Source organism: Saccharothrix coeruleofusca, assembly GCF_017876325.1.
In the GTDB taxonomy this organism is placed as follows: domain Bacteria; phylum Actinomycetota; class Actinomycetes; order Mycobacteriales; family Pseudonocardiaceae; genus Actinosynnema; species Actinosynnema coeruleofuscum.
The window spans coordinates 3,593,143-3,649,841 of sequence record NZ_JAGINV010000001.1 but is presented as its reverse complement, the minus strand read 5'-3'; the positions used below and the strand labels follow the sequence as shown (position 1 = coordinate 3,649,841).

The 56,699-nt window shown below is 72.0% G+C and carries 54 protein-coding genes and 1 pseudogene (2 of these 55 only partly in view); 36 read left to right on the top strand and 19 right to left on the bottom strand.

The window, feature by feature from the left end:
* The 5 genes from JOF41_RS16450 to JOF41_RS16430 all read left to right on the top strand — a co-directional run.
* On the top strand, positions 1–243 hold the 3' end of the coding sequence (locus JOF41_RS16450) for an SMP-30/gluconolactonase/LRE family protein (RefSeq protein WP_189225228.1). It extends 684 nt beyond the left edge of the window; 243 of the gene's 927 nt are visible here — the last part of the coding sequence; its start codon lies off the left edge, out of view; it ends in the stop codon at positions 241–243.
* 229 nt (positions 244–472) lie between these two features.
* Positions 473–2,944, top strand: coding sequence for a sensor histidine kinase (locus JOF41_RS16445; protein WP_209619998.1), 2,472 nt, complete (start codon positions 473–475; stop codon positions 2,942–2,944).
* A 42-nt stretch (positions 2,945–2,986) separates the two neighbouring features.
* Complete coding sequence (locus JOF41_RS16440; RefSeq protein ID WP_189225230.1) at positions 2,987–3,418, top strand: roadblock/LC7 domain-containing protein; 432 nt, start codon at positions 2,987–2,989, stop codon at positions 3,416–3,418.
* Positions 3,418–3,789: a DUF742 domain-containing protein gene (locus tag JOF41_RS16435; protein WP_189225231.1), complete on the top strand. Its 372-nt coding sequence runs from the start codon at positions 3,418–3,420 to the stop codon at positions 3,787–3,789. Before JOF41_RS16440 ends, JOF41_RS16435 begins: the two co-directional genes overlap by 1 nt.
* Positions 3,770–4,363 carry a GTP-binding protein gene (locus tag JOF41_RS16430; RefSeq protein ID WP_189225232.1) on the top strand — a complete coding sequence of 198 codons (594 nt, stop codon included), beginning with the start codon at positions 3,770–3,772 and terminating at the stop codon, positions 4,361–4,363. Before JOF41_RS16435 ends, JOF41_RS16430 begins: the two co-directional genes overlap by 20 nt.
* A gap of 279 nt (positions 4,364–4,642) precedes the next feature.
* On the opposite strand, the gene JOF41_RS16425 is transcribed toward JOF41_RS16430, so the two are convergent.
* The 3 genes from JOF41_RS16425 to JOF41_RS16415 form a co-directional block, all read right to left on the bottom strand.
* On the bottom strand, positions 4,643–6,013 hold the full coding sequence (locus JOF41_RS16425) for a tryptophanase (RefSeq protein WP_209619995.1): 1,371 nt from the start codon (positions 6,011–6,013) through the stop codon (positions 4,643–4,645).
* A gap of 11 nt (positions 6,014–6,024) precedes the next feature.
* Positions 6,025–7,017 (bottom strand): tryptophan dimethylallyltransferase family protein, encoded by a 993-nt coding sequence (locus tag JOF41_RS16420; protein ID WP_189225233.1) that lies wholly within the window; start codon positions 7,015–7,017, stop codon positions 6,025–6,027.
* Between the two features lie 442 nt (positions 7,018–7,459).
* Positions 7,460–8,323, bottom strand: a complete 864-nt coding sequence (locus tag JOF41_RS16415; RefSeq protein WP_189225234.1) for a 3-hydroxybutyryl-CoA dehydrogenase — start codon at positions 8,321–8,323, stop codon at positions 7,460–7,462.
* A 142-nt stretch (positions 8,324–8,465) separates the two neighbouring features.
* Here JOF41_RS16415 and JOF41_RS16410 point away from each other — a divergent pair, with 142 nt between their 5' ends.
* Entirely contained in the window at positions 8,466–9,488 is a 1,023-nt protein-coding gene (locus JOF41_RS16410; protein WP_209619992.1) for a serine hydrolase domain-containing protein, read from the top strand.
* 94 nt (positions 9,489–9,582) lie between these two features.
* Here the strand turns inward: JOF41_RS16410 and eat are convergent, their stop codons facing one another.
* Positions 9,583–11,001, bottom strand: coding sequence for an ethanolamine permease (gene eat / locus JOF41_RS16405; protein ID WP_209619989.1), 1,419 nt, complete (start codon positions 10,999–11,001; stop codon positions 9,583–9,585).
* Positions 11,002–11,135: 134 nt separating this feature from the next.
* Between eat and JOF41_RS16400 the strand changes: the two genes are divergently transcribed.
* The 17 genes from JOF41_RS16400 (at position 11,136) to JOF41_RS16320 (ending at position 28,607) form a co-directional block, all read left to right on the top strand.
* On the top strand, positions 11,136–12,476 hold the full coding sequence (locus JOF41_RS16400) for a glutamine synthetase family protein (protein WP_189225237.1): 1,341 nt from the start codon (positions 11,136–11,138) through the stop codon (positions 12,474–12,476).
* Entirely contained in the window at positions 12,457–13,161 is a 705-nt protein-coding gene (locus JOF41_RS16395; protein ID WP_209619987.1) for a gamma-glutamyl-gamma-aminobutyrate hydrolase family protein, read from the top strand. The genes JOF41_RS16400 and JOF41_RS16395 overlap by 20 nt, the downstream gene beginning before the upstream one ends.
* Positions 13,158–14,516, top strand: a complete 1,359-nt coding sequence (locus JOF41_RS16390; RefSeq protein ID WP_189225239.1) for an aldehyde dehydrogenase family protein — start codon at positions 13,158–13,160, stop codon at positions 14,514–14,516. Before JOF41_RS16395 ends, JOF41_RS16390 begins: the two co-directional genes overlap by 4 nt.
* Positions 14,517–14,561: 45 nt before the next feature.
* The gene (locus tag JOF41_RS16385) at positions 14,562–15,329 is read left to right on the top strand and encodes a 3-oxoacyl-ACP reductase (RefSeq protein ID WP_209619985.1); all 768 of its coding nucleotides are present in this window, start codon (positions 14,562–14,564) and stop codon (positions 15,327–15,329) included.
* A complete protein-coding gene (locus JOF41_RS16380) occupies positions 15,329–16,027 on the top strand; it encodes a FadR/GntR family transcriptional regulator (protein WP_189225241.1) in 699 nt (232 codons plus the stop codon). The genes JOF41_RS16385 and JOF41_RS16380 overlap by 1 nt, the downstream gene beginning before the upstream one ends.
* Positions 16,028–16,384: 357 nt before the next feature.
* A complete protein-coding gene (locus tag JOF41_RS16375) occupies positions 16,385–17,245 on the top strand; it encodes a helix-turn-helix domain-containing protein (RefSeq protein WP_209619983.1) in 861 nt (286 codons plus the stop codon).
* Between the two features lies 1 nt (position 17,246).
* The gene (locus tag JOF41_RS16370) at positions 17,247–17,420 is read left to right on the top strand and encodes a DUF397 domain-containing protein (RefSeq protein WP_209619981.1); all 174 of its coding nucleotides are present in this window, start codon (positions 17,247–17,249) and stop codon (positions 17,418–17,420) included.
* Between the two features lie 92 nt (positions 17,421–17,512).
* Positions 17,513–19,624 carry an ATP-binding protein gene (locus tag JOF41_RS37795; RefSeq protein ID WP_307867433.1) on the top strand — a complete coding sequence of 704 codons (2,112 nt, stop codon included), beginning with the start codon at positions 17,513–17,515 and terminating at the stop codon, positions 19,622–19,624.
* Between the two features lie 105 nt (positions 19,625–19,729).
* Positions 19,730–19,945, top strand: coding sequence for a helix-turn-helix domain-containing protein (locus JOF41_RS16360; protein ID WP_189225245.1), 216 nt, complete (start codon positions 19,730–19,732; stop codon positions 19,943–19,945).
* Between the two features lie 3 nt (positions 19,946–19,948).
* Complete coding sequence (locus JOF41_RS16355) at positions 19,949–20,638, top strand: Clp protease N-terminal domain-containing protein (RefSeq protein WP_209619979.1); 690 nt, start codon at positions 19,949–19,951, stop codon at positions 20,636–20,638.
* 673 nt (positions 20,639–21,311) lie between these two features.
* Positions 21,312–23,360, top strand: coding sequence for a threonine--tRNA ligase (gene thrS, locus JOF41_RS16350; RefSeq protein WP_189225247.1), 2,049 nt, complete (start codon positions 21,312–21,314; stop codon positions 23,358–23,360).
* Complete coding sequence (locus JOF41_RS16345) at positions 23,357–23,905, top strand: HIT family protein (protein WP_209619977.1); 549 nt, start codon at positions 23,357–23,359, stop codon at positions 23,903–23,905. The genes thrS and JOF41_RS16345 overlap by 4 nt, the downstream gene beginning before the upstream one ends.
* A gap of 159 nt (positions 23,906–24,064) precedes the next feature.
* Positions 24,065–24,904: a helix-turn-helix domain-containing protein gene (locus JOF41_RS16340; protein WP_189225249.1), complete on the top strand. Its 840-nt coding sequence runs from the start codon at positions 24,065–24,067 to the stop codon at positions 24,902–24,904.
* Positions 24,905–24,965: 61 nt separating this feature from the next.
* A complete protein-coding gene (pgsA, locus tag JOF41_RS16335; protein ID WP_189225250.1) occupies positions 24,966–25,574 on the top strand; it encodes a phosphatidylinositol phosphate synthase in 609 nt (202 codons plus the stop codon).
* Positions 25,571–26,503 carry a phosphatidylinositol mannoside acyltransferase gene (locus tag JOF41_RS16330; protein ID WP_189225251.1) on the top strand — a complete coding sequence of 311 codons (933 nt, stop codon included), beginning with the start codon at positions 25,571–25,573 and terminating at the stop codon, positions 26,501–26,503. The genes pgsA and JOF41_RS16330 overlap by 4 nt, the downstream gene beginning before the upstream one ends.
* Positions 26,500–27,627: a glycosyltransferase family 4 protein gene (locus JOF41_RS16325; RefSeq protein WP_189225252.1), complete on the top strand. Its 1,128-nt coding sequence runs from the start codon at positions 26,500–26,502 to the stop codon at positions 27,625–27,627. The genes JOF41_RS16330 and JOF41_RS16325 overlap by 4 nt, the downstream gene beginning before the upstream one ends.
* Positions 27,624–28,607, top strand: a complete 984-nt coding sequence (locus JOF41_RS16320) for an NUDIX hydrolase (RefSeq protein ID WP_209619976.1) — start codon at positions 27,624–27,626, stop codon at positions 28,605–28,607. The genes JOF41_RS16325 and JOF41_RS16320 overlap by 4 nt, the downstream gene beginning before the upstream one ends.
* Here JOF41_RS16320 and JOF41_RS38605 read toward each other — a convergent pair.
* From JOF41_RS38605 to JOF41_RS16290, 6 genes and pseudogenes are all read right to left on the bottom strand, one after another.
* Positions 28,529–28,876, bottom strand: a complete 348-nt coding sequence (locus tag JOF41_RS38605; protein ID WP_372448483.1) for an SDR family oxidoreductase — start codon at positions 28,874–28,876, stop codon at positions 28,529–28,531. The genes JOF41_RS16320 and JOF41_RS38605 overlap by 79 nt on opposite strands.
* A gap of 127 nt (positions 28,877–29,003) precedes the next feature.
* Entirely contained in the window at positions 29,004–29,378 is a 375-nt protein-coding gene (locus tag JOF41_RS16310) for a PH domain-containing protein (RefSeq protein WP_189225253.1), read from the bottom strand.
* 64 nt (positions 29,379–29,442) lie between these two features.
* A complete protein-coding gene (locus tag JOF41_RS16305; protein WP_209619975.1) occupies positions 29,443–30,435 on the bottom strand; it encodes a TIGR03842 family LLM class F420-dependent oxidoreductase in 993 nt (330 codons plus the stop codon).
* Between the two features lie 10 nt (positions 30,436–30,445).
* Positions 30,446–31,831: a dihydropyrimidinase gene (gene hydA / locus JOF41_RS16300; RefSeq protein ID WP_209619974.1), complete on the bottom strand. Its 1,386-nt coding sequence runs from the start codon at positions 31,829–31,831 to the stop codon at positions 30,446–30,448.
* Positions 31,828–32,610, bottom strand: coding sequence for a nitrilase-related carbon-nitrogen hydrolase (locus JOF41_RS16295; RefSeq protein ID WP_244991183.1), 783 nt, complete (start codon positions 32,608–32,610; stop codon positions 31,828–31,830). Before JOF41_RS16295 ends, hydA begins: the two co-directional genes overlap by 4 nt.
* Before the next feature lie 10 nt (positions 32,611–32,620).
* Positions 32,621–34,169, bottom strand: a pseudogene (locus JOF41_RS16290) (NCS1 family nucleobase:cation symporter-1).
* 314 nt (positions 34,170–34,483) lie between these two features.
* Between JOF41_RS16290 and JOF41_RS16285 the strand changes: the two are divergent.
* Entirely contained in the window at positions 34,484–34,993 is a 510-nt protein-coding gene (locus JOF41_RS16285) for a hypothetical protein (RefSeq protein WP_189225258.1), read from the top strand.
* Here JOF41_RS16285 and JOF41_RS16280 read toward each other — a convergent pair.
* Positions 34,990–36,600: a PucR family transcriptional regulator gene (locus JOF41_RS16280; RefSeq protein ID WP_189225259.1), complete on the bottom strand. Its 1,611-nt coding sequence runs from the start codon at positions 36,598–36,600 to the stop codon at positions 34,990–34,992. The genes JOF41_RS16285 and JOF41_RS16280 overlap by 4 nt on opposite strands.
* A 103-nt stretch (positions 36,601–36,703) precedes the next feature.
* Here JOF41_RS16280 and JOF41_RS16275 point away from each other — a divergent pair, with 103 nt between their 5' ends.
* From JOF41_RS16275 to JOF41_RS16260, 4 genes are all read left to right on the top strand, one after another.
* Positions 36,704–37,993, top strand: coding sequence for an aspartate aminotransferase family protein (locus JOF41_RS16275; protein WP_244989603.1), 1,290 nt, complete (start codon positions 36,704–36,706; stop codon positions 37,991–37,993).
* Positions 37,990–39,480, top strand: a complete 1,491-nt coding sequence (locus tag JOF41_RS16270) for a CoA-acylating methylmalonate-semialdehyde dehydrogenase (protein ID WP_307867432.1) — start codon at positions 37,990–37,992, stop codon at positions 39,478–39,480. The genes JOF41_RS16275 and JOF41_RS16270 overlap by 4 nt, the downstream gene beginning before the upstream one ends.
* 224 nt (positions 39,481–39,704) lie before the next feature.
* Positions 39,705–40,022, top strand: coding sequence for an STAS domain-containing protein (locus JOF41_RS16265; protein WP_189225261.1), 318 nt, complete (start codon positions 39,705–39,707; stop codon positions 40,020–40,022).
* Positions 40,019–40,981, top strand: a complete 963-nt coding sequence (locus JOF41_RS16260) for an anti-sigma factor RsbA family regulatory protein (RefSeq protein ID WP_209619972.1) — start codon at positions 40,019–40,021, stop codon at positions 40,979–40,981. Before JOF41_RS16265 ends, JOF41_RS16260 begins: the two co-directional genes overlap by 4 nt.
* A 3-nt stretch (positions 40,982–40,984) precedes the next feature.
* On the opposite strand, the gene JOF41_RS16255 is transcribed toward JOF41_RS16260, so the two are convergent.
* The gene (locus JOF41_RS16255; RefSeq protein ID WP_209619971.1) at positions 40,985–43,045 is read right to left on the bottom strand and encodes an elongation factor G-like protein EF-G2; all 2,061 of its coding nucleotides are present in this window, start codon (positions 43,043–43,045) and stop codon (positions 40,985–40,987) included.
* A gap of 313 nt (positions 43,046–43,358) precedes the next feature.
* Between JOF41_RS16255 and pdxS the strand changes: the two genes are divergently transcribed.
* The gene (gene pdxS / locus JOF41_RS16250; RefSeq protein WP_189225264.1) at positions 43,359–44,273 is read left to right on the top strand and encodes a pyridoxal 5'-phosphate synthase lyase subunit PdxS; all 915 of its coding nucleotides are present in this window, start codon (positions 43,359–43,361) and stop codon (positions 44,271–44,273) included.
* Positions 44,274–44,324: 51 nt separating this feature from the next.
* Here pdxS and JOF41_RS16245 read toward each other — a convergent pair whose 3' ends face one another.
* From JOF41_RS16245 to JOF41_RS16235, 3 genes are all read right to left on the bottom strand, one after another.
* Positions 44,325–44,729 carry a type II toxin-antitoxin system VapC family toxin gene (locus tag JOF41_RS16245; protein WP_209619969.1) on the bottom strand — a complete coding sequence of 135 codons (405 nt, stop codon included), beginning with the start codon at positions 44,727–44,729 and terminating at the stop codon, positions 44,325–44,327.
* A complete protein-coding gene (locus JOF41_RS16240) occupies positions 44,726–44,980 on the bottom strand; it encodes a hypothetical protein (RefSeq protein ID WP_189225266.1) in 255 nt (84 codons plus the stop codon). Before JOF41_RS16240 ends, JOF41_RS16245 begins: the two co-directional genes overlap by 4 nt.
* Before the next feature lie 88 nt (positions 44,981–45,068).
* A complete protein-coding gene (locus tag JOF41_RS16235; RefSeq protein WP_209619966.1) occupies positions 45,069–45,626 on the bottom strand; it encodes a helix-turn-helix domain-containing protein in 558 nt (185 codons plus the stop codon).
* A 56-nt stretch (positions 45,627–45,682) separates the two neighbouring features.
* Between JOF41_RS16235 and JOF41_RS16230 the strand changes: the two genes are divergently transcribed.
* Together JOF41_RS16230 and JOF41_RS16225 are read left to right on the top strand one after the other, a co-directional pair.
* Complete coding sequence (locus JOF41_RS16230; RefSeq protein WP_209619964.1) at positions 45,683–46,381, top strand: AzlC family ABC transporter permease; 699 nt, start codon at positions 45,683–45,685, stop codon at positions 46,379–46,381.
* Positions 46,378–46,686 (top strand): AzlD domain-containing protein, encoded by a 309-nt coding sequence (locus JOF41_RS16225; RefSeq protein WP_209619962.1) that lies wholly within the window; start codon positions 46,378–46,380, stop codon positions 46,684–46,686. Before JOF41_RS16230 ends, JOF41_RS16225 begins: the two co-directional genes overlap by 4 nt.
* Here the strand turns inward: JOF41_RS16225 and JOF41_RS16220 are convergent.
* Complete coding sequence (locus JOF41_RS16220) at positions 46,679–48,532, bottom strand: acyl-CoA dehydrogenase family protein (RefSeq protein WP_209619960.1); 1,854 nt, start codon at positions 48,530–48,532, stop codon at positions 46,679–46,681. The genes JOF41_RS16225 and JOF41_RS16220 overlap by 8 nt on opposite strands.
* Positions 48,533–48,817: 285 nt before the next feature.
* Here JOF41_RS16220 and JOF41_RS16215 point away from each other — a divergent pair, with 285 nt between their 5' ends.
* The 4 genes from JOF41_RS16215 (at position 48,818) to JOF41_RS16200 (ending at position 52,235) form a co-directional block, all read left to right on the top strand.
* Positions 48,818–50,164 (top strand): amino acid permease, encoded by a 1,347-nt coding sequence (locus JOF41_RS16215; RefSeq protein WP_189225327.1) that lies wholly within the window; start codon positions 48,818–48,820, stop codon positions 50,162–50,164.
* A 131-nt stretch (positions 50,165–50,295) separates the two neighbouring features.
* Positions 50,296–50,907: a pyridoxal 5'-phosphate synthase glutaminase subunit PdxT gene (pdxT, locus tag JOF41_RS16210; RefSeq protein ID WP_189225271.1), complete on the top strand. Its 612-nt coding sequence runs from the start codon at positions 50,296–50,298 to the stop codon at positions 50,905–50,907.
* An 18-nt stretch (positions 50,908–50,925) separates the two neighbouring features.
* Positions 50,926–51,678, top strand: coding sequence for a YebC/PmpR family DNA-binding transcriptional regulator (locus JOF41_RS16205; protein WP_189225272.1), 753 nt, complete (start codon positions 50,926–50,928; stop codon positions 51,676–51,678).
* A 35-nt stretch (positions 51,679–51,713) separates the two neighbouring features.
* Positions 51,714–52,235, top strand: a complete 522-nt coding sequence (locus tag JOF41_RS16200) for a DUF4262 domain-containing protein (RefSeq protein WP_189225273.1) — start codon at positions 51,714–51,716, stop codon at positions 52,233–52,235.
* A gap of 231 nt (positions 52,236–52,466) precedes the next feature.
* Here the strand turns inward: JOF41_RS16200 and JOF41_RS16195 are convergent, their stop codons facing one another.
* Positions 52,467–53,030 (bottom strand): TIGR03086 family metal-binding protein, encoded by a 564-nt coding sequence (locus tag JOF41_RS16195; protein WP_307867431.1) that lies wholly within the window; start codon positions 53,028–53,030, stop codon positions 52,467–52,469.
* Positions 53,031–53,169: 139 nt separating this feature from the next.
* Between JOF41_RS16195 and JOF41_RS16190 the strand changes: the two genes are divergently transcribed.
* Positions 53,170–54,645, top strand: a complete 1,476-nt coding sequence (locus JOF41_RS16190) for a peptide MFS transporter (RefSeq protein WP_189225274.1) — start codon at positions 53,170–53,172, stop codon at positions 54,643–54,645.
* Positions 54,646–54,753: 108 nt separating this feature from the next.
* Here JOF41_RS16190 and JOF41_RS16185 read toward each other — a convergent pair whose 3' ends face one another.
* Together JOF41_RS16185 and JOF41_RS16180 are read right to left on the bottom strand one after the other, a co-directional pair.
* Positions 54,754–56,043 (bottom strand): cytochrome P450, encoded by a 1,290-nt coding sequence (locus JOF41_RS16185; protein ID WP_209619958.1) that lies wholly within the window; start codon positions 56,041–56,043, stop codon positions 54,754–54,756.
* A gap of 95 nt (positions 56,044–56,138) precedes the next feature.
* A protein-coding gene (locus JOF41_RS16180; RefSeq protein WP_307867430.1) for a cytochrome P450 family protein crosses the window boundary here: on the bottom strand, positions 56,139–56,699 show its 3' portion. Its footprint extends 600 nt past the window's final position; 561 of the gene's 1,161 nt are visible here — the last part of the coding sequence; its start codon lies off the right edge, out of view; its stop codon occupies positions 56,139–56,141.

Genomic DNA, 56,699 nt, shown 5'->3' with positions numbered 1-56,699 from the left:
GGGCTGCTGCGCGAGGGGCGGACCCTGCGCGTGGTGCTGAACCGGGTCAACACGCTGGCCTCCTTCACCCTGAACAAGGCCGGGACCAGCGGAAAGCTCACCTCCGCGATCACCGACCCGCGCTTTGACGTGCCGACCACGGTCGCCGAGTTCGGCACCCGGCTGTACCTGCCCAACGCCCGCTTCACCACCACGCCCACCCCCACCACGCCGTACAACGCGGTTTCCGTGCCCAAGCCCTGAACACCAGGGGGTCGACGGGAATCCCCTAATCGCCCCTAGTTCCCGCCGACCCCCTGTCCGGTGCCGCGCCCCAGTGGGTAGCCTGACCGTCGCACGGTGCGAGTGATCGCTGTCTCTTCGTAGTTTTGATCTTCAGTGTTACCGTTCTGTAGCCGATCTGGTGACGAGGAGGCGGCGCGCTCGCGCTGCACCTGACCTGGCAACGGAGTTCACGAGGCTGCGGAGCGCTGTGAAGCAGAAGAGCACAACGGAGACGAACTACAAGACCATCCGTTCACGTCTCACGGGTGTCGTCGTCGTCCCCAGCATCGTCTTGCTCGTGATGTGGGCGCTGTTCTCCTCGTACACCGTTTTCGACGGTTACTACCTGCGGACGGTCGCCGCGGGCGTGAAGGACGCGTCCATCCCCGCGCTGCAGACCTTCGCCGCGCTGCAGAAGGAGCGCGAGCTCAGCCTGACCAGCCTGAGCCAGCCGGAGACCGACAAGACGGCGCTGCGGGCGCAGTACGAGGAGACCGACCGGGCGCTGGGCGCGATGAACAGCGCGCTCGACGAGCTGGCGACCTCGGCGCCCCAGGAGATCGTCGACCGGATCAACGGTCTGGACGTCCTGCTCGGCCAGCTCTCGCAGAAGCGGTCGCAGCTGGAGACGGGCAAGGCGTCCAAGAGCGAGATCTACACCTACTACAACAGCCTGCTCGACGCGGGCACCGCGCTGTTCAACGTGCAGGCGCGCACGGTGCCCGACGCCGAGTCGGTGCAGAACGCCATCTTCGCGCCCGAGTTCTTCAAGGCGGCCGACTGGATGTCCAGGGCCACCTCGATCGCCTCGGCCGCGCTGGCGGCGGGCTCGTTCAGCCCCGAGGAGCACATCGAGTTCGCCAACCTCGTCGGCGCCTACCACGCGACCTACGAGTCCGGCCAGCCCTACGCGCTGCCCGAGGTGCGCAGGCACTACCAGGCCATGGTCGAGAGCGAGGCCTGGAGGAAGCTGGTCGAGTTCGAGAACAGGCTGGTGCAGAACCAGAGCAGGCCCGCGAACGCCGGGTCGCTGTCGGACTGGCAGGGCATCAGCGGCCCGATCGCGGCCGAGCTGAACGCGCTGACCAGCGAGCAGGCCGCGGGCGCGGTGGACATCACCATGGCCAACGGCGAGAGCAAGTTCCGCACCGTGCTGATCGGCAGCCTGGTCGGCCTGCTCGCGGTGATCATCGGCATCCTGATCGCGATCCGCACCTCGAACCGGCTGGTCAACCGCGCGCTGATCACCCGTCTGGCGGCGCTGCGGAAGGACTCCCTGGCGCTGGCCCACGAGCGGCTGCCCGACATCGTCGACCGGCTGCGCGAGGGCAAGCACGTCGACGTGGAGGCGGAGGTCCCGCCGCTGGACTACGGCAGCGACGAGATCGGCCAGGTGGCCGACGCGTTCAACGCCGCCCAGTTCACCGCGGTCGCCGCGGCGGTCAAGGAGAGCCAGGCCCGCGAGGGCGTCAACCGGGTCTTCCTCGACATCGCCCACCGCAACCAGGGCCTGGTGCACCGCCAGCTCAAGATCCTGGACAAGCTGGAGCGCGAGGAGGAGAACCCCGACCAGCTCGACGCGCTGTTCCAGCTCGACCACCTGGCCACCCGCGCCCGTCGCAACGCCGAGAACCTGATCATCCTGGCGGGCGAGCAGCCGGGCAGGCAGTGGCGCAAGCCGGTGCGGCTGCTGGACGTGCTGCGCGCCGCGGTCGCCGAGACCGAGCAGTACGTCCGGGTCAAGGTCAACCCGGTGCCCGACGTGGCGCTGGTGGGCGCCGCGGTGGCCGACACCATCCACCTGGTCGCCGAGCTGGTGGACAACGCCACCGCGTTCTCCTCGCCGCGCTCCCAGGTGCAGATCCACGCCAGCGAGGTGCCCCAGGGCGTCGTGGTGGAGATCGAGGACCACGGACTCGGCATCAGCCCGGAGGACCGCGAGCAGCACAACGCGATGCTGGCCGACCCGCCGGAGTTCGACGCGGTGCGGCTGCGCGGCGAGTCCCGCCTCGGCCTGTTCGTGGTGGCCCGGCTGGCCGCGCGCCGGGGCATCCACGTGGAGTTGCGCGAATCCCCCTACGGCGGCACGCTGGCCTTGGTGCTCATGCCGACGTCGATCGTGGCGAGCCCGAACTCGCCGACCGAACCCGCGGACACCACCCTCCTGCTGTCCCGGCGCAGCCTGCACGACCACGCGGTCGCCGAGCGGGACGAGGACGAGGAGGAGCCGGTGGTCGCCGCGGGGAACAACGGGTCGGTGCCGGAGGCCAGGTTTCCCGAACCCTCCCAGCTGGAGGGCTTCTGGGCCCAGGCCGAGGCGGCCGCGAATCAGCAGCACGATCCCCAGCCCGAGGACGAGCGACTGAGCGGTGGGCTGGACCTGACGCCGCACAGCGGCTCCCTGGAGCTGCCGCAGCGCACGCGGACCGGGGGCGACCTCGCGGCGGAGTCGCCGCGGCCCGACGCGGGCGATCCCGCGGGGGGCAAGCCCGAGCTGCCCCGCAGGCGCAGGCAGCAGCACATCGCGCCGCAGTTGGTGCGCAACGATTTCCACCCGACGCCCGAACCGCTCGCCGAGGTCGACGTCGAGCAGGCCGCCGAACGGGTCCGCAACGGCCTGTCGGCGTTCCAGCGGGGCACTCGCAACGCCCGCCGCTCCGACGACGCCTTCGAGAAGTGATCCGCAGTGGACGGACGACTGGAAACCGGAAAGGCAACCCCGATGAACGACATGACCAGCCAGCACAACGAACTGAACTGGTTGTTGGAGGACCTGGTCGGCCGTGTGGTCGGTGCCCGGCACGCGGTGGTCCTGTCCGCGGACGGTCTGCTGCTGGGCCGCTCCGCCGGCCTGTCCAAGGACGACTCCGACCACCTGTCCGCGATGGCGTCGGCCTTCCAGAGCCTGGCCCGCGGCACCGGCCGCCACTTCGGCGGCGGCAAGGTCCGGCAGACCATCGTGGAGATGGAGCACGCCTACCTCTTCGTCACGGCGGCAGGCCACGGGGCGTGCCTGGCGGTGCTGGGCGAGGAGGACTCCGACATGGGCATGATCGCCTACGAGATGAACATGCTCGTGAAGCGGGTGGGCACCTACCTGTCGTCCGCGCCGCGGGGCACCTCGGTGTTGCCCACCGCACGCAGGTCGTCCTGATGTCCAGGCGCGAGGACTGGTGGTACGACGAGGCGGCGGGTCCGCTGGTCCGCCCCTACGCGATGGTGCGCGGCCGGACCCGGCCGCTGCGCCCGGAACTGCACCTGGTGACGCAGGTGCGCGCGATGCCGTCGCCGTCGGACCCGGATTCGCTGTCCGTGGAGCACCTTGAGATCATGGAGCTGTGCAAGCGGCCGCTGTCGGTGGCAGAGGTCGCCGCTTACCTCGACGTCCCCCTCGTGGTGGTCAAGGTGCTGCTCAGCGATCTCATCCAGCGCGGTGACGTCGTGATCAGGGACCCCTCGCGGATCGCCGAGGTGCCCGACCGGAACCTGTTGCAGGCAGTGCTGGATGGTGTGCGTGGAATCTGAGCGGCCGGGCGGGGAACTCCTCGTCCCCACCCCAGTCAAGATCGTCATCGCCGGGGGCTTCGGCACCGGGAAGACGACCATGGTCAACTCGGTCAGCGAGATACCCCCGCTGCACACGGAGGAGCTGCTCACCGAGGCGGGCGTCGGCGTGGACGACGTGGCGGGCCTGGAGAACAAGGAGACCACCACGGTCGCCCTGGACTTCGGCCGCATCACGATCAACCCCGAGGTCGTGCTGTACCTGTTCGGCACACCGGGCCAGAACCGCTTCTGGTTCATGTGGGACGAACTGGCCTACGGCGCGATCGGCGCGGTGATCCTGGTCGACACCCGCAGGCTGGACAGCAGCTTCCCGTCGATCGACTTCTTCGAGCGGCGGGGCATCCCGTTCATCATCGCGGTGAACTGCTTCGAAGGCGCGCACAGCTACGCCGTCGACGAGGTCCGGCGCGCACTGGACGTGGACGACGCGATTCCCGTGGTGCTGTGCGACGCGCGGAAGCGGGAGTCCAGCAAGACGGTGCTGGTGAGCCTGATCCAGCACACCATGGACCGCCTCGACGCGATGGCCTGAGCGGAAAACCGTTGGCGCGCCCAACCCCGCGCCAACGGTTTCCACCCGAACGCTCAATTCATGGTGCCCGAACGCTCAACTCGCGCGGAACCCGGTGGGCACCGCGCGAGGCCGCGTCGGCCTGTCGGCATGCCTTTCGCGGAAAATCACGCTCTTCGATTTTCCGCGAAACGCGTGCCGATGGGCCGACTTCCGAGCGGCCGAGCCTGCCGTCTGCGGAGCAGCGGCCATCGATACAGCCGACTTCCGGGTGGCCGAGCCCGACCCGGCGGAGCCGGGTCAGTTCAACACAGGCTCCAGTCGGCAGTTGAAGTGGCGCAGCAGGGCGGGCACTTCGACCAGGCGGTAGCCGGGCACCCGCTCGGGGCGCTTGGCGATCTCACCGAGGGTTTCGGCCACGTACTCCAGGTGGCTCTTGGTGTAGACGCGGCGCGGGATGGCCATGCGGACCAGTTCGTAGGGCGCCGGGGTGATCAGCTCGCCCGACTCGTCCAGCTCGCCCAGGTACAGCGATCCCAGTTCGGCGCAGCGGATGCCGCCCGCCAGGTACATCTCCTGGGCCAGCGCGTGGCCGGGGAACCGGCTGGGCGGGATGTGCGGCAGCAGGCGTCCGGCGTTGAGGTAGAGCGCGTGCACGCCCGCGGGGCGGACGCTGTCCACGCCGACGTCGGCGATCAGCTCGGCCAGGTAGGCGGTCTGCTCGGCGCGCGAGCGCAGGTAGGCCGGGTCGGTCACCTCGACCAGGCCCTGCGCCAGCATCTCCAGGTCGCGGCCGGACAGCCCGCCGTAGGTGCGGAACCCCTCGGTGGCGATGAGCAGCAGTTCGCAGCGCTTGGCCAGTTCCGGGTCGCGCATCGCCAGCAGCCCGCCCATGTGGACGATGCCGTCCTTCTTCAGGCTCGCCACGCAGCCGTCGGCCAGTGCGAAGGCCTCTTGGGCCACTTGCCGGGGGGTGCGGTCGGCGTAGCCGGGTTCCCGCTGGGTGACCAGCCAGGCGTTCTCGGCGAAGCGGGCGGCGTCGAGGAAGAACGGCACGCCGTGCTCGCGGGTGAGCCGGGCCACCGCCTCCAGGTTGGCCATGGACACCGGCTGGCCGCCGCCGCCGTTGTTGGTGATGGTCATGATGACCAGGCCGACCTCGTCGGGGCCGGAGAGCACGCGCTGCAAGGCTTCCAGGTCGATGTCGCCCTTGAAGGGGGAGTAGCTGTCGAGGTCCTTGGCCTCGGCGCAGGGCAGGTCCAGCGCGACCGCCCCGACCAGTTCCACGTTGGCGCGGGTGGTGTCGAAGTGGGTGTTGCTGACCGACAGCTGTCCCGGTTTGAGCAGCGCGTTGAACAGGATGCGCTCCGCGGCGCGGCCCTGGTGCACGGGGAACAGGTGCGGGTAGCCGGTCAGCTCCTCGACGACCTCCCGGAACCTGAAGAAGGAGCGCGCGCCCGCGTAGCTCTCGTCGCCGCGCAGTCCGGCCGCCTGCTGGTCCGCCGACAGCGCGCCGGTTCCCGAGTCGCTGAGCAGGTCGATCGTCACGTCGGCCGCGCTGAGGTTGAACGGGTTGTACCCGGCGGCGGCCAGGGCGCGTTCGCGGTGTTCGCGCGTGGTGATCGGGATCGGCTCGACGGCCTTGATCCGGTAGGGCTCCATCAGGGGCATTCGGGGAACTCCTAGTTCGCCAGGCTGCTCTCGCGGGGGGAGGCCACGTCGTAGGCCTCGGAGGAGAGGTAGACGGTGATGCCGGGTCTGGGCTTGCCGGTGCGCAGGGAGACGTGGGCGATCAGGCCCACTCCCTCGTCCAGCGGGCGTTGGGCGATGCTGCGCAGCGCGGTGTCGAACTGCGCGGTGTCCAGGCCGTACGCCGCCATCGCGGCGTGCACGCGCGCCACGGCTTCCGCGTCGTCGCTGACGTAGTCGCGCACCGGCAGGTACAGCGAATAGCCGCTCGGCCGGGAGGTGTCGCCGTCCAGGAAGGTGTAGCTGGAGATCAGCGGTCTCCGGTCGAAGGTCCTGGTGCCGCCGCCGACGATGCGGCAGAAGTCGTCCAGTCGCTCCGCGTCGACGTCGCGGGCGGCGTGCGCGGCTCGTTGCGCGACAGCGGCTTCGGCGTCGTGGTGGGAGACGTAGACCTTCACCCGCGCGCGTCTGCGGTCGAGCAGGTCGAGCGCGAAGAAGGAGTACCGGTCGGCGCCGGGCCTGGTCATCGCGTGGTCGAGCAGGGTTTGGTGTCCGCCCGCGAAGCCGGTCCGCGCCAGTCCTTCCCGCACCAGGTCGTCGGCGGCGTGCTCGCCGCGCACCTGCGGGTTGAAGTACACCTTCACCGCGGGCGGTTCGCCCGCGCGGAAGACGAGCGAGTACCAGAAGGTGAAGTCGCTGTGCGGCTGGTCGGGGAGGAACAGCTCCCGGACGTGGTCGAAGCGGCTGAGGTCCAACCGCTGCCTGCGTCCCATCGCGGCCAGGGCGTCGAGCGCGCTCTGCGTGTTCGCCCGGCGGGACGGCGTGCCCGCGGTGGGTTCGACGATGGCGCGCACCACCGGCGGAGCGCCTGCTTCGAATGCTGTGGAGAACTCCACGGGGGTGTGGTCGTCGGCGACGTCAGACGGCCAGGTGGGTGGTTGGGACAGTGGTCGCGAGCCGCCGGGGCCGAGCGCGTCACCGAGCATTCCGAGGGAATCCTCGGTGTTCCTGGTAATGCCCAGGGAGTGCAGGAGAGCGTGCAGTTGGCGGCCCGTGAAATCGCGTATCGAATCCTCGTGTGCGTCCAAGACTGGGTCTCCTCGTGGGGTGCGAAGGAGAAAGTACGCCATGCGAACCAATCTTGTCCACCGTATGCCCCAATTGTGACATAACGCGGTGGAAGGGCATCACCGGCGCGTCGCAAGCCTTACGGAATGCCTGTTCCAAGTAGCGAGGAATACTCCGAACGGCCGATTGACGACCTCTCTGTTCATTCGTTCGCACCAATGCGCCACGAGGTGTCATAACGCATGGTGGCATTATGGGAAAAGTGCTCCCGTGCGATACGCTGGAAGTTTCCCGGCACGCTTTGCGCTGACGGCCGTCAGGGGCGCGGGACCGCTCGGAGCGGTCCCGCGCCCCTCGACGTCAGTCCGCGTAGCTGTGAAAACCGCGTCCGCTCTTCTTGCCCAGCAAGCCCGCGTCGACCATGCGCAGCAGCAGCGGCGGCGGCGAGTACAAGGGCTCCTTGAACTCCTCGTACATCGACTCGGCGATGGCCTTGGTGGTGTCCAGGCCGATCAGGTCGGCCAGCCGCAGCGGGCCCATCGGGTGCGCGCAGCCCAGCACCATGCCGTTGTCGATGTCGTCGGCCGAGGCGAAGCCCGACTCCAGCATCCGGATCGCCGAGAGCAGGTAGGGGATCAGCAGGGCGTTGACCACGAAGCCCGCCCGGTCCTGCGAGCGGATGACCTGCTTGCCCAGCACACCGGTGACGAAGGCTTCGGCGCGTTCCCGCGTCCGCTCGCCGGTCAGCAGCGACGGCACCAGTTCCACCAGCTTGAGCACCGGCACCGGGTTGAAGAAGTGCACGCCGATGACCTGCTCGGGGCGCTCGGTGGCCATGCCCAGCTTCATGATCGGGATGGAGGAGGTGTTCGAGGCGAAGATGGCCGCCGGATCTTCGACGACCTTGTCCAACGCCGTGAACACCTCGGTCTTGACCTGCTCGTTCTCCGCGACGGCCTCGACGACCAGGTTGCGGTCGGCGAAGTCGGCGAGGTCGGTGGTGAACCGCAGCCGCTCCAGCGCGGCGTCGCGGTCCTCGGCGCTGAGCTTGCCGCTGCGCACGCCGCGGCCCAGCGAGGAGGCGATCCGCGCCTGCGCCGCCTCGGTGGCGTCGGCGCTGACCTCGGCGATCAGCACGTCCAGTCCCGCGCGGGCGCACACCTCGGCGATGCCGGAGCCCATCAGGCCGGAGCCCACCACACCTACACGTTGAATGTCACTCACACCCCGATCCTGCCAGGGGCGACGGCGGGCGGCGCACCCCGCACCGGCGGGGCTCGCCCGACCGGGGTGGGGTTTTCCACAGCGGATCGGGTGGCGGACCTCATGGTCGGGATCACCGCGCGTCCCTAGCGTTGTCGTCGTGATGATCAAATCCTTGGTCCTGGCCACCAGCATGGCCCTGACCAGCCAGTTCCCCGCCGCGGAGCTCGACTCCTGGGTGGCGGGCGGCTGGGCGTCGGCGGCCCTGCTCAAGGTCGAGGACGCCGCGGGCGTGCGGGGGCACGCCGCCGGGCAGGCGCACGAGGACGGCTACTTCCGCATCGGCAGCGCGACCAAGACCTTCGTCGCCACCGTCGTCCTGCAGCTGGTCGACGAGCGGAAGGTGGGTCTGGACGACCCGATCGACCGGTACGTCGCGGGGGTGCCGATGGGCGACCGGATGACCGTGCGCCAAGTCCTCAACCACACCAGCGGCCTCTACGACTACGCCCACGAGCAGGGCTACTCGACCAACCGGTGGCGCGGTGACGCGCGGTTCCGCTCCTACCGGCCGCAGGAACTGCTGGACGTGGCCGCAGGCAGGCCGTCCTACTTCGATCCCGGCGAGGGCTGGCACTACTCGAACACCAACTACGTCGTCGCGGGTCTGCTCGTCGAGCGGGTCACCGGCAACCGATACGGCGACGAGATCGCCGACCGCATCCTGAAGCCGTTGCGGCTCAAGCGCACCAGCGTGCCGGGCAACCGCGCCGGCCTGCCGGAACCGCACGCGCGCGGCTACTCCGAAGTGGACGGACGACTGGTCGACGCCACGCTGATGAACCCGTCGCTGGACTGGGCGGCGGGGGAGATGATCTCCACCGCAGACGACCTCAACACCTTCTTCGGCGCGCTGCTGAGCGGGCGGTTGACCAGCGCGGCCTCGTTGGCGGCCATGCGCGAGGCGGTGCCGACCGGCACCATCTTCCGCTACGGACTCGGGCTGCAGAGCTTCGACCTGCCCTGCGGTCGCCAGGTGTGGGGCCACGGCGGGGAACTGATCGGCTACCTCACCTACGCCGTCCGCGACGACACCGGCCGGACTGCCACCCTGTCCTACAACCCGCTGCCCGCCGAAGTGCCCGGCGAAGCCGTCATCGGGCTCTTCGCCTCGCTCTACTGCTGACCCCGAACCACCGCGCCGGCAAGTACCACCCGACCCCTGAGGGTGGGCCGGTAACTACTACCGGCCCACCCTCAGGCCCGATTCGGCGACCGCGTCAGCCGCCGAGTTCGCGCTCGGCCTGGGCGATGGCGGCGAACTCCTCCTCCGGGGCCGCGGCGACCAGGTGGTGGCGGCTGTAGAACCAGAAGTAGGCCAGCGCCACCACGACGATGCCCGCGGTGATGCCGGCGGCGAGCTCGTCCACGAAGAACGTGGCCACCACGGCGGCGACCGCCAACACCAGCGCCACGCCGGTGGTCACCGCTCCGCCTGGGGTGCGGTAGGGGCGCTCCAGGTCGGGTTCGCGGACCCGCAGCACGATGTGCGACACCATCATCAGCACGTAGGACAGGGCCGCCCCGAACACCGCGATGTTGATCAGCAGCGCCCCGTCGCGGGTGATCGCGGCCAGCAGGAAGCCGATCGCGCCGGGCACGATCAGCGCCAGGTAGGGCGTCTTGCGCCGTCCTGTGCGCGACAGCCAGCGGGGCAGGTAGCCCGCCCGCGACAGGGCGAACAGTTGGCGGGAGTAGGCGAAGATGATCGAGAAGAAGCTCGCGACCAGCCCGGCCAGGCCGACGTAGTTGACGACCTGCGCGAGCGCGTTGTCCCCGCCGTAGGCCGCGCGCACCGCCGCGGGCAGCGGGTTGTCCGACGCCTTCAGCGCCTCCGCGCCCGCACCGCCGGGGGCGAACACCAGGATCGTCGCGGCGAACAGCAGCAGCACGGCCATCGCGGCGATGATCCCGCGCGGCATGTCCCGCTTGGGGTCGCGCGCCTCCTCGGCCGCCAGCGGCACGCCCTCCACGGCGAGGAAGAACCAGATCGCGTACACCAGCGCGCCCAGCGCGCCCGTGACGCCGAAGGGCAGGAACCCGTCGCCCTCGGCCAGGTCGAACAGCTTGGCGGAGTCGAACCTGCCGATCATGCCGATCACGAACGCCAGCAGCGCCACCACCGCGATGCCGGTGATGACGAACATCAGCCGCAGCGCCTCGCCGACGCCGTAGAGGTGCACACCGACGAAGATCGCGAAGCAGGCCAGGTACACCGGCCAGGAGTTGGTCAGCCCGAACAGCCCCAGCGTCTCGACGTAGCCGCCGATGAACACCGCGATGGCGGCGGGCGCGATGGCGTACTCGATGAGGATGGCGATGCCGGTGGCGAAGCCGCCCAGCGGTCCCAGGGCGCGCCGGGCGAACCCGTAGCCCGCTCCCGCCACGGGCAGCGCCGCGGCCAGTTCGGCCAGGCCGAACACCATGCACGTGTACATCGTGGCCATCAGCACGGTGGCGATGAGCAGACCGCCCCACCCGCCCTGCGCCAGGCCGAAGTTCCACCCGGCGAAGTCGCCGGAGATGACGTAGGAGACACCCAGCCCCGCCAGCAGGACCCAGCCCGCCGCGCCGCGCTTGAGCTGCCGGTGCTCCAGGTAGTCGCCGCCCACCTTCTCGTACTCGACGTGCTTGGCCATCTGCGCCCCTCACTGGGTGTGCCAATGGGTCGGCCGCGCTCCTTTGCAGGACTGGTCGAGGGTGGCGCGGGTCACCCTGTGGTGTCAAGATGAGGCGTCCAATGGCTCGCTGTCATACCTTTGGAGGACTGCGGATGCTCACCGTCGAGGAGTTGCGCGAGCTCGTGGACAGCGGGGAGATCGACACGGTCCTGGTGGCGATCGTGGACATGCAGGGCCGCCTGCAGGGCAAGCGCTGCGCCGCGCGCTACTTCGTCGAGGAAGTGCTCCCGCACGCCGCCGAGGGCTGCAACTACCTGATGGCGGTGGACGTGGAGATGAACCCGGTCAGCGGCTACGCCATGTCCTCCTGGGAGCGGGGCTACGGCGACTTCACGATGAAGCCGGACCTGTCGACGCTGCGCCGCGTGCCCTGGCAGGAGGGCACCGCGATGGTGCTGTGCGACGTGCGGTGGGACAACGGCGACCCGGTTCCCCCTTCGCCGCGCCAGGTCCTGCGCCGCCAGCTGGACCGGCTGGCCGAGCGGGGGCTGCGCGCCTACGTCGGCACCGAGCTGGAGTTCATCGTCTTCAACGACACCTTCGAGGACGCCTGGTCGCGCGGCTACCGCGACCTGACGCCCGCCAACCAGTACAACGTGGACTACTCGCTGCTGGGCACCGCGCGCGTCGAGCCGCTGCTGCGCGCCATCCGCAACAACATGGCGGGCGCCGGGCTGTACGTCGAGTCGGCCAAGGGCGAGTGCAACCCCGGCCAGCACGAGATCGCCTTCCGCTACGACGAGGCGCTGTCCACTTGCGACAACCACAGCATCTACAAGAACGGCGCCAAGGAGATCGCCGCCCAGCACGGCAAGTCCTTGACGTTCATGGCCAAGTACAACGAGCGCGAGGGCAACTCCTGCCACATCCACCTGAGCCTGCGCTCGGCCGACGGGGAGCCGGTGTTCGCCGAGGGGGAGGGCATGTCCCCGCTGATGCGCCACTTCCTGGCGGGCCAGCTGGCCTGCCTGCGCGAGCTGACCTACTTCCTGGCCCCGAACATCAACTCCTACAAGCGCTTCGTGCAGGGCAGCTTCGCCCCGACGGCGGTGGCCTGGGGCCGCGACAACCGCACCTGCGCGCTGCGCGTGGTCGGCCACGGCCAGTCGCTGCGCTTCGAGAACCGCGTCCCCGGCGGGGACGTCAACCCGTACCTGGCGGTGGCCGCGCTCATCGCGGCAGGCCTGCACGGGCTGGAGAACGAGCTGCCGCTGGAGGAGGAGTTCGTCGGCAACGCCTACGACTCGGGCCGGGCGACCGTGCCGACGACGCTGCGCGACGCGGCGTCGCTGCTGGCGCGCAGCGACATCGCGCGCGACGCCTTCGGCCAGGACGTGGTGGACCACTACCTCAACGCGGCCCGCGTGGAACTGGCCGCCTACGAGTCGGCGGTGACCGACTGGGAGAGGGTCCGTGGCTTCGAACGGCTCTAGGCCCCTCATCGGCGTGACCACCTACCTGGAGCGGGCCCGCTTCGGTGTGTGGGACGTGGACGCGGCCGTGCTGCACCGCGACTACCTGGACTCGGTGGTGCGCGCGGGCGGCAACCCGGTGCTGCTGCCGCCGATGGGCGAGTGGGACGCCAGGGCCGTCGGCTTCCTCGACGGGCTGGTGCTCGCCGGCGGCGCGGACGTGGACCCGGCCCGCTACGGCGCGGCCAGGGACCCGCGCACCGGTCCGGCGCGCCCGGACCGCGACGCCGCCGAGCTGGCGCTGGCGCGGGCCGCGCTGGAGCTGGACCTGCCGCTGCTGGCGGTGTGCCGGGGGATGCAGGTGCTCAACGTGGCGCTGGGCGGCACGCTGCGCCAGCACGTCGACGGCCACAACCCCGCGCCTGCGGTGTTCGAGCGCACCGAGATCACCGTCGCCCCCGGCACCGCGCTGGCCGCGGTCGTCGGCGATCGCACCGGGGTCAACTGCCACCACCACCAGGCGCTCGACGAGCTGGGCAAGGGCTTGGAGGTGGTGGCCGTGGCGCCGGACGGCGTGGTGGAGGCGGTGGAGCTGCCGGACGCGAGGTTCGCGCTCGGCGTGCAGTCGCACCCGGAGACCGACCGCGAGGACCTGCGCCTGTTCGGCGCGCTGGTGCGCGCGGCGCAGGAAGGACGGCAGAGGTGACCGCTTTCGAGGTGATCAACCCGGCGACCGGGCGACGGGTGGCGGAGGTCGAGCCGACCTCGCTGGAGGAGACCGACGCCGCCATCGCGCGCGCCCAGGCCGCTTTCCCCGCGTGGCGCGAGGTGGCCCCCGGTGACCGCGCCCGGCTGCTGCGCCGGTTCGCCGAGGCGGTGGACGGCGCGGTGGAGGAGCTGGCCCGGCTGGAGGTGCTCAACTCCGGCCACACCATCGGCAACGCGCGGTGGGAGGCGGGCAACGTCCGCGACGTGCTGCACTACTACGCCGCCGCGCCGGAACGCCTGTTCGGCAAGCAGATCCCGGTGCCCGGCGGGTGGGACGTGACCTTCCAGGAGCCGCTGGGCGTGGTCGGCGTGATCGTGCCGTGGAACTTCCCGATGCCCATCGCGGGCTGGGGCTTCGCGCCCGCGCTCGCGGCGGGCAACACCGTCGTGCTCAAGCCCGCCGAGCTGACCCCGCTGACCGCCGTGAAGCTGGCCGAGCTGGCCCGCGAGGCGGGCATCCCCGAGGACGTGTTCCAGGTGCTGCCCGGCAAGGGCAGCGTGGTGGGGCAGCGCTTCGTGACGCACCCGGCGGTGCGCAAGGTGGTGTTCACCGGCTCCACCGAGGTCGGCAAGCGGGTCATGGCGGGCTGCGCGGACCAGGTCAAGCGGGTGACCCTGGAGCTGGGCGGCAAGAGCGCGAACATCGTCTTCGCCGACGCGGACCTGGAGCGGGCCGCCGCCACCGCGCCCTACGGCGTGTTCGACAACGCCGGGCAGGACTGCTGCGCCCGGTCGCGCATCCTGGTGCAGGCGTCGGTCTACGACCGGTTCATGGAGCTGCTGGAACCGGCGGTGCGCGGTGTCGTGGTGGGCGAGCCGGGCGACGAGCGGACCGAGATGGGGCCGCTGATCTCCGCGGCGCACCGCGAGAAGGTCGCCTCCTACGTGCCGGAGGGCGCACCGGTGGCGTTCCGCGGGTCCGCGCCGGACGGTCCCGGTTTCTGGTTCCCGCCGACGGTCCTCGCGCCCGTGGCGGCCACCGACCGCGCCGCGGTGGAGGAGATCTTCGGCCCGGTGGTGGCGGTGCTGCCGTTCACCGACGAGCAGGACGCGGTGCGGCTGGCCAACGACAGCGAGTTCGGCCTGTCCGGCTCGATCTGGACCCGCGACGTCGGGCGCGCGCTGCGCGTCTCGCGGGCGGTGGAGTCGGGCAACCTGTCGGTCAACTCGCACTCGTCGGTCCGCTACTGGACCCCGTTCGGCGGGTTCAAGCAGTCCGGCCTCGGCCGCGAGCTGGGGCCCGACGCCCTGGACGCCTTCACCGAGACCAAGAACGTCTTCATCGCCCACTGAGGCGTCCGCTGAGACGCCCACTGGGGCACCGCTTCGAGGAGAGACATGGCACAGCGACTCGACGGCCGGGTGGCCGTCATCACCGGCGGCGGCAGCGGCATCGGCCTGGCCTCGGTGCGCAGGCTGGCGAGCGAGGGCGCCAGGGTGGTGGTCGCCGACGTCGACGGCGACGCGGGGCGGGCCGCCGCGGACGAGGTGGGCGGCCTGTTCGTCCAGGTCGACGTCACCGACGAGGAGCAGGTGGAGGCGCTGTTCCAGACCGCGGTGGACACCTACGGTTCGCTGGACGTGGCGTTCAACAACGCGGGCATCTCCCCGCCCGACGACGACTCGATCCTGACCACCGGGATGGCGGCCTGGCAGCGGGTGCAGCAGGTCAACCTGACCTCGGTGTACCTGTGCTGCCGGTTCGCCATCCCGCACATGCTCAGGCAGGGCAGGGGATCGGTCATCAACACCGCGTCGTTCGTGGCCACCATGGGCGCGGCCACCTCGCAGATCTCCTACACCGCTTCCAAGGGCGGTGTGCTGGCGATGAGCCGCGAGCTGGGCGTGCAGTTCGCCCGGCAGGGGGTGCGGGTCAACGCGCTGTCGCCGGGGCCGGTGAACACCCCGCTGCTGCGCGAGCTGTTCGCCAAGGACCCCGAGCGCGCCGCGCGGCGGCTGGTGCACGTGCCGCTGGGCCGGTTCGCCGAGCCGGAGGAGATCGCCGCCGCCGTGGCGTTCCTGGCCAGCGACGACTCCTCGTTCATCACCGCGTCGAACTTCCTGGTCGACGGCGGCATCTCCGGCGCCTACGTGACACCGCTCTGATGGCGCTGCGGGACGCGTTGTTCCGCCCGGTGCGGGCGGGCAACGCGTTCGAGGAGACCGTGGAGCGGCTGGTGCAGGCCATCCGGCTGGGCGTAGTCGCGCCGGGGGAGCGGCTGCCCGCCGAGCGCGAGCTGGCGGGCAGGCTGGGGATCAGCCGGGTCACCCTGCGCGAGGCGATCAAGTCGTTGCAGGACAACGGTTACGTGGAGTCCCGGCGGGGCCGCTACGGCGGCACGTTCGTCAACGCGGAGCTGCCCGCCGCGCAGCCGGTGGGGCGGATCTCGGGGGAGGAGCTGGCGGACGCGCTGACGCTGCGCGCCGTGCTGGAGACCGGCGCGGCCGAGTGCGCGGCGGGCCGGGCGCTGGGGCCGGGGGAGCGGCGCGAGCTGGGCGCGCGGCTGGCCGAGTGCGCCCAGGCCGGGCGGGCGGACTACCGGCGCAAGGACTCCCGGCTGCACCTGGCCATCGCGGAGGCGGCGGGCTCGCCGTCGCTGACCGCCGCCGTGGCCGACGCGCGGATGCGGGTCAACGAGCTGCTGGACCGGATTCCGCTGCTGCCGCCCAACCTGGCGCACTCCAACGAGCAGCACGAGCTGGTCGTGTCGCACATCCTGCACGGCGACGCGGACGCCGCGCGGCGGGCGATGGCCGAGCACCTGGACGGCACGGCCTCGCTGCTGCGCGGCTTCCTCGCCTGACGACCCGAAAAACACTCTTTCGAGTATTCTTCGAACCGCGCGTCGGCTTTGGCGAGCACCTCCGCCCACTGCTCCCGGAATTGCTCGAACCCCCTCCTGGTGAACGACAGCAACACCTCGGTGCCGCCGGAAAAGGCCAGCTCAACGATCTCTCCTTCGTCGCAGACGGTACTGCTGAGGGAGAAGTCCTCGGAGATGTCGACCTGGGCCATGACCTGCACCGGACCGCTCTCGTACACGGGGCCTCGCTCACGTATAGTCGGTCATGAGAAATTTTATGGGGTTAAGTACGGCTTGGTTGCTTCATTTAAGTCATACATTCCCCATAAGTCAGTGCCCTAGAAGAGTGAGGTTCGCGTGGCGGACGCGCAGCAGACGGTCGAGCGGATGCAACTGGGCTTGGTGCTGCAGGAGTTGCGCTCCCGGTCGGGCAGGTCGCAGCAGGAGGCGGGCCAGGCCATCGGCCGGGCGTACGTGCGCATCAGCCAGGTCGAGCACGGCAAGGGCGCGCTCAAGCAGGAGGAGCTGGTCGTCCTGCTCGACCTGTACGGGGCGAGCCGCGCGGAACGCGAAACCGTGCTGGCGCTGGGCGTCCAGGCCCGCCGCCGCGCACCGCGCCGGGCCTACACCGACGTGCTGCCCGACGCCTTCCAGCGCTTGGCCGACCTGCAGGCCAACGCCTCGCGGATCAGGCACTACACCAGCGGCGTGTTCCCCGGCCTGCTCCAGTCGGCCGAGTACGTCGAGGCGGTGATCCGGGCGTGCGACGGCGTCTGGTGGGACGCCGCCAGCGGCCAGGCGGAGACCAGGATCGCCTTCCGGCTCGACCAGCAGCGGCGGGCGCTGGCGGCACAGCCGAAGTCGATGTCCTTCGTCTTCACCGAGGACGCGCTGCGCACCGTGGTCGGCAGCGGGTCGGTGATGCGGTCGCAGATCCTGCACGTCCTGCAACTGGCCGAGCGGCACCCCTCGACCAGCGTCCAGATCCTCCGCTCCACCACCGTCGGCAATCCCGCGCTGGGTGGCAGCCTGATCGTCCTCGACTTCTCCAACGCACCGCGAATCGGCTACGCGCCAACGCTTTACGGCCCCACGACCTACTACGATCAGCCTGCCGACACCACCGCGATGGCATGTGCGTTCGACCGGGCCAGCGAGCTGGCCCTGTCTCCGGCCGAGTCGAGAGCGCTGCTGATCGAGAGCCTGAAGGAGTTCTGAGATGCCCCACGACACGGGCTGGTTCAAGAGCAGCTACAGCGCGGGCAGCAACAACGACTGCGTCGAGGTCCGCATTACCACCACCCGCGTCGGGGTCCGCGACTCCAAGAACCCCCACGGCCCCCACCTGACCCTGTCCACCACCGCGTGGACCGCCTTCCTCGCCAGGCTCTGACCACACCGCCGTCCGACTCCACGGGAAGCCGCGCGGAGCCAACAGGGTGACGTTGACCGCTCCTGGTCCCGCTGACCGACAGACTGGGAGGCGTGACTGATCGGCCGGATGTGCGCAACGTGGCCAGCGGCCAGGTGAACGGGTTCCTCCTCCAGGCCGGATCGGTGGGGCACGTCTCGGTCGCGGCGCCACCGCCTGCCGAGCGGCCCAGGCAGTTGCCCCTGGCGGTGCGCGGTTTCACCGGACGGGCCCGCCAGCTGGCCGCGCTCGACGCCCTGCTGGCCGACGAGGGCGGGCCGGTGGTCGCCACCGTGGACGGCACGGCCGGGGTGGGCAAGACCGCGCTGGCCGTGCAGTGGGCGCACCGGGCGCAGCACCGCTTCCCCGACGGCACCTTGTACGTCGACCTGGGCGGCTGCGGTCCGGACGAGCCGATCGCACCCGGTGACGCGCTGGGCGGGTTCCTCGCCGCGCTGGGACTGCCGCCGGAGCGGGTTCCGGCGGGGCTGGGGGCGCGGGCGGCGCTGTACCGGTCGGTGCTGGCCGGGCAGCGGGTGCTGGTGGTGCTGGACGACGCGGGCAGCGCCGAGCAGGTGCGGCCGCTGCTGCCCGGCGGGGCGGGGTGCGCGGTGGTGGTGACCAGCCGGGCCACGCTGACCGGGCTGGCGGTCGACGCGGGCGCCACCCGGATCGCGCTGGACCTGCCCGGTCCGCAGGAGGCCGCGGCGCTGGTGCGGGCGGTGCTGGGGCCGCGCGCCGACGCCGAGCCGGACGCGGTGGCCGGGCTGGTCCGGGGGTGCGCCCGGCTGCCGCTGGCGCTGCGCGTCGCCGCGAGCCGGGCCGCAGCCCGGCCGCACTCGACGATCGCCGACCTGGTGGCGGAGCTGGGCAGCGAGCGGGGCCGCTGGGAGGCGCTGAGCGTCCCGGCGGACGAGCGCACCGCGGTCCGCTCGGTGTTCGACTGGTCCTACCGCAGGTTGACCGACGAGCAGGCGCGGCTGTTCCGCCGCTTGGGCCTGCACCCCGGCCCCGAGTTCGGTTCCCACGTCGCCGCGGCCGTCGCGGACCGCGACCTGGCCGAGACTCGACGGCTGCTCGACGCGCTGGCGGACGGGAACCTGGTCGAGCCGGTCGCCGCGGACCGCTACCGGCTCCACGACCTGCTGCGCGCCTACGCCGCCGACCGCGCGGAGCGCGACGAAACGCGCGCCGACCGGGACCACGCCCGCATCGCCGCGCTCGGCTGGTACGCCCACCACGCCCGCACCGCCTACCGGGCCGTCGCGCCGGAACTGGCCGAGTGGCACGCCGCGGCGGGCCTGAACACCAGCGCCCACCCGGAGATCGCCTTCCCCGACCCGGTGCGGGCGTGGGACTGGGCGGACCGCGAGCACGTCAACGCGGTCGCCGCCGCCCGTGACTGCGCGCGCCACGACCTGCACCGGTTCGTCGTCCTGCTGGCCAACGCCGCCGTGGTGCCGCTGGGCCAACGGGGGCTCAAGGACGACGCGCTGGAGGTCTGCCGCCTCGGCCTGGCCGCCGCGCGCCGCATGGGCAACCGCCTCGCCGAGCACCACATGCTGCTGTGCCTGGGGCACGGCTACCGGTTGGCGCGGCGGCTGCCGGAGGCCATCGGCGTCCTGCGCACCGCGCTGGCGCTGACCGAGGACCGCCGGATGCGGTCGGGCGTGCTGGCCGACCTGGGCTGGATGTGCGTGGACGCGGGCTGGCACGCGCAGGCGCGGGAGCACTTGGCCTCGGCGCTGCCGCTCAGCCGCGAACTGCCCGACGGCGGACACCTGGAGTCCTTCGTCGAGTACAACCTCGGCGGGGCGCACCTCGGCCTCGGCGAGGCCGCACGGGCGCGCGGGCACCTGGAGCGCTGCCTGGCGCTGCTGCGCGCGGCGGGCCGCCACGACCGGGAGGCGTACGCGCTGCACCGCCTGGCGCAGGTCCACCAGGCGCTCGGCGAGCACGGCGAGGCGATCGCCCTGTGCGAGCGGGCCCTGGCCTGCGAGCACCCCCGCTTCGACCCGCGCGAGCACGCGGTCACGCTCGACACCCTGGCCATCTCCCTGCGGCACAGCGGGGACAGCGCTCGCGCGATCGCCTGCTGGCGCGAAGCCCTGACCGTCTTCGACCAGTTCGCCGACGACCGGGGCGGCGGCGTGCGCGACCGCCTCCGGGCGGCGGTCAGCGGGTGACGCGCCGGTCGTGGCGGCGCTCGTCCCAGCCGCTGTCGATCGCCTGGACCCGACGGCCGTCAGCATGTGTTGACGTTCAGCAGGGCGTCAGCATATGCTGACGGCATGTCCGCGATCGGCGACCTCGGCGAGGACGCGCACGGCACCGACCCCGACGCGGGGCTGCGCGCCGTGGCCAGGCTGCGTGCCCTGGTCGAGCAGTTGGAGGCCGAGCACGTGCGGGCGGCGCGCCGGGCGGGCTGGTCCTGGCGCGACATCGCCACCCGGCTCGGCGTCACCAAGCAGACCGTCCACCGCAAGCACGGCCGCGAACAGGAGTGACCGGTGTTCCGAGGAGACCACCCCGAGCTGACCCGCGCGACGGGCCGCGCCCTGGCCCGTGCCCGCGACCTGGGCCACCCCCGCGCGGGCAGCGAGCACCTGCTGCTCGCGCTGGTCGACCACGTGCCCGCCTTCGCGCGGCACGGTGCCACCGTCGAGGCGATCGAGGACGCCGCGCACCTGGCCGCCCCGATGGGCGCGGGCGCTGCGGCGGACCGGGCCACCCTGGCGCCGCTGGGCGTCGACCTGGACCGCCTGCTGGGCGGTTCCGCCGTGCTGGACCGGCCCGCAGGGCGGGAACCGCTGCTCCCGCTGGGCGCGGCTCGGGCCAGGCGGCGCTGCGCCCGGACGAGCCCGCCGCTGGGGCTGGACGCCCAGGCCGCCCACGCGGCGTCGCTGCGGCTCGCGCTGGCCCGGCGGGAGCGCGAGCACCGGGTGGAGCACCTGGCGCTGGCGCTGGTCGCCCTGGACCCCGGCGCGGCGTGGGTGCTGCGGACCGCGGGGGTCGACCGGCGGGCGTTGCTGGCCGACCTCGCCGAGGCGTTCCCGCCGCCGCGCCGCAACCCGGTGCTGCGCGCCGAGCGGTGGCTGGGGCGCCGAGCGCGGCACGGCGACCTGGTCCGCCGCTACCAGCGCACCACCGGCCGAGCCGTGAGCACCCCCGCCGCCATCCCGGCCCTGATCACCGGCTGACCTCGAGCGCGCCTGCAAGTACCACCCGGTGGGCGTCCCGGGGCCGGTGGCCGCTCCCCGAGGTGCTCGAACGCTCGGTTCGTGGTGTCGGAACGCTCAACTCGCGGTGTCCGGACGCGCGGCTCGCGGGAGTTCGAGGCCCTGGGTCACCGGGTCCGGTCGTCCGCGGCGGCCGCCGCGGAGGCTGAGGACCCGCAGGTCCAGGTCGGCCAGCGCGGCCACTCCCGCACCAGCAGCGGCGCAACCAGTCCACATCGGACAGCGGTTCGGCCTCGTGCTCCCACCGCCGGTGCGGGCCTGCGTGCCCGGCCAGGTACCGGTGCGGGTCGGCGAAGCTGCGAAGCGCCACTCGTCCGGGTCGAGTTCCACCACGTGGTCGGCGAGGAACCCGCCGCCTGCCCCGGTCGGCCGCCACCCCACATGAGGTCCGGTCGCGGTAGTCGAGCACTTCCAGGCGTAACAAGCCAGACCACCCCGTTCCGGCAGGCGGCGGCCGCGAGCCCAGTCCGGCCCCGGAGGGGGTGGCCGCGTTTCGGTGGGTCGCGACCTGAACGTTGAACTCGGGGGGCCTGGGCGTTCGACTCGCGGGGGGCGCGTGGTCCGGCCGGGAAGGCTCGGGTGAGCACCGATAACATCTGGGGAGCTCTGACCGACCGCACACCGAGGAGTCACCGTGTCCCAGCCGCGTCCCGCAGCCGCTCCCACCCCCCCGCGCGTGGTGGTGCAGGCCGGGACTACCGCGGGGGCCGCGGTGCGCGAGGCCGGGCTGCCCGGCAAGGGGCCGGACGCGGTCGTGGTCGTCCGCGACGCCGAGGGCCACCTGCGCGACCTGTCCTGGACCCCTCAGGTCGACGTCGAGGTGGAGGCGGTGGCCGCGAACACCGAGGACGGCCGCGCGGTCATCCGGCACTCCGCCGCGCACGTGCTCGCCCAGGCCGTGCAGCAGCAGTTCCCCGAGGCCAAGCTGGGCATCGGCCCGCCGGTCAAGGACGGCTTCTACTACGACTTCCAGGTCGCCAAGCCGTTCACCCCGGAGGACCTGCAGGCGCTGGAGAAGCGCATGAAGCAGATCGTCAAGGGCTCCCAGCGGTTCTCCCGCCGGGTGGTCGCCTCGGTCGAGGCGGCCAAGGCCGAGCTGGCGGCCGAGCCGTTCAAGCTGGAGCTGGTGGACATCAAGAGCGATGTCGACACCGCCGAGGTCATGGAGGTCGGCGGCGGCGAGCTGACCATCTACGACAACCTCGACCCGCGCACCGGCGACCGCGTGTGGGGCGACCTGTGCCGGGGTCCGCACGTGCCGACCACCAAGCACATCCCGGCGTTCAAGCTCACCCGCGTGGCCGCCGCGTACTGGCGGGGCAACGAGCGCAACCCCCAGCTCCAGCGCATCTACGGCACCGCGTGGGAGTCGCAGGAGGCGCTGGACGCCCACCTGGAGCTGCTGGCCGAGGCCGAGCGCCGCGACCACCGCAAGCTCGGCGTCGAGCTGGACCTGTTCAGCTTCCCCGACGAGATCGGCTCGGGCCTGGCCGTCTTCCACCCCAAGGGCGGCGTCGTCCGCAAGGCCATGGAGGACTACTCGCGGCGCCGCCACGAGGAAGAGGGCTACGAGTTCGTCTACTCGCCGCACATCACCAAGGGCAACCTGTTCCAGACCTCCGGCCACCTGGACTGGTACAAGGACGGCATGTACCCGGCGATGCACCTCGACGCCGAGTACGACGAGGACGGCAAGGTCCGCAAGCCGGGCCAGGACTACTACCTCAAGCCGATGAACTGCCCCTTCCACGACCTGATCTTCCGGTCGCGCGGGCGCTCCTACCGCGAGCTGCCGCTGCGCATGTTCGAGTTCGGCTCGGTGTACCGGTACGAGAAGTCCGGTGTGATCCACGGCCTGACCCGCGTGCGCGGCATGACGCAGGACGACGCGCACATCTTCTGCACCCCCGACCAGGTGCAGGACGAGCTGAAGTCGCTGCTGGGCTTCGTGCTCGGGCTGCTGCGCGACTACGGCCTCGACGACTTCTACCTGGAGCTGTCCACTCGCAACGAGGAGAAGTACGTCGGCTCCGACGAGGTGTGGGAGCAGGCCACCGAGGCGCTGCGGGCGGCGGCCGAGGACTCGGGCCTGGAACTGGTGCCCGATCCCGGCGGCGCGGCGTTCTACGGCCCGAAGATCTCCGTGCAGGCCAAGGACGCGCTGGGCCGCACCTGGCAGATGTCGACCATCCAGGTCGACTTCAACCTGCCCGAGCGGTTCGAGCTTGAGTACACCGGCCCGGACGGCTCCCGGCAGCGGCCGGTGATGATCCACCGCGCCCTGTTCGGCTCGATCGAGCGGTTCTTCGGCGTGCTCACCGAGCACTACGCGGGCGCGTTCCCGGCGTGGCTGGCCCCGGTGCAGGTGGTGGGCATCCCCATCGCCGACGAGCACGCCGACCACCTGTTCGCCGTGGCGGCGGAGCTGCGCAAGCACGGCATCCGGGCCGAAGTGGACGCCTCCGACGACCGGATGCAGAAGAAGATCCGCACGCACACCACGCAGAAGGTGCCGTTCATGCTGCTCGCGGGCGGCAAGGACGTGGAGTCCGGTGCGGTGTCCTTCCGGTTCCGCGACGGCACCCAGGTCAACGGCGTGCCGGTGGCCAAGGCCGTGGCCACCGTCGTGGACTGGGTGGCCCGCCGCGAGAACGCCTCACCCACGGCGGAACTGGTCAAGTGACGACCGGGTACGAGGAGCAGGACGGCGTCGGGGTCCACGACGGGTTGCAGCGGCTGTGGACCCCGCACCGGCTGTCCTACGTCAAGGGTGAGGGCAAGGCGGTGGGCGACGAGCCCGAGGGGTGCCCGTTCTGCCGCGTGATCTCGCTGGACGACCCCGACGGCCTGGTCCTGGCCCGCGGTGAGCTGGTGTTCGCGGTGCTGAACCTGTACCCGTACAACCCCGGTCACCTGATGGTGCTGCCGTACCGGCACGTGCCGGACTACACCGATCTGACGAAGGAGGAGACGGTCGAGTTCGCCGAGTTCACCCAGACCGCCATGCGGGTGATCCGCACCGCGGCGAACCCGCACGGCTTCAACATCGGCATGAACCAGGGGGTGGTCGCGGGCGCGGGCATCGCCGCGCACCTGCACCAGCACGTGGTGCCCCGGTGGGGCGGGGACGCCAACTTCATGCCGGTGATCGGCCAGACGAAGGTGCTGCCCCAGCTGCTCGGCGAGACCCGCGCCCTGCTGTCGGAGGCGTGGGCCGCGCAGCGCTGAGAACGCGCTGCGGGACGGGTGCGCTCGCACCTGCACGTGCGCCTGGAGGTGCACGTGCTTCGGCGTGCCCGCAGCCGCCTCCCGTGGGCCGGGGAGCCGCCCGTAATTCCCTGTGATGGCCGATCGTCACGGGGCGCACACGCCGATACGGTGCGTTTCATGACCGCACCAGAGCGTTCGCGGCTGGCCCGAGAACGGCTCTCGCGCGAGTTACGAAGGTTGCGCACGGAGGCCAGGATGACCGGAACGGCCACCGCGCGCGCCACCGGGATGAGCCAGTCGAAGCTGTCGAAGATAGAGAACGGCATGCTCCTCCCGTCCGTGACCGACGTGGAGCGATTAGTCGCCGAGCTCTCGGCGACCAGGGAGACCAGGATCGAACTGGTGGAGCTGGCCCGCCAGCTGCACGCCGAGGCGGAGACCCGCCGCGTCGTGCTGCACCGGGGGGCGCACCGCCACCAGCAGACCGTTGCCCGCATCGAGGCCCGTGCGACGACCAGCCGCTTCTTCCAGAACGCGGGAGTACCCGCACTTTTGCAGAGCGAGGACTACCTGCGCGTGGTCTTCTCCGCCATGCCGCCCCACGAGCAGGACACCGCCATCGCCACGCTGCGCACCCGCCGGGCGCGCCTGGACGACCAGGGCAAGCGGTTCGTCTTCCTGCTCAGCGAGGGAGCGCTGCGCTGGCGGATGGGCAACGCCGACCTGATGTGCGACCAGATCGACCACCTCGTGCAGATCATGCGAAGACCGAACGTGCAGCTGGGCGTGGTGCCGTGGACGGCGGAGACCGGCATGGTGGCGCTGCACGGGTTCCAGGTCTACGACGAGCGCGTGGTGACGCTGAGCGTGCTCACCGGCAACGCCACCATCACCGACCCGCACGACGTGCGCGAGTACCTGGCGCTGTTCGGGCGCCTGGAGCGGCTGGCGGTGCGCGGGGAGGAGCTGGAGGAGCTGCTGGAGGGGATCTCCAGGGACCACCGCAAGCTCGGCTGAGCTGGGTCGTTAGGCTGCCGGGGACCAACTCGTCCCCGCCGGTAGGTGCAGTCCCCGCCCCATGCTGAACATCTTCGCCCGAGCGTCCGTCTCCCGCGTCACCGATCCGGTCGGGGCGTGGCTGGTCCGGCGCGGCCTCACCCCGAACGCCGTCACGGTGCTCGGCACCGTCGGCACCGTCGTCGCGGCCCTGTGGTTCATCCCGCGCGGCCAGCTGTTCGCCGGGGCCGCGCTGGTGGCCGCCTTCGTGCTGTTCGACCTGCTCGACGGCGCGATGGCGCGGGCGCGCGGCGGCGGCACGCGGTACGGGGCCGTGCTCGACGCCAGCTGCGACCGGATCGCCGACGGCGCGCTGTTCGGCGCGATCGCCTGGTGGGCCTTCGGGGCGGGGGAGCACGGCCTGGCCGCGGCCACGATGGTGTCGCTGGTCGGCGCCCAGGTCACCTCCTACGTCAAGGCACGTGCCGAGGCGTCGGGGCTCAGCGCCGACGGCGGCCTGGCCGAGCGGGCGGAGCGGTTCATCTTCGCCCTGGTCGGCGTGGGCCTGCACGGCCTGGGGGTGCCGTTCGTGCTGCCCGTGGCGCTGTACGTGCTGGCCGTTCTGGTGGTGGTCACGGTGGCGCAGCGGCTGGTGGCGGTGCGGCGGTCGGCGAAGGAGATCGGGGCATGAGGGAACGGCTGGCCGACCTGGCTTACGCGGCCGGGTGGCGGCTGGTGCGGGTGCTGCCCGAGCCGGTGGCGCGGGCGCTGTTCGACCGGGCCGCCGACTGGGCGGCCCGGCGCGGCGGCGAGGGCGTGCGGCAGCTGCGGGCCAACCTGCGCCGGGTCGTGCCCAAGGCGGGCGAGCAGGAGCTGGACGAGCTGGTGCGGCTGTCGCTGCGCTCCTACGCGCGGTACTGGCGGGAGGCGTTCCGACTGCCGTCGATGGACCTGGAGGCCGCCTACGCGGCCTGCGACGAGATGATCAGCGGCCACGAGAACCTGGACGCGGCGCTGGCCGAGGGCCGGGGCGTGGTGGCGGCGCTGCCGCACTGCGGCAACTGGGACATGGCCGGGGTGTGGCTGGTCGGCCACACCGGCGGCTTCACCACGGTCGTCGAGCGGCTCAAGCCGGAGTCGCTGTACCGGCGGTTCGTGCGGTTCCGGGAGAGCCTCGGCTTCGAGGTGCTGCCGCTGACCGGCGGCGAGCGCCCGGTGGCGGCGGTGCTGGCCGAGCGGCTGCGCCAGAACAAGGTGGTCTGCCTGCTGGCCGACCGGGACCTGACCGCGGGCGGCATCCCGGTGACCTTCTTCGGCGAGCGCACCATGATGCCCGCCGGTCCCGCGCACCTGGCCGCCACGACGGGCGCGGCGCTGCTGCCGGTGGGGCTGTGGTTCACCGAGGACGGCTGGAGCTTCCGGGTGCACCCGCCGATCCGGGTGGCCGGACCGGACGGGGTGGCCGCGGCGACCCAGTCGCTGGCCGACGTGTTCGCCGCCGACATCGCCGCGCACCCGGCCGACTGGCACATGATGCAGAAGCTGTGGCTGGCCGACCTGCCGCCGAGCAGGCGCAGGGCGCTGGAACGGGTGCTGGCCCGCAGGAGGGACACCGCGTGAGGATCGGCATCGTGTGCCCGTACTCCTTCGAAGTCCCGGGAGGGGTCCAGGCGCACGTGGTCGACCTGGCCAGGGCGTTGCGCGGGCTGGGCCACGAGGTGGACGTGCTCGCTCCCGCGGACGACGACACGCCGGTGCCGGAGTTCGTCACGCCCGCGGGCCGCGCGGTCGGCATCCCGTACAACGGGTCGGTGGCGCGGCTGTCGTTCGGGCCGGTGTCCTTCGCGCGGGTGCGCCGGTGGATCGCCGAGCACGACTTCGACGTGCTGCACCTGCACGAGCCGACCGCGCCGTCGCTGTCGATGCTGGCGCTGATGGTGGCGGACGGCCCGATCGTGGCCACCTTCCACACCTCTACGCCGCGCTCGAAGATGCTGGCCGCCTTCCAGGGCGTGCTCCAGCCGTTCCTGGAGAAGGTCACCGCCCGGATCGCGGTGTCCGCGCTGGCCCGCCGGGTGCAGGTGGAGCACCTGGGCGGGGACGCGGTGGAGATCCCCAACGGCGTGGACGTGTCCTTCTTCGCCGACGCGACGCCGCTGGAGGGCTACCCGCGCCCCGGCGGCACGATCGGGTTCGTCGGCCGCTTCACCGAGCCGCGCAAGGGGATGCCGGTGCTGCTGGAGGCGATGCGGCGGCTGGACCTGCCCGACGCGCGGCTGCTGGTGGTGGGCCGGGGCGACCAGGACGAGCTGCGCGAGCAGGCGGGGCCGAGGCTGGCCGAGCGGATCGACTTCCTGGGCATGGTCGACGACGAGACCAAGGCGCGCGCGCTGCGCAGCGTGGACGTGTACTGCGCGCCCAACACCGGCGGGGAGAGCTTCGGCATCATCCTGACCGAGGCGATGTCGGCGGGGGCGGTGGTGGCGGCCAGCGACCTGGACGCCTTCCGCCGGGTGCTCGACGACGGCAAGGCGGGCGTGTTGACCCCGGTCGGCGACCCGGCGGCGCTGGCCGCGGCGCTGCGCGGGCTGCTGACCGACCCGGCGCGCCGGGCGGGTTACGCCGACGCGGCGCGGCAGCGGGTGATGGCCTTCGACTGGTCCGTGGTCGCGGGGCAGGTGCTGCGGGTCTACGAGAGCGCGATGGCGGCCGACCCGCGTCGAGTGGCGGAGGCGGACCGGTGACCAGCGCCGCCACGGCCACCACGCTGCTGGTGGTGCTCGGTCTCGTGCTGCTGGTCGGGCCGTGGCTGCTGGGCGTGGCCAGCAGGCTGGACCGGCTGCACGTGCGCACCGACGCGGCGTGGGCGGCGCTGGACGCCGCGCTGGCCCGGCGCGCGGTGGTCACCAGGGCGGTCGCGGCGGTGTGCGGGACGCCCGAGCTGGCCGAGGCCGCCGACCGGGCCGAGCGGGCGCCCCGCGTCGACCGCGAGGCGGCCGAGAACGAGCTGAGCACGCTGCTGGAGGACCTGGACCGGGGCAAGCTGGCCCCGGCGCTGGCGGCCGAGCTGGCCGACGCCGAGCAGCGGGTGGTGCTGGCCCGCCGGGTGCACAACGACGCGGTGCGCGACACGTTGGCGCTGCGCCGCAGGCGGCCGGTGCGCTGGCTGCGGCTGGCGGGCACGGCGGCCCGCCCCGAGTACTTCGAGATCGCCGAACCGGTGACCGACGTGGACGATGTGCCGGGGGTGGCCCGCCGCGTCTCCGCGCGCGTCGTGCTGCTCGACGCGCGCGACCGCGTGCTGATGTTCCAGGGCTTCGACCCGGTGCGCCCCGACGAGCTGTTCTGGTTCACCGCGGGCGGCGGTGTGGAGCCGGGGGAGGACTTGCGCGCGGCGGCGGTGCGCGAGGTGTTCGAGGAGACCGGGCTGCGGCTCGCGCCGCAGGACCTGGTCGGCCCCGTGTGGAAGCGCCAGGCCGTGTTCACCTTCGACGGCCTCGGCTACGCCGCGCAGGAGTGGTTCTTCGTGGCCCGTGCCGCCTCGGGGGCGGTCGACACCTCCGGCTTCAACGCGCTGGAGCGGCGGACCGTCGTGCGCCACCGCTGGTGGTCGGCGGACGAGCTGGCGGCCACCGGGGAGACGGTCTACCCGGTCCAGCTCGCCGAGCTGCTGCCCTCGGTGCTGGGCGGCGAGTGGGACGGCACGACCCGCTCGGTGCGTTGATCCCGGTGCCGGGACCGACCAGGGGGCCACGAGCCTGCCCCGCGAGTCGCGCGTTCCGGCACCGCGAACCGAGCTTTCGCGCACCCCGAACTGAGCGTTCGAGCACCTCGAACTGGGCGGTGGGGCGGCCTACCGGGAACTGGCCGCCGTCCGTCCGAGGTGAACGTCCGGCCGGTGATCCAGATCACCCGGTCGGACACCAGGAACGCCACCACCTCGGCGATGTCCTCGGGCCTGCCGACGCGCCCCGGCGGCACCGCCTCCGACACGTCGCCCAGCGGGATGCCCGCCGCGCCGATGCCGCGCGAACCGAATCGCGTGATCTCACATCATGCGCGGTCCCGGCGGGGAGCGAAGACGGATTTGCGGCACGTGCCACAGACGGCGACTCTGGGCTCAGAGCACGAAGGTCGCGATCACCTGGCTGAGCAGCCGGACGTCGGCGTGCCCCTTGAACTCCAGCCGCACCTTGCCCAGGCCGCTGAACCACAGGTCCAGCTCGGCGTCCATGTCGAAGGTGCCCGCGGTTTCCACCGAGAACGCCTGGACGCGGCTGTAGGGCAGCGAGGTGAAGTCGCGCTTGCGGCCGGTCATGCCCTGCACGTTCACCGCGATGACCCGCTTGTCGGTGAACACCACGAAGTCTCGGACGGTTTTGAAGCACGCCACGATCTGCTCGCCCTGGATGAGGATGGGCGCCACCTGCGGGCCGATGTCCTCCGGACGGCACGGCGCGAGCTTGAAGACGGAGGTCTTCTCGAAGTCGATCACGTGTTCGATCCTACTGGTAGGAGGTGCGGCGGGGCGGCCCCACATTCCGTCCCGCCGCACCTGGTCACACGCGCCCGATCACGTCGTCACCGTACGAGACCAGCGTCTTGTCCTTGGCGTCGTGCATCAGGTAGAGCGCGAAGTTGTCCACTCCGACCTCCCGCAGCTCCTGCAACCGGTCCACGTGCGCCGAGACGGGGCCGAGCAGGCAGAAGCGGTCCACGATGGAGTCGGGCACGAAGTCGGTGGACCGGTTGCCCGCCCGACCGTGGTGGGAGTAGTCGTAGCCCTCCCGGTCCTTGATGTAGTCGGTCAGCGCCGCGGGCACCGCGCCGGAATCCCCGTACCGCGCCACGAGGTCGGCCACGTGGTTGCCCACCATGCCGCCGAACCAGCGCAGCTGCTCGCGCTGGTGGGCCAGGTCCGGGCCCACGTACGCGGGCGCGGCCACGCACATCGTGATCGACGACGGGTCGCGCCCGGCCGCCTTGGCCGCCTCGCGCACCGATCCGATGGTCCACCGCGCGATGTCGGGGTCGGCGGTCTGCAGGATGAACCCGTCGGCCTGCTCGCCCACCAGCTTCAGCGCCCTGGGCCCGTAGGCGGCCATCCACACCTCCAGCTTCCCGTCGCGCACCCAGGGGATGCGCACGGGCGTGCCGTGGTGCTCGACCTCCCGGCCCTCGGCCAGCTCCTTGATGACGGTCATGGCCCGGCCCAGCGTCGCCAGCGAGGCGGGCCGCTGCCCGATCACCCGGCGCGCCGAGTCGCCCCGCCCGATGCCGCACACCGTGCGGTTGCCGAACATGTCGTTGAGCGTGGCGAACAGCGAGGCGGTGACCGACCAGTCGCGGGTGCCGGGATTGGTCACCATCGGGCCGACGACCAGTTCGCGGGTGGCCGCCAGCACCTGCGAGTAGATGACGAACGGCTCCTGCCACAGCACGCACGAGTCGAAGGTCCAGCCGTAGCGGAAACCGCAGTCCTCCGCCGCTTTCAGCCCCGCCACCACCTCCCGCGCGGGCGGGTCGGTCTGGAGCACGACACCGAAGTCCACTGACGCCTCCCTAGACCAGGTACTGGTTCAGCTCGCGGGTCAGGAACCTGCCGTGCCCGACCCGGCCGTGGAACCCCTCGGCGTCCACCACCACCCGGCCGCGCGAGAGCACGGTGTCGACCTTGCCGGTCAGCTCCATGCCCTCGTACGCCGAGTAGTCCACCGCCATGTGGTGGGTGGCCGCGGAGATGGTCTGCCGGGCGCGCGGGTCGTACACCACGACGTCGGCGTCCGCCCCCGGCGCGATCACGCCCTTGCGCGGGTGCAGGCCGAACATCCGCGCGGGCGTGGTGGAGCTGATCTCCACCCAGCGCTCAAGGCTGATCTCACCCCGCACCACGCCCTGGTGCAGCAGGTCCACCCGGTGCTCGACGCCGGGTATGCCGTTGGGGATCTTGGCGAAGTTCCCGCGCCCCAGCTCCTTCTGGTCCTTGAAGCAGAACGGGCAGTGGTCGGTGGAGACCACCGACAGGTCGTTGGTGCGCAGGCCGCGCCACAGCTCGGCCTGGTGCTCCCGAGGGCGCAGCGGGGGAGAGGCCACGTACTTCGCGCCCTCGAAGTCCGGCTTGGCCAGGTCCTCCAGCGACAGGTACAGGTACTGCGGGCAGGTCTCGGCGAACACGTTCTGCCCGGTGTCGCGCGCCCGCGCCACCGCGTCCAACGCCTGCGCGGCGGACAGGTGCACGACGTAGAGCGGCGCGCCGGTGACCGCGGCCAGGGTGATCGCCCGCGAGGTCGCCTCGCCCTCCAGCTCCGGGGGGCGGGTCAGCCCGTGCTCGACCGGCGCGGTGCGGCCCCGCGCCAGCGCCTGCGCGACGAGCTGGTCGATCGCGATGCCGTTCTCCGCGTGCATCATGACCGTGCCGCCGATCTCACGGGCCTTCTGCATCGCCCGCAGGATCTCCCCGTCGGTGGCGTAGAAGACGCCGGGGTAGGCCATGAACATCTTGAACGAGTTCACGCCCGCGTCCGCGCACGACTCCATCTCCTTCAACGACGTGTCGTTGACATCGGAGACGATCATGTGGAACCCGTAGTCCACCGCGCAGTTGCCGTCCGCCTTGGTGTGCCACTTGTCCAGTGTGGACATCAGGGAGGTGCCCTTGGCCTGCACCGCGAAGTCGATGATCGTGGTGGTGCCGCCCCAGGCCGCCGCGGTGGTGCCGGAGGCGAAGGTGTCGGCGGAGAACGTGCCGCCGAAGGGCATCTCCATGTGGGTGTGCGCGTCGATGCCGCCGGGGATCACGTACTTGCCCGCGGCGTCGACCACCCGGTCCGCGGCGATCGCGAAGCCCGGCGTCAGCAGCGCGGCGATCTTCTCGCCCTCCACCAGCACGTCGGCGGCCACCGCGCCGGTGGCGTTGACCACCGTCCCGCCCCTGATCAAGGTGCTCACGGCCGCACCAGCGATTCGTAGCTGTCGGGCCTGCGGTCCCGGTAGAACGCCCACAGGTCGCGGACCGCGGCCAGCTGGTCCATGTCCAGGTCGCGCACCACGACCTCCTCCTCGGTGTCCGACGCCGCGTCCCCGATCAGCTGGCCGCGCGGGTCGACGAAGTAGGACTGCCCGTAGAAGTCGTTGTCCCCCAGCGGTTCCACGCCCACGCGGTTGATGGTGCCGACGAAGTACTCGTTGGCCACCGCGGCGGCGGGCTGCTCCAGCCGCCACAGGTACTCCGACAGGCCGCGGCTGGTCGCCGACGGGTTGAACACGATCCGCGCGCCCGCCAGCCCCAGCGCCCGCCAGCCCTCCGGGAAGTGCCGCTCGTAGCAGATGTAGACGCCGATGCGGCCCACCGCGGTGTCGAACACCGGGTAGCCCAGGTTGCCCGGCTTGAAGTAGAACTTCTCCCAGAACCCCTTCACCTGCGGGATGTGGTTCTTGCGGTGCTTGCCCAGGTACGTGCCGTCGGCGTCGATCACCGCGGCGGTGTTGAAGTAGACACCGGGCTGCTCCTGCTCGTACATCGGCACGACCAGCACCACGCCGTTCTGCTCGGCGACCCGGCACATCAGCTGCGTGGTCGGCCCGTCGGGGATGCCCTCGGTGTAGGAGTAGTAGTCCGCGTCCTGCACCTGGCAGAAGTACGGGCCGTAGAACAGCTCCTGCAGGCACACCACCTGCGCGCCCCGCGACGCGGCGGACCGGATCGCCTCGACGGCGCCCGCGATCATGGAATCCTTGTCACCGGTCCACTTCTGCTGGACCAGACCTGCCCGGACGACGTTGCTCACGAGTGCTCCTTCCGCGGCGCCAGCGCCAGGTGGACGAGCAGGCCGCCGACCAGGCCGACGACCCAGTTGTAGTCGTAGAGCGGTTTGAGGAACGGGATCAGCCCGTCCGCCGGGAACGGGCCGCCGTACGCGCCGCCGACGGCCAGCAGCGAGCCGACCGCGGTGGCCAGCACCGCGCGCCAGTTCCAGCCCGCCCGGAACCAGTACGCGCCCCGCCCCGCCAGGTACAGGTCGACCAGCGCCAGCTCGGTGCGCGCCAGCAGCCAGTAGCCTGCGATGAACACCCCGGCCACGGACGCCAGCAGGCCGCCGTAGAAGCCCAGCCAGGCGAAGATGTAGATGCCGGGGTCGGAGATCAGCCGCCACGGCTGGATCAGCACGCCGATCACGCCGGTGATCAGCCCGCCCAGCGCGAAGGTGATCCGGCGCGGGAAGGCGTTGGAGAAGTCGTAGGACGGGCTGACCACGTTGGCCGCCAGGTTGGCCGAGATGGTCGCCAGCACCAGCGCCACCAGCGCGACCAGCACCACCGCGGTGCTGTCGAAGCGGCTGGCCAGCTCCGCCGGGTCCCAGATGGCTTCGCCGTAGAGCGCCACCGCGCCCGAGGTGGTCAGTATCGCCACGATCGCGATGAACGACATGGTGGTCGGCAGGCCGAGCACCTGGCCGACCGCCTGCTTGCGCTGGCTGCCGCCGAACCGGGTGAAGTCGGGCATGTTCAGCGACAGCGTGGACCAGAACGCGATCATGCCCATCAGCGCGGGGAAGAACACCCGCCAGAACTCCGCGCCCCAGCCAAGGCGCGACGGCTCGGACAGGATCGGGCCGAACCCGCCCGCCTGGACCGCCACGTAGGCCAGCAGCACCAGGAAGCCCACCGACACCAGCGGGGCGGTCCAGTTCTCGAACCGCCGGATGGCCTCCATGCCGCGCCAGATCACCAGCATCTGCACCACCCAGAAGCCCAGGAAGCACAGCCACAGCGTCCACACCTGGCCGAGCACCGCGGGGGCGCCGGTCCAGCCCTCGCCCGCGAGCCTGCCCACGATCACGTGCAGCGCCTTGCCGCCGACCCAGGTCTGGATGCCGAACCAGGCGCAGGCGACGAACGCCCGCAGCAGCGCCACCAGGTTCGCCCCGCGCACGCCGTAGAAGGCGCGGGCGAAGACGGGGAAGGGGATGCCGTACTTGGTGCCCGCGTGGCTGTTGAGCAGCATCGGCACCAGCACGATCAGGTTGCCCAGGGTGATGGTCAGGAACGCTTGCACCCAGTCCATGCCCAGCGCGACCAGCGACGCGGCCAGCGTGTAGCTGGGGATGTTGTGGGCCATGCCCATCCACAGCGCGAAGAAGTTGTAGGTGGTCCAGGTGCGCTGCTCCAGCGGAACCGGCGCCAGCTCGGGGTTGTAGTGGGGGCTGTCCGCGATCGGGGTGTGGTCGCGCAGCTCCACCCGGCCTGCCGCGTCCGGCGCGGCCTGCGCCACGGGGTCGAGGGCCATCGGTCACTCCCCTGTTACGCTGGTGAAACACCGTCCGCGGCAGCGGTCCGGCGCGAGGTCCACCTCGGCATCCTCAGCTCCCGCCGCGCGGTCCGGGCAGCGTCGATGTGTCCGCGCTTGACGTGATCGGCGGACACTCTGTACACCCCGTCGGGAAACCAGGGGTGAACCACGCCGCCACTTTCGGCTTCCCTCGAAGGTGTAATGCCTGCACGGAGCGTCAGTCACTCGATCGAGCGGGTGTGGAGACGGGCTCGGGATGTCGATAGGTCAAAGGTCCATTGCCAGACCCCCGACTCGTTTCGAGGAACACCGTGTCTGCACTTCGCCCGCGCGGACTCTTCCGCGCCGCCGCCATGCTCGCCGTCGGCGTCTCCCCGCTGCTCGCAGGCTCCGCTTCGGCCACCGAGGCGCCGCAGGTCGACAGCATCACGCCCAAGATCGGCGACGCCCCCGAGGTGTCGGTCGCCGACCTCAAGGCGGACGAGGTCATCAGCGGCAAGACCGTGAAGCTGCCCGCGACCCCCATCACCCCGCAGGCCGCGCCGATGGAGCGCGACCTGACCGAGACCTCCACCTCGGTGCTGTCCGAGACCGCGCCGGAACTGGACCGGGCCGCCGACATGGCCCCGGTGACCGGGCTGACCCAGCAGCTGCCGCTGCTGGGCGGGCAGGGGCTGGGCGGCCTCGGCCTGGGTGGGCTGGGCCTGGGCGGGCTGACCCAGCAGCTGCCCACCGACCAGCTCACCGGCGCGACCGGCGGCCTCGGTGGCGTGACCGGCGGCCTCGGTCAGCTGCCGGTCGGGCTGCCCCTGCTGGGCTAGGCGTCCAGTTCCCGCACCAGCAGCGCCACGTACAGCGAGAGCACGGACTCCGGGTCCTCCAAGGACACCCCGAGCACCTGCTCGATGCGGGCCAGCTGCTGGTAGTACGCGGTGCGCGAGAGGTGGGCCGCGGCAGCCGCCGCAGACTTGTTGCCCCCGTGCTCGCAGTAGCACCGCAGGAGTTCGACCAGCCTGCTGCCGTGGTCCGCGTCGCGGGCCACCAGCGGGCCGAGCTCGCGGTCGGCGAACGCCCGCACCCGCTCATCCTCCCGCAGCAGGTGCATCAGGCCTCGCAGCCGCACGTCGTCGAGCCGGTGGTACAACCGCGTACCGGGTGAGCGCAGGGCCGCTCCCGCGATGTGGGCGGCTTCGCCGAGGCTGCGCCGCACCTCCGGCACGGCCGTGACGGTCGTGCCGACGGCGACGACGACCGGGAGGGCGTGCTGCGTCCCCGCCGCGGTGCGGTGGATCTCGCGGGCGAGCCGCCGCAGCACGCCCTCCAGCCCGGTCTGCGGGGGCACCGACAGCAGGGCCCGGACGCTGGTGTCGTCGACCACGCCGACCAGCGCGGGCACCGTCGCCCGCCGGGTCGCCAGCGCGGTGGCCTCGGCCAGGTCCCGCAGCACCTCCTGGGTGGCCAGGGCCTGCGCCGGGGACACCGCGCTGCCCGGTCGGACCGCCACGCCGACCAGCTGCCGCCGCTCCAGCGGCACGCCCAGGGCCGCCGCCCGCGCGGGCAGGTCGGGTGGTGGCTGGCCGAGCAGCTGGGTCAGCAGCGTGCGGTGCGTCTGCCGCTCCAGCGACTCCCGGTCGCGCGCCACCAGCCGGTGCACGGCCAGCGCGGAGGCCGCGCGCTCGGCGACCACGACCTGCCGGTGCGCGGGCGGCTCCGGGGTGAGCAGCACCAGCCGCCCCCAGTCCGCGCCGCGCGCGCCGACCACGGTCACCAGCCAGCCGGACTCCTCGTGGTAGGCGGTGCGCTCGGCCACCGAGACCGCCCGCGAGCGCTGCCCCCAGTCCGCCAGCAGCGCGGTGGGGTCCTGCCCGGCCGCGTCGTAGGCCAGCACCTCGTGGCCCAGCGTCTCCAGCACCACCGGCAGCCCGGAGGTCCGGGCGACCTCCCGCAGCACCTCGGCGGGTTCCGCGCCCGCCACGGTCAGCGCGGTGAACGTCTCGTGCACCTGTTCCGCCGCGCGCAGCTCGACCAGCTGGGCGTCGACGATCAGCGACACCACCGCCTCGGTGACCGCGACGAACCGGGTCTCCCGAGCCAGGGCGACCAGCGGCAGCCCGTGCCGCTCGGCGGCGGCCGCCAGCGCGCCGGGCAGGTCGTCGGGCCAGCGCCGCACCAGCTCCACCACCAGGCCCGCCGCGCCGACCGAGGCCAGGTCGTCGACGTAGCGGGTGAGCCCCGCCTCGTCGTCGGGCAGCGCGATGCCGGTGGTGAGCACCAGCTCCCCGCCGCGCAGCAGGTGGGCGATGTCGGCGACCTCCGCCGCGTGCACCCAGCGCACCCGGCGGCCCATGCCCGCGGCACCCGCGACGACCCTCGGCCGGGCACGGCGCAGCACCGGCAGGACCAGCGCTTCGGCGACCGTCGGGTACATGGACACAACGTAATGCCGCGCGGGGCAAAGGGGCACAGGTTGTGCATGGCGGCCGGTGCCCGCTCCGACGACACTCCACGGCAGGGAGCCCGAGGAGGACGCCATGTCGCACGAGGAGCTGCTGGCCCGGCACCGCGCGGTGATGCCCCGCTGGATGGCCCTGTACTACGACCGGCCCATCGAGCTGGCCAGCGCCAGCGGGCGGCGGGTCACCGATCGCGAAGGCCGCACCTACCTGGACTTCTTCGCGGGCATCCTGACCAACGCGATCGGCTACGACGTGGCCGAGATCAGCGAGGCGATCCGCGCCCAGCTGGCCACCGGCGTGCTGCACAGCTCCACGCTCTACCTCATCCGCGCCCAGGTGGAGCTGGCCGAGAAGGTGGCCGCGCTGTCCGGCATCCCCGACGCCAAGGTGTTCTTCACCAACTCCGGCACCGAGGCCAACGAGACCGCGCTCATGCTCGCCACCCGGTTCCGCCGCAGCGACCAGGTGCTGGCGCTGCGCAACTCCTACCACGGCCGCGCCTTCGCCACCGTGGCGATCACCGGCAACCGCGGCTGGTCGGCCAGCTCGCTCAGCCCGGTCAAGGTCAGCTGGGTGCACGGCGGCTACCGCTTCCGCAGCCCTTTCAAGGACCTCTCCGACGCCGACTACGTCAAGGCGTGCGTGGCCGACCTGCGCGAGGTGATCGAGACCACGACGGCGGGCGAGGTGGCGTGCCTGATCGCCGAGCCGATCCAGGGCGTGGGCGGGTTCACCGCGCCACCCGACGGCCTGTTCGCCGCCTTCAAGGAAGTCCTGGACGAGTACGGCGTCCTGTTCGTCTCCGACGAGGTGCAGACCGGCTGGGGGCGCACCGGCGAGCACTTCTGGGGCATCCAGGCGCACGGCGTGACCCCGGACGCGATGACCTTCGCCAAGGGCCTGGGCAACGGCCTGGCCATCGGCGGCGTGGTGGCGCGCGGCGAGCTGATGGACTGCCTGACCGCGAACTCGCTGTCCACCTTCGGCGGCAACCCGCTGGCCACCACCGGCGCGCTGGCCACGCTGGAGTACCTGCTGGCGCACGACCTGCAGGCCAACGCGGCCAAGCTGGGCGCGCGGCTGCTCGCGGGCCTGCGCGGCATCGCCGAGCGGCACCCCGTGGTGGGCGACGTGCGCGGCAAGGGCCTGATGGTGGGCGTGGAGCTGGTCGGCCCCGGCGGTGAACCGGACCCGGCCGCCGCGGTGGCGGTGCTGGAGGGCGCGCGGGAACGATGTCTGCTGGTGGGCAAGGGCGGCTTGTACGGCAACGTGATCCGCCTGGCCCCGCCGATGACGCTGACCGAGGACGAGCTGGAGGAGGCGCTGGCGGTGCTGCGCGAGACCATCGCGGAGGTGGCGTCGTGAGGATCACCCACTGGATCGGCGGCAAGCCGTGGACCGGCGCGGTCGAGCGCGCGGGCGAGGTCCACGACCCGGCCACCGGCCGGGTCTCGGCGCGGGTCGACTTCGCGTCGGCGTCGGTGGTGGACGAAGCGGTGGCCGCGGCGCGCGAGGCGTACACGCGGTGGCGCGGCGCGTCACTGGCGCAGCGGGCGAACGTGATGTTCGCCTTCCGCGAGCTGCTCAACGCGCGCAAGGGCGAGCTCGCCGCGATCGTCACCGCCGAGCACGGCAAGGTGCTCCCCGACGCGATGGGCGAGGTGCAGCGCGCCCTGGAGGCGGTCGAGTTCGCCTGCGGCGTCCCGCACCTGCTCAAGGGGGGGTTCAGCGAGAACGCCTCCACCAAGGTCGACGTCTACTCGATCCGGCAGCCGCTGGGGGTGGTCGGGGTGGTGTCGCCGTTCAACTTCCCCGCCATGGTGCCGCTGTGGTTCGTGCCCAACGCCATCGCGTGCGGCAACACCGTGGTGCTCAAGCCGAGCGAGAAGGACCCGTCGGCGTCGGTGTTCATCGCCGAGCTGTTCGCGGAGGCGGGCCTGCCCGACGGCGTGCTCAACGTCGTGCACGGCGACAAGGTGGCCGTGGACCGCGTCCTGGAGCACCCGGAGGTCAAGGCCGTCTCCTTCGTCGGCTCCACGCCGGTCGCCCGGCACGTCTACGAGACCGGCACCCGGCACGGCAAGCGCGTGCAGGCGCTGGGCGGGGCCAAGAACCACATGGTCGTGCTGCCCGACGCGGACCTGGACCTGGCCGCCGACGCGGCGGTGTCGGCGGGCTTCGGCTCGGCGGGGGAGCGGTGCATGGCCATCTCGGTGGTGGTCGCCGTGGACCCGGTGGGCGACGAGCTGGTGGCCAAGGTCGCCGACCGCATCGCCGCGCTGAAGGTCGGCGACGGCCGTCGCGCGGGCTGCGAGATGGGGCCGCTGATCACCGGCGAGCACCGCGACCGCGTGGCCGCCTACGTGGACGCGGGTGTCGCGGAGGGGGCCCGTCTGGTGGTCGACGGCCGCGACCGCCCGGTCGACGGCGACCCGTCGGGCTTCTGGCTCGGGCCGACCCTGTTCGACCACGTGGGCGTGGACATGTCCGTCTACCGCGACGAGATCTTCGGCCCGGTGCTGTCGGTGCTGCGGGTGCCCACCTACGACGAGGCGCTGGAGGTGGTCAACGCCAACCCGTACGGCAACGGAACGGCCGTCTTCACCAACGACGGCGGTGCGGCCCGGCGGTTCCAGAACGAGGTCGAGGTCGGCATGGTCGGGGTGAACGTGCCGATCCCGGTGCCGGTGTCCTACTACTCGTTCGGCGGGTGGAAGGACTCGCTGTTCGGCGACTCGCACGCCTACGGCCCGGACGGCGTGCACTTCTTCACCCGCACCAAGGTCGTCACCGGCCGCTGGCTGGACCCGTCGCACGGCGGGGTCAACCTCGGGTTCCCGCGCAACACCTGACCGACCGGCACGCCGCCCCGCGAACGGCTTGCGCGCGCAACCGGAAAATCGGTGGCGAACGGGCGCAATGCCCGGCGGTGCCAGTTCAATAGCTGAACAATTTATTTCGCACGGTCGTGGTGGGGCCGTTTTGGCATTGTGGGCGGAATGGCGTAATCTGCTCCGCGTTGTGCACTCGGCTTTGGGGGCGCTGGGGCTTATCGCGATTCCCGCTAGGAGCACCGTTGGTCATCACTCGCCACACCGATCCGCCCGGTCTGGTGTTGTCGGGGGACATCGGCGCCGCGCAGTTGCAGGCGCTGCGCGATGTCGTCCTCGAAGCCGCTGACGCGGGGGGTGACGGCGTCCGGCTCTGCGCGCGGGACGTGCCGTTCCTCCGGGTCGAGGCCATCCGCGTACTGATCGCGGTCGCCGCTGAGCTGGCCCCGAGAGGTCGCGCGCTGGTGCTCGACGTCGCCAGGCACCACGCCTGGGCGATCGAAGCGCTGGGCTGGGCGGATGCGCCCGGTCTGGTCCTGTTGAACGGAGGTGTGCCCAGGTGAGCGAAGACCGGTTCCGGCACCACGCGGCCGTCTACACCACGGACGAGGAATTCCTCGCGGTGGCGGCCCCATTCGTGGCCGAGGGGATCGAACTCGGTGAGCCGGTGCTGGTCGCCACAACACCCGCGAACGTCGAATCGTTGCGATCCGCGCTCGGCACCCTGGCGGGTGATTTCGACCATGCCGAAACTGCCTATTTCGGGCGGCGACCACCGGAACGGGCTACCGCCTTCTTCCGCTACTGGCAGCACAAAGTGACGTCGGCCACCTGCCGCAACGTCAGGGTGCTCGCCGAACCGCTGTGGGCGGGCCGCACGCGCGCCGACGCGACGGCCTGGCGGCGCATGGAGTCGGGGCTCAACGTCGTCTTAGCCGCCACTAACGTGTGGATGCTGTGCCCGTACGACGCGCGGGTGGTCGGCGAGGAGGGCGTGACCCACGCGCTGATGACCCACCCCGAGCACGTGGTCGACGGCGAGGTGGTCACCTCGCCGCACTACGTCGAGCCCGCCCACTACGCCGACACCTGCGACGCGCTCCCGCTGCCGCCCCGACCGGCCGACGCCAGGGTGCTGCCGCTGCGCGGTGACCTGCAGGCGTTGCGCCGGTTCATCGTGGGCCGGGCCATCGGTTTCGGGCTGTCGGAGGAGAACGCGGCGATGCTGACCGTCGCGGTCGGCGAGGCGCTGGCGTTCCTGCGCGACGACGGCCACGCCGCGATGTGGCTGGCCGACGGCTCGCTGGTGTGCGAGCTCAGCGGTGCGCAAGCGGGTGAGCTGGACCCGTTCGCCGGGTTCCGGCCGCCCGCGCTGCACGCGCCCACCGCACCCGGCGACGGGCTGTGGGTGACCCGCCAGATCTGCGAGTCGGTCGACGTGCGCTGCGTCGAGGGCACCGTGGTGTTCCGGTTGCGCGTGGCGGGACCGCGCGCGGCGGAGAGCGCGGTCCCGGAGCGGTAGGAGTCACCTGGCCTGGGCGGCCAGCGCTTGGGGGAGCGGGTCGTAGCGGCAGAAGCGGCGGCTGTAGGTGCCGGTGCCCGACGTCAGCGAGCGCAGCTCGATGGCGTACCGCAGCAGCTCGGTGCTGGGCACCTCGGCCCGGATCACCGTGTGGCCCGCGCTGTCGGCCTCGGTGCCCAGCACCCGGCCGCGCCGCCCGGACAGGTCGCCCAGCACCGTGCCGAGGTGCTCGTCGGGCAGCCTGATGCGCACCTCGTCCACCGGCTCCAGCAACGAGGTCCGGCCGTTGGCCGCGGCGTCCTTGAGCGCCAGCGAGCCCGCGGTCTGGAACGCCGCGTCGGAGGAGTCCACCGAGTGCGCCTTGCCGTCCACCAGCGTCACGCGCACGTCGACCACCGGGTGGCCTGCCTGCAGGCCGCGTTCCAGCTGCGCACGCACCCCCTTCTCGACGCTGGGGATGAACTGGTTGGGGATCGCGCCGCCGACGATGCGGTCGACGAACTCGAAGCCCGCGCCGCGCGGCAGCGGTTCGACCACGATGTCGCACACCGCGTACTGGCCGTGCCCGCCGGACTGCTTGACGTGCCGCCCGTGCCCCTTGGCCGGGGCGGCGAAGGTCTCCCGCAGCGCCACCCGCACCGGCTCGGTGTCCACCTCGGCCCCGCCCGCGCGCAGCCGGGCCAGCACCACGTCGGCGTGCGCTTCGCCCATGCACCACAGCACCAGCTGGTGGGTCTCGGCGTTGCGCTCCAGCCGCAGCGTGGGATCGCCCGCGACGAGCTTGTTCAGGTTGCGGGCCAGGTTGTCCTCGTCGCTGCGGCTGCGCGGCACCACCGCGACCGGCAGCAGCGGCTCGGGCATGTCCCACGGCGCGACCAGCAGCGGGTGCTCCGGCGCGGACACGGTGTCCCCGGTCTCCGCCGAGCCCAGCTTGGTCAGCGCGCACAGGTCGCCCGCCACGCAGTACGGCACCTCGCGCAGGTTCGCCCCCAATGGTGAGTACACGTGCGCGACGCGCTCGTCCGCGTCGTGGTCCTCGTGCCCGCGATCGGCCATGCCGTGACCGGAGACGTGCACGGGCCGTTCCGGCCGCAGCGTCCCGGAGAACACCCGCACCAGCGACACGCGGCCCACGTAGGAGTCGACGGCGGTGCGCACCACCTCGGCGACCAGCGGCCCCTCCGGGTCCGGGGCGAGGCGGGGATGCGGGATGCCGTCCACGCCGGTGATCTCGGGCAGCGGGTGCTCCAGCGGCGAGGGGAACGCGCGGGCGATGCCGTCGAGCAGTTCGGGCAGGCCCGTCCCGGTCGCCGCGCACACCGGCAGCACCGGGTGGAACGAGCCGCGCGCCACCGCGGTCTCCAGGTCGGCGATCAGGGTGGCCTGGTCGATCTCCTCGCCGTTGAGGTAGCGGTCCATGAGGGTCTCGTCCTCGCTCTCGGCGATGATCCCCTCGATGAGCTGGTCGCGCTGCTCGGCGTAGCGCTCGTCGTCGGTGGTGAGCAGGCCCACCAGCCCTCCGCCGTCGCCGGGCAGGTACAGCGGCACCACGCCCGCGCCGAACGCCTCCTGGCAGGCGGCGATCTCGTTGAGCACGTCGGCGCGGTGGTGGTCGGTGCGCGAGATGACGACCGCGCGCGGCATCCCGACCGCCGCGCACTCCTGCCACAGCGCCACGGTCGTGGCGTCGACGCCTTCCGCGGTGCTGACCACGAACAGCGCCGCGTCCGCCGCGCGCAGGCCCGCGCGCAGCTCGCCGACGAAGTCGGCGTAACCGGGGGTGTCGATGAAGTTGATCTTGATGTCGCCGTGCCGGACCGGGGCGACCGACAGGCCGACGGAGCGCTGCTGGCGCACCGCGGCCGGGTCGTGGTCGCACACCGTGGTGCCCTCGGTGACCGAACCCGCCCTGGTCAGGACGCCGGTGGTCGCCAGCAGGGCTTCGGCGAGGGTCGTCTTGCCCGACCCGGAGGGGCCGACCAGCACGACGTTGCGCACCTTGGCCGGGTCGTCCACAGCGACCGCGGCTGCCGAGGGACTGCTGTCGGAGTGTTTGCTGCCCATGGGATGCCCACCCTCCACAAGTGATTAGTGTTCGATCTCACACCCGTGGCGCGCGTCGGACAACCCCGTGGGCCGGACCCAACCCGGCAGGAGGAACCAGGGCGGGCGCGGACGGGGGCCGTGCTCACCCCACCGCTGCCACCGGAGCGTCGGGTCGCCCGCTCGGCCGGTGCTCGCACCCGGACGTGTGCCAGGCCACTACCTGCGGTGGGGGTGCGAGTGGACTGCTGAGAACGCGTCGGATTGGCCTGCTTCGGCGGTCCACGTCCGACGTACGATCAGGTGGTCGTCCCCCTGATCCGAAAGGCTGGCCGTGACCACTTCATCCAACTCCGAGGCCGGTGCGCACCTGACCGGCACCGCCCGCGTCAAGCGCGGCATGGCGGAGATGCTCAAGGGCGGCGTGATCATGGACGTGGTCACCCCCGAGCAGGCCAAGATCGCCGAGGACGCGGGCGCGGTCGCCGTCATGGCGCTGGAGCGGGTGCCCGCGGACATCCGCGCGCAGGGCGGCGTGTCGCGGATGAGCGACCCGGACATGATCGACGGCATCATCTCCGCGGTCTCGATCCCGGTGATGGCCAAGGCCCGCATCGGCCACTTCGTCGAGGCGCAGGTGCTGCAGTCCCTCGGCGTGGACTACATCGACGAGTCCGAGGTGCTCACCCCGGCCGACTACGCCAACCACATCGACAAGTGGCAGTTCACCGTGCCCTTCGTGTGCGGTGCGACCAACCTGGGCGAGGCGCTGCGCCGGATCACCGAGGGCGCGGCGATGATCCGCTCCAAGGGCGAGGCGGGCACCGGCGACGTCTCCAACGCCACCACCCACATGCGCAAGATCCGCGCCGAGATCAAGCGCCTGCAGAACCTGCCCGCCGACGAGCTGTACGTGGCGGCCAAGGAGCTGCAGGCCCCGTACGAGCTGGTGCGCGAGGTCGCCGAGGCGGGCAAGCTGCCGGTCGTGCTGTTCACCGCGGGCGGCATCGCCACCCCGGCCGACGCGGCGATGATGATGCAGCTGGGCGCCGAGGGCGTGTTCGTGGGCTCGGGCATCTTCAAGTCCGGCAACCCGGCGCAGCGCGCGGAGGCCATCGTCAAGGCCACCACGTTCTACGACGACCCGGACGTGATCGCCAAGGTCTCCCGCGGCTTGGGCGAGGCCATGGTGGGCATCAACGTGGACGAGATCCCGCAGCCGCACCGGCTCGCCGAGCGCGGCTGGTAGGAGCGGTCCCCGGCGGCTCCCGGCCCACCGCGGGCCGGGAGCCGCCGCGCGTCAGGACACCGGGTACACCTCGATGTCGACCTGGTGGCCGTTCGACCCGGCCAGCTTGGCGTCGCAGGTGATGAGGGGGACGTTGAGCTCCTCGGCGAGCGCCAGGTAGAGCGAGTCGTAGGTGTGCACCGCGTGCCGCAACTCCCATGCCCGGCGGAGCAGGGTCCGCAGGGGCACCCGGTTCACTGGTGACGCGGTGATCCGGGACATCGCGAAGGTCGCGTCGTCCGAGGTCAGGTGGAGGTTGCGCTCCATGCGGCGCAGCACGCTCATCGCTTCGGCGTCGATGAGCTCCGGGGCTGACGCGGTCGAGGTCATCAGCCTGCGCAGGAGTTCCCGTTCCGGGCTCTTGCCCGCGACGACCTCGACGAGCGCGGAGCAGTCCACGACGATGGTGGTCTTCATTCGCTGTCCACCTCGTCCCGGAGCTCGCGGATCGTGCGCACGATGGTCTCCCGGTCCACACCCCAGGTGCGGTTGGTGGCGGACTCGATCCACTCTTCCATGGTCGGCTTGCTGGCCACTTCGATCAGGTGCTGGCGCAGGTAGCCGGTCAGCGACATGCCCTGTGCGTCGGCGCGTTTCTGGAGGATGTCCACCACCTTGGACGGCACCTCACGGATGTGCACGGGTTTGGTGTCGCCGCCCTCGTCCATGTCTTCGAGCGTAGGGGCGGTACATGCTGTCTCCATGAAGCTCTCATCGGCACGTGCACCGATGGAATCAACTACTCGAACGGGTGTTCTACACGTGCTCCATGACCATCACCGCTGACGTGCCCGGCTCCAGCGCCTGGCAGGTGTGCGGCACGTCGCCGGGGTAGAGCAGGTAGTCGCCCGGCCCCAGTTCCACCGGCTCCTCCCTCGGCCCCGCCAGCACCCGCCCCGCGCTGACCACCAGGTGCTCGGTCGTGCCCGGCATGTGCGGCTCCGACTCGCGCGCCGCGCCCGGCTCCAGGTTGAGCACGTAGATGTCCCGCCGCGCCCCCGGCGGGCAGGACGCCAGCAGGGTCGCCGTGTAGTGCGCCCGCTCCGAGTAGATGGCGGGCCCCTCGCCCGCGCGGATCACCCGCACCCGCGGCGTGGGCGGGTCGACCAGCCTGCTGAACGGCACCCCGAGCGCGACGCCGAGCGCCCACAGCGTCTCCACGCTGGGGTTGCCGCTGGCCGACTCCAGTTGGGAGAGCGTGGACTTGGCGATCCCGGCCCGCTTGGCCAGTTCGCTCAGCGACAGGCCCGCGCGCTCCCGCTCCCGTCGCAGCGAGGCCGCGATGACCTCCAGCGGCGCCCCTGTGTTCGGCATGACAGTCCAATCGTTCGGCTTGACGAACACACCGTAGGTGTTCAGTCTAGAAGACGATGCGTTCGATATGGCGTACACATGACACCGACCTGCTGCGCGACGTGGCGGCCATCGCCGCCGCGGCGGCGGTCAACGGCGCGTCCTTCGGCGCGATCTCGGTCGCGGGCGGCCTGCAGTGGTGGGTGCCGCTGGTGATGTCCGTGCTGGTCTTCGCGGGCGGCTCGCAGTTCATGGCGGTCGGCGTGGTCGCCGCGGGCGGCAGCCCGGCCGCCGCGGTGCTCGCCGGGCTGGTGCTCAACGCGCGGCACCTGCCGTTCGGCCTGGCCGTCGGCCACGTGCTGGGCCGGGGACTGGCCGCCCGGCTGGTCGGCAGCCACCTGATGGTCGACGAGAGCGTGGCCTTCTCCCTGGCGCAGCGCGACCCGGCGCGCGCCCGCACCGCCTTCTGGGCCTGCGGAGCCACCCTCTTCCTCGGCTGGAACCTCGGCGTGGTCGCGGGCTCGCTGGTCGGGCAGGGCATCGGCGACCCCGGCGCGTTCGGCCTGGACGCGGCGTTCCCCGCCGCCCTGCTGGCGCTGGTGCTGCCCGCCCTCAAGGACACCGCGACGTTGCGCGCGGCCCTGCTCGGCGCGGTGGTCGCGCTGGCCACCACGCCGCTGCTGCCCGCGGGCGTGCCGGTGCTGCTGGCGCTGGTCGGGCTGGTGGCCACGGCCGGGCGGAAGAAGACCGGGCGGAAGAAGGAGGTGGCCGCGTGAGCCTCGCCGCGATCCTGGTGCTCGCCGCGGGCACCTACGCCTTCCGGGTGGCCGGTCCGCTGCTGCGCGACCGGCTGACCCTGCCCGACCGGGTCAGGGAGCTGATGGCCACCGCGGCGACGGTGCTGCTCGTCGCGCTGGTCGCCACCTCCTCCCTGACCAGCGGCCGGGAGTTCGCCGGGTGGGCGCTGCCCGCGGGCGTGCTGGTGGGAGGTCTCGCCGCGTGGCGCAAGGCCCCGTTCGTGGTGGTCGTCCTGCTGGCCGGGGCCACCACGGCGGGGCTGCGCCTGGCGGGCGTCAGCTGAGCACCGGCGCGGCCAGCCACCCCTCCGGGATGCCGAACGCGTCCACCAGCGTCGGCGCGTGCGGGCGCAGCTGGCGGCACAGCTGGTTCACCGCCTGGGACACCGCCTTCGAGCGGGCCGGGCTGAGCCTGCCGTGCTCCAGGAACCACGCCCGGTCGCCCTCGATCGTGCTCAGCGCGTACAGGTCGCACACCCGGTCCAGCAGCGCGGACACCTCCGGGTCCGGGCACCGGTCGACCGCCGCCACGAACGCCTCCAGCACCACCCGGTCCACGTGCGCGCGGGCCGCGTGCAGCACGTGGTCCTGCGCGGCGTTGAACACGTCGAACGCGTCCTGCTTCGAAGCCTTGCGCAGCCTGCGCGCCAGCCCCTCCAGGATGTGCCGCTCCCGGTCCTCGAACTGGCGCACCTGCCAGCCCCGGTCCAGCAGCGCGTCGGAGCTGCCGCGCACCAGCCGGTCGATGATCGCGCGGGCGGCGGTGCGCTCGATCACCACGCTCACCGCCTGGTCGGCCACGAACCGGGCCATGCCCCACGGGTCCAGGTCGCCGACGTGGTCGCGGTAGCTGGTCAGCAGGCCCTTGGCGACCAGCTGGAGCAGCACCGTGTTGTCACCCTCGAAGGTGGTGAACACGTCCGTGTCGGCCTTGAGCCCGGCCAGCAGGTTCTCCGACAGGTACCCGGCGCCGCCGCAGGCCTCGCGGCAGGTCTGGATGGTGTGCGTGGCGTGCCAGGTGGCCACCGCCTTGAGCCCGGCCGCGCGCGACTCCAGCTCCCGCTGGTGCCGGTCGTCGCCACCGTCGTGCAGCGCCGAGACCAGCTCCTCCTGGGCGAAGTGCAGCGCGTAGGAGGTGGCCAGCGCGGGCAGCAGCCGCCGCTGGTGGGCGAGGTAGTCCAGCACGACGACCTCCTCGCCGGTGTCCGGTCGGGTGAACTGCCGCCGCTGCGAGCCGTACCCGATCGCGATGGCCAGCGCCTTCTTGGTGGCGCTGCCCGCGCCGCCCGCCACGCTGATCCGCCCGCGCACCAGCGTGCCCAGCATGGTGAAGAACCGGCGGCCGGTGCCCTCGACCGGGCTGGAGTAGGTGCCGTCCGGGGCCACGTCGCCGTACCGGTTGAGCAGCGCCTCACGCGGCACCCGCACGTTGTCGAAGGTCAACCGGCCGTTGTCCACCCCGTTCAGCCCGGCCTTGGGCCCGCAGTCCTCGATCCGCACCCCCGGCGTCGGGGCGCCGGACTCGTCGCGGATCGGCACCAGCAGCGCGTGCACGCCGTGCTGCTGCCCCCGCGTGACGAGCTGGGCGAACACCACCGCCACCCGACCGTCGCGGGCGGCGTTGCCGATGTAGTCCTTGCGCGCCGCGGGGTCGGGCGTGTGCACCACGAACTCGCCCGCCTCGACGTCGTAGGTCGCCGTGGTCCGCAGGTGCTGCACGTCCGAGCCGTGCCCGGTCTCGGTCATGGCGAAGCAGCCCGGCAGCTCCATGCTCATGATCGCCGGCAGGTAGCGCGCGTGGTGCTCCTCGGTGCCCAGCGCCTGCACCGCTCCGCCGAACAGCCCCCACTGCACGCCCGCCTTGACCATCAGCGACAGGTCGCCGTAGCCCAGCGCCTCGAACGCGACCACCGAGCCGCCGATGTCGTCGCGGCCGCCGTGCTCGGCGGGGAAGCCGATCGCCGGGTAGCCGCCCTCGGCCAGCGTGCGCATCTGCTCCAGAACCCAGGCGCGGTGCTCCTCGCGGGAGAGCTCACCCGCCGGTTCCAGCTTCCCCAGCAGGTCCAGCGAGTCCCGCCGCAGGGTGGCCCACCGGCCGTCCAGGAGTTCGCGCAGCACGTCGGTCCTCATTACTCCTTAGTAGCACGGCCCTCGGCGCGGGCGGACCCGGCCTGGGCCAACCGTGCCCGGAGTCACGGCCGGACCCGCCCGTCCCGGTCCGGCGGAACCGCGAGCCGAACGCCCGGCCTGCCGGAAGAGCTCCACCAGGCGTTTTCCCGCCGTTGTGGAAATGATCACATCAAGCCTTGCTCAAGCCCGCGTGGCAGTCGCGCCGCGAGGTTCTAACGTCCAACCCTCGTGAACGAGGAGAACACGGACGGTTACACCAAGTCACTGGGCAAGCGCCAGGTCCAGATGATCGCCATCGGCGGCGCCATCGGCGTGGGCCTGTTCCTCGGCGCGGGCGGCAGACTCGCCCAGGCCGGTCCGGCCCTCGTGTTCTCCTACGCCGCGTGCGGCCTGGCCGCGTTCTTCGTGATGCGGGCGCTGGGCGAGCTGGTGCTGCACCGCCCCACCGCGGGCAGCTTCGTGGAGTACGCCCGCGAGTTCATCGGGCCGTGGGCGGGCTTCACCTCGGGCTGGATGTACTGGGTGAACTGGGCGATGACCGGCATCGCCGAGATCACCGCGGTGGCCATCTACGTCCACCGCTGGCTGCCGGACCTGCCGCAGTGGGTCACCGCGCTGATCGCGCTGGCCTTCCTGGTCGTGGTCAACCTGCTGTCGGTGAAGCTGTTCGGCGAGCTGGAGTTCTGGTTCTCCGTGGTCAAGGTGACCGCGATCGTGGTGTTCCTGTTCACCGGGGTCGCGCTGGTCGTGGGCAACGCCGAGATCGGCGGGGCAGAGGCGGGCGTGCACAACCTGACCGCGCACGGCGGGCTGTTCCCGGCGGGCATCGGCATCGCGCTGATGACCCTCCAGGCGGTCATCTTCGCCTACTCGTCGATCGAGCTGGTCGGCATCGCGGCGGGCGAGACGCGCAACCCCCGCGAAGTGCTGCCCAAGGCCATCAACGGCGTCGTCTACCGGATCGGCGTCTTCTACGTCGGCTCGGTCCTGCTGCTGGCGATGCTGCTGCCCTGGAACCTCTACAGCGGCGCGGAGAGCCCGTTCGTCACCGTCTTCTCGCAGCTGGGCATCGCCGGTGTCGGCGACGTGATGAACGCCGTGGTGCTGACCGCCGCGCTGTCCTCGTGCAACTCGGGGCTGTACTCGACCGGGCGCATCCTGCGGGCACTGGCGGACAAGGGCGAGGCGCCCGCGTTCACCGGCCGGATGAGCAGCAGGCACGTGCCCTACGGCGGCATCCTGTTCACCTCGGTGGCCTACCTGGCGGGCGTGGTGCTGAACTACCTGGTGCCCAAGGAGGCGTTCGACATCGCGATCGCCATCGCCTCGCTGGGCGTGGTGGCCACCTGGGCCACGCTCATCCTCTGCCAGCTCAGGCTGCGCCAGGCGGTGCGGCGCGGCGAGCTGCCCCAGCCCGCGTACCGGATGCCCGGCGCCCCCTACACCGGGTGGGCCACGCTCGGGTTCCTGGCGCTGGTCCTGGTGCTGATGGCCTTCGCCGGACCGGCCGAGCGCATCGCCTTCTGGTCCATCCCCGTGCTCGTCGTCCTGCTGTTCGCGGGGTGGCGGGCGGTCCAGTCCCGGCGCTCGACGGCCCGACCGGACGTCGAGCGGGTCGCGGCGGGCGACTAGCCCACCGCGGGAAGGTGGAAGCGGGCGGGGCGGGTGTCACGAGCACCCGCCCCGCCCTGGTGGAACAGGGGTGCGGGGCCACGCCTTAGGCTGGTGGGGAGCGTTCCCCGCCGCAGGAGGAAGATCCAGTCGTGTCCGTCGTCGGTGTCCTGGCCCTGCAGGGCGATGTCCGCGAGCACCTCGTCGCGCTGGCCGAGGCCGACGCGCTGGCCCGCCCGATCCGCCGCCCCGAGGAGCTGGCCGAGGTCGACGGCGTGGTCCTGCCCGGCGGCGAGTCGACCACCATCAGCAGGCTGCTGCACACCTTCGAGCTGCTGGAGCCGCTGCGCGCCCGCATCGCCGAGGGGATGCCCGCCTACGGCTCCTGCGCGGGCATGATCCTGCTCGCCGACCAGGTGCTCGACGGCCGCCCGGACCAGCACCAGCTGGGCGGACTGGACATCGTCGTGCGGCGCAACGCGTTCGGCAGGCAGGTCGACTCGTTCGAGTCGGACCTGGACTTCACCGGGGTCGGGGATGAGCCGGTGCACGCGGTGTTCATCCGGGCCCCGTGGGTCGAATCGGCGGGGTCCGATGTGGAAGTGCTGGCGCGCGTGCCGGAATCCGAGGACGCGGGCGAGGCCGCCGGTAGGATCGTCGCGGTTCGGCAGGGGCACGTGCTGGCCACCTCGTTCCACCCGGAGCTGACCGGTGACGGGCGCGTGCACCGCCTTTTCGTGGACATGGTCCGCGCCGCGGGCTGAGTATTCGACGGAGGAGCAATGAGCGGCCACTCTAAGTGGGCGACCACCAAGCACAAGAAGGCCGCAATCGATGCCAAGCGCGGCAAGCTGTTCGCGCGGCTGATCAAGAACATCGAGGTCGCGGCGCGCACCGGGGGCAGTGACCCGGATGGCAACCCCACGCTGTACGACGCCATCCAGAAGGCGCGCAAGAACTCGGTCCCGCTGGACAACATCGAGCGCGCCCGCAAGCGCGGTGGCGGTGAGGAGGCGGGTGGCGCCGACTGGCAGACCATCATGTACGAGGGCTACGGCCCCAACGGCGTCGCGGTGCTGGTGGAGTGCCTGACCGACAACCGCAACCGCGCGGCGAGCGAGGTCCGCACGGCGATGACCCGCAACGGCGGTTCCATGGCCGACCCCGGCTCGGTGTCCTACATGTTCACCCGCAAGGGCGTGGTGATCGTGCCCAAGAACGGCCTGTCCGAGGACGACGTCCTGATGGCGGTGCTGGACGCGGGCGCGGAGGAGGTCAACGACCTGGGCGAGAGCTACGAGGTCGTCTCCGAGGCGGGTGACCTGGTGGCGGTGCGCAAGGCGCTGCAGGACGCGGGGTACGACTACGAGTCGGCCGAGGCGAACTTCCTGCCGTCGGTGACGGTGCAGCTGGAGGCCGAGGGCGCGCGCAAGATCTTCAAGCTCATCGACGCGCTCGAGGACTGCGACGACGTGCAGAACGTGTACGCGAACTTCGACGTCTCGGACGAGGTCATGGCGGCCGTGGACGCCTGACCGGGGTGATCGGGTCGGCGCGGCGGTCCGGGACAATGGGCGCCGTGTCGACCCCCTCGCTGAGCCCCGAAGAGCACAACCTGCGCGCCTGGCTGCTGGACCAGGCCGAACGCCACGGCCACGCGGTGGTCACCGTGCCGCAGGACGAGGAGGGCGCGCCGTACGCCTTCTCGGTCGGGGCCTGGCGGCGCTTCGGGGTGGCCGAGGCCGTGGTGATCGGCCTGGACGCGGGCATGGCGGAGGTGCTCATCCGCGCCTACGTCGACCGGGCCAGCCGGGGGGAGCGGTTCGTGCCGGGCAAGCTCTACCACGACTTCTTCCAGGGCGTGCCGGTCACCTTCGAGCGGGTGTTCAAGGGGTTCTACCCGGAGTTCTTCGGCAGCGCCTTCCTGCTCTACGGCAAGGGTGACTTCGCCGCCGTGCAGATCGTGGTGCCCACCCCGCAGGGCCACTGGCCGTGGCAGCCGGACGCGCCGGAGGGCTTCGGCGACTGGCAGCTGCTGCTCACCGAGAGCGGTCGACCGGAGAGCTGGACGCCCGGCGTCGACGGTCCCTGAGGGCCGCGTTGTCAGGTCGTTGTTGTCAGGTCGTTGTTGTCAGCAGGTCCGCTGCCGACAGCTGACAAGCTCCGAGGAGTAGGAATTCCGGTGTGCGGGTGTGCTGGGGGGCACGCGCACTGAGGGGGGACATGCGTCCCGCTCCTCGCACGCCGGGGGAGGCGCGGGGAGCGGGACGCGTGCCCCGCACGGCGGTCCTGGGCGTCCGACGAGGAACCGGCGGGCTGCCCCTCAGGGCGTGCGGCCCAGCAGCGCGACCAGCTTCGCCGTCGGGTCGGCGTCCGCGGGGACCGGCACCGGCGGCTCGAACAGCCCGCTGCCCTGCCACCGCTGGACCTCCGGGCCCATCCGCTCCAGCAGCTCCTCGGCCAGGTCCGGGTCGACCCCGGTTCCGACGCCGATGGCCTTGGCCAGGTCCCAGGCGTGCACGGCCAGGTCCAGCGTCATCTGCCAGCCGTACTCCGGCGCGGCGGTCCGGCCGGAACTGAGGTGCACCTGCCGCTGGAGCGCCTTCGGCGCGATCCACGCCTCCCGCGCCGCCGCGGCGGCCAGCACCCAGGCGTGCAGCGGGTCCTCGCCGAGCTGATCGCCCTCGAAGCGGTCGCCGACCTGCTCGACGGTGCAGCCCGCCAGCAGCTCGGGCGCCCACAGCTGCTCCTGGACCAGGTGGTTGACCAGGTCCCGGACCGACCACTCCTTGCACGGCGTGGCCAGCTCCCACTGGTCGGCGCGCACCTGGCGCACCCTGGTGTCGAACTCGTTCATCGCCCGTCCGTGGGCCTCGATCAGATCCACCTCCCGAGTGCACCAAAGCTCGCCGGGCCGCGCACCTCAAGCCTGTGCGCTGCGCCACTCGGAGTAGTCGAAAATTTTTCTGGTACCTCCGTACGGCGTAACTTCGTCCGGTACACCGAACCGCCACGCAGGAGGCACCGTGAGCGCCACGAGCGCGGTAACCGCCCCTCGGCGGGGCTTCTTCGGGCACCCCCGAGGACTGTCCACGCTGTTCTTCACCGAGTTGTGGGAGCGCTTCTCCTACTACGGGATGAAGGCGATCCTCGCCTACTACCTCTACCGCTCCACCGCCGAGGGCGCGCTCGGCCTGGACAAGAGCTTCGCGCTGTCCCTGGTCGCCATCTACGGCGCCGCGGTCTACATGTCGGGCATCGCGGGCGGCTGGCTGGCCGACCGGGTGCTGGGCGGGCAGCGGGCGGTCTTCCACGGCGGTGTGCTGATCATGCTCGGCCACGTCGCGCTGGCCATGCCGATCGGCGTCGCGGGCGTCTACACCGGCCTGATCCTCATCGTGCTGGGCACCGGCCTGCTCAAGCCGAACATCTCCACCGTGGTCGGCGGCCTCTACGCCGAGTCCGACCCGCGCCGCGACTCCGGTTTCACCATCTTCTACATGGGCATCAACCTCGGCGGCTTCCTCGCGCCGCTGGTGTGCGGCTTCCTCGGCGAGAACTACGACTGGCACCTCGGGTTCGGCGCGGCGGCGGTGGGCATGGCGCTGGGGCTGGTGCAGTACCGGTTCGGCAGGCGCTACCTGGGCGGCTCCGCGATGAACCCGCCCAACCCGCTGCCGGTCGCCGAGCGCGGCCGCGTGCTGGGCCGGATCACCGCGATCACCCTGGCCGCGGTGGCGGCGGTGGTGCTGCTGCTGGTCACCGGCGTGCTCGGGGCCGAGGGCGTGATCAACCTGATCAGCGTCGCCTCGGTGGCGCTGCCGGTGTGCTACTTCGCGGTGATGCTGCGCAGCCGCAAGACCACCTCGGTGGAGCGCTCCCGGCTGGTCGCCTACATCCCGCTGTTCGTCGCGGCGGTGATGTTCTGGCTGCTGTTCGAGCAGAGCGCGACGGTCATCGCCGCGTTCGCCGACACGCGGGTGGACACCCGCTTCCTCGGCCTGGAGTTCCCGCCGTCGTTCGTCCAGTCGATCAACCCGGTGATGATCATCGTGATCGCGCCGCTGTTCGCCCTGCTGTGGACCCGGCTGGGCAGCAGGCAGCCCGCCACCCCGCGCAAGTTCGCCTACTCGCTGCTGCTGGTGGGGCTGTCGTTCCTGCTGATGATGGTGGCCAGCCAGGGCGACCCGGCGGTGCGGGTGGGCTTCCTGTGGCTGGTGGCCATGTACCTGGTGATGACCTGCGGTGAGCTGCTGCTGTCCCCGGTGGGCCTGTCGGTGACCACGAAGCTGGCCCCGCGCGCGTTCGCCTCGCAGACCATGGGCCTGTGGTTCCTGGCCTCCGCGGCGGGGCAGGGCATCGGCGCGGTCGTGGTCCGGTTCTACAGCGACGAGAACGCGGTGACCTACTTCGGCGTGCTGGGTGGCGTGGCCATCGCCCTGGGCGTGCTGCTGGCGGTGTCGACCGGCCGCATCCGCAAGCTGATGCACGGGGTCGGCTAGCAGTCGCCCCCACGCCACCCCGGTGGGTGGCGGCGAGCGGGCCCCGCCGCGGCGGCGGTGCGGCGGGGCCCGCTCGCACGGTTCCAAGAATGCCCCAGAACCCGGTGTTCAGCGGGCGTTTTGCCGAATCGGGCGGCGGAGGCCGGTGCTCACCGGCAGGCGCGCCGCGCCGCGGATCACCCTTGAGGGTCTGCGGTGGACCCGACCGGCGGCGCGCAGGTCGGGGAAGCGGCGGAACAGGCCGCGCAACGCCGCCGCGGCCTCCATCCTGGCCAGACCCGCGCCCAGGCAGTAGTGGATGCCCGAGGAGAACGCCAGGTGCTCGCGCCCGTCCGGCCGGCCGGGGGCGAAGCGGTGGGGGTCGGCGAACACCGCCGGGTCGCGGTTGGCCGCGGCGAGCATCAGCATCACGGGCGTCCCCCTGGGCAGCCGCGTGCCCGCCACCTCCACCGCCTCGCTCGGCGCCCGCACGGTGTACTGCACCGGCGGGTCGAAGCGCAGCGTCTCCTCGACGACCGCCTCGGCGTGGTCGGGGGAGTCCAGCAGGCGCTCGCGGACCTCCGGGTGGCCCAGCACCGCCAGCACGGCGTTGCCGATCAGGTTGACCGTGGTCTCGAAGCCCGCCACCAGCAGCAGTTCGGTGGTCGCGATGAGGTCTTCGCGGGTCAGTTCGGGCTCGGCGGCCAGCGCGCTGACCACGTCGTCGCCGGGAGTGCGCCGCCGGTGCGCGATCAAGCCGTCGAGGAACTCCTCGAACTCGCGCAAGCCGGTGTGCAGCGCCCTCATCTCGGCCATGTCGCGCACCCCGTCCAAGGCGTTGACCAGCACGCCGCCCCAGCGGGCGAACGCGGCCTGGTCCGCGCCGGGCACGCCGAGCAGATCCGTGATCACCCGGACGGGCACCCGCGCGGCGAAGTCGCGGACCAGGTCGAACGTGGGCCGGGCGGCCACCTGGTCCAGGTGCTCCTCGACCACCCGCTCGATCATGTCCGCCTGCCTGCGCAGCCCGCGAGGGGTGAACCAGGGCGCCACCAGCCTGCGCAGCCGGGTGTGGTCGGGCGGGTTGAGCACCAGGAAGGAGTCCTCGACCGGGTTCATCAGCCGCCTGCCGCCGACGTGCGCGGTGGTGTCCACCGGGGACAGCGCCCCGGCGGGGACGACGCCGAACGCGGGGTCGCGCAGCAGTCGCGAGCACAGCTCGTGCGACGCGGTGAGGTGCAGGCCCATCCGGCTGGGCACCAGCACCCCCTTGGCGCGCACCGACTCGAACACGGGGTAGGGGTCTTCGCCCTGGTCGAGCCCGAATAACCGGGCGGCGGGGTCGCCGAGGACGGCTTGGACGCGGACGGCGGTGCGTCCCAGCAGCAGCAGTGAGGCGGTTCTCAGCGCGGACGGCATGGCCACACGGTGGTCAAGGAGTGGGGGATTTTCAAGCGGGTTCGCCGCCGGTGCTGCGAACGCGGTGTTCGCGCCACCGGCGGCGAACCCGGCGATCAGTAGGTCACCGGCAGGTGCGCCACGCGCCACGTGCCGCCATCGGGCGCGTGGCGCACCTCGCCCGCCGGCGCCAGTCGCGGGAACCGGTCGAGCAGGGCGGTCAGCGCCACCTCGGTCTGCACCCGCGCGAACGCCGCGCCCAGGCAGAAGTGCGGGCCGTGCCCGTAGCCCAGGTGCCCCGGCGCCGCCGCGCGGCCCAGGTCCAGCCGCTCGGGTTCGGCGAACGCGCGCGGGTCGCGGTTGGCGGCGACGATCGCGGTGGTCACCGGCTCCCCTCGGCGCACCAGCACGCCGCCGATCTCCACGTCCTCGCGCGCCCAGCGCGGCGTGGTGAGCAGCTGAGGGGTCGTCCAGCGGGTCAGCTCCTCCACCGCGCGCGGCGCCAGTGCCGGGTCGGCGCGCAGCGCGGCCAGCTGCTCGGGGTGGGTGAGCAGCACCTCCACCGCGTTGGCGATGAGGTTGGTCGGCGTCTGCCCGGCCAGCACCAGCTGCCACACCAGGGCGACCAGCTCCACGTCGTCGAGCCCGTCCTCCACCGCCAGCAGCACGGAGATCAC

Excerpts from the sequence above, each read along its gene's own strand:
- JOF41_RS16440 (WP_189225230.1), top strand. The coding sequence starts at position 2,987 with ATGAACGACATGACCAGCCAGCACAACGAACTGAACTGGTTGTTGGAG.
- JOF41_RS16435 (WP_189225231.1), top strand. The coding sequence starts at position 3,418 with ATGTCCAGGCGCGAGGACTGGTGGTACGACGAGGCGGCGGGTCCGCTG.
- JOF41_RS16430 (WP_189225232.1), top strand. The coding sequence starts at position 3,770 with ATGGTGTGCGTGGAATCTGAGCGGCCGGGCGGGGAACTCCTCGTCCCC.
- JOF41_RS16425 (WP_209619995.1), bottom strand. The coding sequence starts at position 6,013 with ATGCCCCTGATGGAGCCCTACCGGATCAAGGCCGTCGAGCCGATCCCG.
- JOF41_RS16420 (WP_189225233.1), bottom strand. The coding sequence starts at position 7,017 with ATGCTCGGTGACGCGCTCGGCCCCGGCGGCTCGCGACCACTGTCCCAA.
- JOF41_RS16410 (WP_209619992.1), top strand. The coding sequence starts at position 8,466 with ATGATCAAATCCTTGGTCCTGGCCACCAGCATGGCCCTGACCAGCCAG.
- eat (WP_209619989.1), bottom strand. The coding sequence starts at position 11,001 with ATGGCCAAGCACGTCGAGTACGAGAAGGTGGGCGGCGACTACCTGGAG.
- JOF41_RS16400 (WP_189225237.1), top strand. The coding sequence starts at position 11,136 with ATGCTCACCGTCGAGGAGTTGCGCGAGCTCGTGGACAGCGGGGAGATC.
- JOF41_RS16385 (WP_209619985.1), top strand. The coding sequence starts at position 14,562 with ATGGCACAGCGACTCGACGGCCGGGTGGCCGTCATCACCGGCGGCGGC.
- JOF41_RS16380 (WP_189225241.1), top strand. The coding sequence starts at position 15,329 with ATGGCGCTGCGGGACGCGTTGTTCCGCCCGGTGCGGGCGGGCAACGCG.
- JOF41_RS16370 (WP_209619981.1), top strand. The coding sequence starts at position 17,247 with ATGCCCCACGACACGGGCTGGTTCAAGAGCAGCTACAGCGCGGGCAGC.
- JOF41_RS16360 (WP_189225245.1), top strand. The coding sequence starts at position 19,730 with ATGTCCGCGATCGGCGACCTCGGCGAGGACGCGCACGGCACCGACCCC.
- JOF41_RS16340 (WP_189225249.1), top strand. The coding sequence starts at position 24,065 with ATGACCGCACCAGAGCGTTCGCGGCTGGCCCGAGAACGGCTCTCGCGC.
- pgsA (WP_189225250.1), top strand. The coding sequence starts at position 24,966 with ATGCTGAACATCTTCGCCCGAGCGTCCGTCTCCCGCGTCACCGATCCG.
- JOF41_RS16330 (WP_189225251.1), top strand. The coding sequence starts at position 25,571 with ATGAGGGAACGGCTGGCCGACCTGGCTTACGCGGCCGGGTGGCGGCTG.
- JOF41_RS16295 (WP_244991183.1), bottom strand. The coding sequence starts at position 32,610 with ATGATCGCGGGCGCCGTCGAGGCGATCCGGTCCGCCGCGTCGCGGGGC.
- JOF41_RS16280 (WP_189225259.1), bottom strand. The coding sequence starts at position 36,600 with ATGTACCCGACGGTCGCCGAAGCGCTGGTCCTGCCGGTGCTGCGCCGT.
- JOF41_RS16275 (WP_244989603.1), top strand. The coding sequence starts at position 36,704 with ATGTCGCACGAGGAGCTGCTGGCCCGGCACCGCGCGGTGATGCCCCGC.
- JOF41_RS16255 (WP_209619971.1), bottom strand. The coding sequence starts at position 43,045 with ATGGGCAGCAAACACTCCGACAGCAGTCCCTCGGCAGCCGCGGTCGCT.
- JOF41_RS16245 (WP_209619969.1), bottom strand. The coding sequence starts at position 44,729 with ATGAAGACCACCATCGTCGTGGACTGCTCCGCGCTCGTCGAGGTCGTC.
- JOF41_RS16240 (WP_189225266.1), bottom strand. The coding sequence starts at position 44,980 with ATGGACGAGGGCGGCGACACCAAACCCGTGCACATCCGTGAGGTGCCG.
- JOF41_RS16235 (WP_209619966.1), bottom strand. The coding sequence starts at position 45,626 with ATGCCGAACACAGGGGCGCCGCTGGAGGTCATCGCGGCCTCGCTGCGA.
- JOF41_RS16230 (WP_209619964.1), top strand. The coding sequence starts at position 45,683 with ATGCGTTCGATATGGCGTACACATGACACCGACCTGCTGCGCGACGTG.
- JOF41_RS16220 (WP_209619960.1), bottom strand. The coding sequence starts at position 48,532 with ATGAGGACCGACGTGCTGCGCGAACTCCTGGACGGCCGGTGGGCCACC.
- JOF41_RS16215 (WP_189225327.1), top strand. The coding sequence starts at position 48,818 with ATGATCGCCATCGGCGGCGCCATCGGCGTGGGCCTGTTCCTCGGCGCG.
- JOF41_RS16205 (WP_189225272.1), top strand. The coding sequence starts at position 50,926 with ATGAGCGGCCACTCTAAGTGGGCGACCACCAAGCACAAGAAGGCCGCA.
- JOF41_RS16200 (WP_189225273.1), top strand. The coding sequence starts at position 51,714 with ATGGGCGCCGTGTCGACCCCCTCGCTGAGCCCCGAAGAGCACAACCTG.
- JOF41_RS16185 (WP_209619958.1), bottom strand. The coding sequence starts at position 56,043 with ATGCCGTCCGCGCTGAGAACCGCCTCACTGCTGCTGCTGGGACGCACC.